The sequence below is a fragment of the Pelagerythrobacter rhizovicinus genome (assembly GCF_004135625.1).
Lineage (GTDB): Bacteria > Pseudomonadota > Alphaproteobacteria > Sphingomonadales > Sphingomonadaceae > Pelagerythrobacter > Pelagerythrobacter rhizovicinus.
The window spans coordinates 432,501-490,171 of record NZ_SDPV01000001.1; the positions used below are offsets into that span (position 1 = coordinate 432,501).

Annotated in this window: 40 protein-coding genes, 1 tRNA gene and 2 rRNA genes (2 of these 43 cut by a window edge); 18 read left to right on the top strand and 25 right to left on the bottom strand. The window is 66.3% G+C overall.

The window, feature by feature from the left end; translation table 11 throughout:
- From ETX26_RS02170 to ETX26_RS02180, 3 genes are all read left to right on the top strand, one after another.
- Positions 1–1,868 (top strand): 23S ribosomal RNA (locus ETX26_RS02170) (it extends 925 nt beyond the left edge of the window).
- 115 nt (positions 1,869–1,983) lie between these two features.
- Positions 1,984–2,098: ribosomal RNA gene (rrf, locus tag ETX26_RS02175) — 5S ribosomal RNA — on the top strand.
- 164 nt (positions 2,099–2,262) lie between these two features.
- Positions 2,263–2,339: transfer RNA gene (locus ETX26_RS02180), tRNA-Met, on the top strand.
- A 184-nt stretch (positions 2,340–2,523) separates the two neighbouring features.
- Here ETX26_RS02180 and ETX26_RS02185 read toward each other — a convergent pair.
- Together ETX26_RS02185 and ETX26_RS02190 are read right to left on the bottom strand one after the other, a co-directional pair.
- Positions 2,524–4,032: a S10 family peptidase gene (locus ETX26_RS02185; RefSeq protein ID WP_225425457.1), complete on the bottom strand. Its 1,509-nt coding sequence runs from the start codon at positions 4,030–4,032 to the stop codon at positions 2,524–2,526.
- A 30-nt stretch (positions 4,033–4,062) separates the two neighbouring features.
- Entirely contained in the window at positions 4,063–5,262 is a 1,200-nt protein-coding gene (locus ETX26_RS02190; protein WP_225425458.1) for an aminotransferase class V-fold PLP-dependent enzyme, read from the bottom strand.
- Positions 5,263–5,539: 277 nt separating this feature from the next.
- On the opposite strand from ETX26_RS02190, the gene ETX26_RS02195 reads away from it, so the two are divergent.
- The 5 genes from ETX26_RS02195 to ETX26_RS02215 all read left to right on the top strand — a co-directional run bounded on the left by ETX26_RS02195 (position 5,540) and on the right by ETX26_RS02215 (position 14,133).
- Positions 5,540–6,874, top strand: a complete 1,335-nt coding sequence (locus ETX26_RS02195; protein ID WP_225425459.1) for a S10 family serine carboxypeptidase-like protein — start codon at positions 5,540–5,542, stop codon at positions 6,872–6,874.
- A 165-nt stretch (positions 6,875–7,039) separates the two neighbouring features.
- A complete protein-coding gene (locus ETX26_RS02200; RefSeq protein ID WP_225425460.1) occupies positions 7,040–10,090 on the top strand; it encodes a TonB-dependent receptor domain-containing protein in 3,051 nt (1,016 codons plus the stop codon).
- Between the two features lie 67 nt (positions 10,091–10,157).
- The gene (locus ETX26_RS02205) at positions 10,158–11,366 is read left to right on the top strand and encodes a pyridoxal phosphate-dependent aminotransferase (RefSeq protein WP_129523060.1); all 1,209 of its coding nucleotides are present in this window, start codon (positions 10,158–10,160) and stop codon (positions 11,364–11,366) included.
- Positions 11,367–11,368: 2 nt separating this feature from the next.
- Entirely contained in the window at positions 11,369–12,835 is a 1,467-nt protein-coding gene (locus tag ETX26_RS02210) for a S10 family serine carboxypeptidase-like protein (protein ID WP_129523061.1), read from the top strand.
- Positions 12,832–14,133, top strand: coding sequence for an APC family permease (locus tag ETX26_RS02215; RefSeq protein WP_225425461.1), 1,302 nt, complete (start codon positions 12,832–12,834; stop codon positions 14,131–14,133). Before ETX26_RS02210 ends, ETX26_RS02215 begins: the two co-directional genes overlap by 4 nt.
- 16 nt (positions 14,134–14,149) lie before the next feature.
- Here ETX26_RS02215 and ETX26_RS02220 read toward each other — a convergent pair whose 3' ends face one another.
- Together ETX26_RS02220 and ETX26_RS02225 are read right to left on the bottom strand one after the other, a co-directional pair.
- Positions 14,150–16,165, bottom strand: coding sequence for an amidohydrolase family protein (locus tag ETX26_RS02220; protein ID WP_129523062.1), 2,016 nt, complete (start codon positions 16,163–16,165; stop codon positions 14,150–14,152).
- Positions 16,165–17,118 (bottom strand): ornithine cyclodeaminase family protein, encoded by a 954-nt coding sequence (locus tag ETX26_RS02225; RefSeq protein WP_129523063.1) that lies wholly within the window; start codon positions 17,116–17,118, stop codon positions 16,165–16,167. The genes ETX26_RS02220 and ETX26_RS02225 overlap by 1 nt, the downstream gene beginning before the upstream one ends.
- A gap of 114 nt (positions 17,119–17,232) precedes the next feature.
- On the opposite strand from ETX26_RS02225, the gene ETX26_RS02230 reads away from it, so the two are divergent.
- Both ETX26_RS02230 and ETX26_RS02235 read left to right on the top strand, forming a co-directional pair.
- A complete protein-coding gene (locus tag ETX26_RS02230) occupies positions 17,233–17,706 on the top strand; it encodes an Lrp/AsnC family transcriptional regulator (protein WP_129523064.1) in 474 nt (157 codons plus the stop codon).
- 123 nt (positions 17,707–17,829) lie between these two features.
- Positions 17,830–19,539, top strand: a complete 1,710-nt coding sequence (locus ETX26_RS02235; protein ID WP_225425462.1) for a M61 family metallopeptidase — start codon at positions 17,830–17,832, stop codon at positions 19,537–19,539.
- Between the two features lie 12 nt (positions 19,540–19,551).
- Here ETX26_RS02235 and ETX26_RS02240 read toward each other — a convergent pair whose 3' ends face one another.
- From ETX26_RS02240 to ETX26_RS02270, 7 genes are all read right to left on the bottom strand, one after another.
- Complete coding sequence (locus ETX26_RS02240) at positions 19,552–20,364, bottom strand: SDR family NAD(P)-dependent oxidoreductase (RefSeq protein WP_129523066.1); 813 nt, start codon at positions 20,362–20,364, stop codon at positions 19,552–19,554.
- On the bottom strand, positions 20,361–21,125 hold the full coding sequence (locus ETX26_RS02245; RefSeq protein ID WP_129523067.1) for an SDR family NAD(P)-dependent oxidoreductase: 765 nt from the start codon (positions 21,123–21,125) through the stop codon (positions 20,361–20,363). The genes ETX26_RS02240 and ETX26_RS02245 overlap by 4 nt, the downstream gene beginning before the upstream one ends.
- A gap of 18 nt (positions 21,126–21,143) precedes the next feature.
- Positions 21,144–22,178, bottom strand: coding sequence for a phosphotransferase family protein (locus ETX26_RS02250; RefSeq protein WP_129523068.1), 1,035 nt, complete (start codon positions 22,176–22,178; stop codon positions 21,144–21,146).
- A complete protein-coding gene (locus ETX26_RS02255) occupies positions 22,175–23,080 on the bottom strand; it encodes an acyl-CoA thioesterase (protein ID WP_225425463.1) in 906 nt (301 codons plus the stop codon). Before ETX26_RS02255 ends, ETX26_RS02250 begins: the two co-directional genes overlap by 4 nt.
- A gap of 44 nt (positions 23,081–23,124) precedes the next feature.
- Positions 23,125–26,112, bottom strand: a complete 2,988-nt coding sequence (locus tag ETX26_RS02260; RefSeq protein ID WP_165271679.1) for a TonB-dependent receptor domain-containing protein — start codon at positions 26,110–26,112, stop codon at positions 23,125–23,127.
- 456 nt (positions 26,113–26,568) lie between these two features.
- Complete coding sequence (locus ETX26_RS02265; protein ID WP_129523070.1) at positions 26,569–28,608, bottom strand: 3-hydroxyacyl-CoA dehydrogenase NAD-binding domain-containing protein; 2,040 nt, start codon at positions 28,606–28,608, stop codon at positions 26,569–26,571.
- An 11-nt stretch (positions 28,609–28,619) separates the two neighbouring features.
- A complete protein-coding gene (locus tag ETX26_RS02270) occupies positions 28,620–29,855 on the bottom strand; it encodes a serine hydrolase domain-containing protein (RefSeq protein ID WP_129523071.1) in 1,236 nt (411 codons plus the stop codon).
- Between the two features lie 193 nt (positions 29,856–30,048).
- On the opposite strand from ETX26_RS02270, the gene ETX26_RS02275 reads away from it, so the two are divergent.
- The 3 genes from ETX26_RS02275 (at position 30,049) to ETX26_RS02285 (ending at position 34,285) form a co-directional block, all read left to right on the top strand.
- A complete protein-coding gene (locus tag ETX26_RS02275) occupies positions 30,049–31,227 on the top strand; it encodes an acetyl-CoA C-acyltransferase (RefSeq protein ID WP_129523072.1) in 1,179 nt (392 codons plus the stop codon).
- A gap of 2 nt (positions 31,228–31,229) precedes the next feature.
- Positions 31,230–32,975 carry a class I adenylate-forming enzyme family protein gene (locus tag ETX26_RS02280; RefSeq protein WP_129523073.1) on the top strand — a complete coding sequence of 582 codons (1,746 nt, stop codon included), beginning with the start codon at positions 31,230–31,232 and terminating at the stop codon, positions 32,973–32,975.
- Positions 32,976–33,046: 71 nt separating this feature from the next.
- Positions 33,047–34,285 (top strand): TetR/AcrR family transcriptional regulator, encoded by a 1,239-nt coding sequence (locus ETX26_RS02285; protein WP_225425464.1) that lies wholly within the window; start codon positions 33,047–33,049, stop codon positions 34,283–34,285.
- On the opposite strand, the gene ETX26_RS02290 is transcribed toward ETX26_RS02285, so the two are convergent.
- Genes ETX26_RS02290 through ETX26_RS02310 form a run of 5 tightly spaced genes read right to left on the bottom strand, consistent with a single transcriptional unit; the run spans position 34,286 to position 40,743 of the window.
- On the bottom strand, positions 34,286–35,596 hold the full coding sequence (locus tag ETX26_RS02290; protein WP_129523075.1) for an MFS transporter: 1,311 nt from the start codon (positions 35,594–35,596) through the stop codon (positions 34,286–34,288).
- Positions 35,597–35,600: 4 nt separating this feature from the next.
- On the bottom strand, positions 35,601–36,671 hold the full coding sequence (locus ETX26_RS02295) for an acyl-CoA dehydrogenase family protein (protein WP_129523076.1): 1,071 nt from the start codon (positions 36,669–36,671) through the stop codon (positions 35,601–35,603).
- 15 nt (positions 36,672–36,686) lie between these two features.
- Positions 36,687–37,898 (bottom strand): acyl-CoA dehydrogenase family protein, encoded by a 1,212-nt coding sequence (locus ETX26_RS02300; RefSeq protein WP_129523077.1) that lies wholly within the window; start codon positions 37,896–37,898, stop codon positions 36,687–36,689.
- 14 nt (positions 37,899–37,912) lie between these two features.
- The gene (locus tag ETX26_RS02305) at positions 37,913–39,442 is read right to left on the bottom strand and encodes an MFS transporter (RefSeq protein ID WP_129523078.1); all 1,530 of its coding nucleotides are present in this window, start codon (positions 39,440–39,442) and stop codon (positions 37,913–37,915) included.
- Entirely contained in the window at positions 39,439–40,743 is a 1,305-nt protein-coding gene (locus ETX26_RS02310; RefSeq protein WP_129523079.1) for an acyl-CoA dehydrogenase family protein, read from the bottom strand. The genes ETX26_RS02305 and ETX26_RS02310 overlap by 4 nt, the downstream gene beginning before the upstream one ends.
- Positions 40,744–40,926: 183 nt before the next feature.
- On the opposite strand from ETX26_RS02310, the gene ETX26_RS02315 reads away from it, so the two are divergent.
- The 5 genes from ETX26_RS02315 (at position 40,927) to ETX26_RS02335 (ending at position 50,014) form a co-directional block, all read left to right on the top strand.
- A complete protein-coding gene (locus ETX26_RS02315) occupies positions 40,927–41,451 on the top strand; it encodes an RNA polymerase sigma factor (protein ID WP_129523080.1) in 525 nt (174 codons plus the stop codon).
- A gap of 57 nt (positions 41,452–41,508) precedes the next feature.
- The gene (locus tag ETX26_RS02320) at positions 41,509–42,408 is read left to right on the top strand and encodes a FecR family protein (RefSeq protein WP_225425465.1); all 900 of its coding nucleotides are present in this window, start codon (positions 41,509–41,511) and stop codon (positions 42,406–42,408) included.
- 2 nt (positions 42,409–42,410) lie between these two features.
- Positions 42,411–44,765: a TonB-dependent receptor gene (locus ETX26_RS02325; RefSeq protein ID WP_129523082.1), complete on the top strand. Its 2,355-nt coding sequence runs from the start codon at positions 42,411–42,413 to the stop codon at positions 44,763–44,765.
- A gap of 75 nt (positions 44,766–44,840) precedes the next feature.
- Positions 44,841–48,044 carry an autotransporter outer membrane beta-barrel domain-containing protein gene (locus tag ETX26_RS02330; protein ID WP_129523083.1) on the top strand — a complete coding sequence of 1,068 codons (3,204 nt, stop codon included), beginning with the start codon at positions 44,841–44,843 and terminating at the stop codon, positions 48,042–48,044.
- Positions 48,045–48,175: 131 nt separating this feature from the next.
- Positions 48,176–50,014, top strand: a complete 1,839-nt coding sequence (locus ETX26_RS02335) for a sensor domain-containing diguanylate cyclase (RefSeq protein WP_129523084.1) — start codon at positions 48,176–48,178, stop codon at positions 50,012–50,014.
- A gap of 17 nt (positions 50,015–50,031) precedes the next feature.
- Here the strand turns inward: ETX26_RS02335 and ETX26_RS02340 are convergent, their stop codons facing one another.
- From ETX26_RS02340 to tsaD, 9 genes are all read right to left on the bottom strand, one after another.
- On the bottom strand, positions 50,032–51,042 hold the full coding sequence (locus ETX26_RS02340; RefSeq protein WP_129523085.1) for a fumarylacetoacetate hydrolase family protein: 1,011 nt from the start codon (positions 51,040–51,042) through the stop codon (positions 50,032–50,034).
- 3 nt (positions 51,043–51,045) lie between these two features.
- Positions 51,046–51,702, bottom strand: a complete 657-nt coding sequence (gene maiA / locus ETX26_RS02345) for a maleylacetoacetate isomerase (RefSeq protein WP_129523086.1) — start codon at positions 51,700–51,702, stop codon at positions 51,046–51,048.
- Positions 51,702–52,877, bottom strand: a complete 1,176-nt coding sequence (locus tag ETX26_RS02350; protein WP_129524106.1) for an acyl-CoA dehydrogenase — start codon at positions 52,875–52,877, stop codon at positions 51,702–51,704. Before ETX26_RS02350 ends, maiA begins: the two co-directional genes overlap by 1 nt.
- 151 nt (positions 52,878–53,028) lie before the next feature.
- The gene (locus ETX26_RS02355) at positions 53,029–53,388 is read right to left on the bottom strand and encodes a response regulator (protein ID WP_129523087.1); all 360 of its coding nucleotides are present in this window, start codon (positions 53,386–53,388) and stop codon (positions 53,029–53,031) included.
- An 87-nt stretch (positions 53,389–53,475) separates the two neighbouring features.
- Positions 53,476–54,057: a hypothetical protein gene (locus ETX26_RS02360; RefSeq protein ID WP_129523088.1), complete on the bottom strand. Its 582-nt coding sequence runs from the start codon at positions 54,055–54,057 to the stop codon at positions 53,476–53,478.
- Positions 54,058–54,170: 113 nt separating this feature from the next.
- The gene (locus tag ETX26_RS02365) at positions 54,171–54,911 is read right to left on the bottom strand and encodes an OmpA family protein (protein WP_129523089.1); all 741 of its coding nucleotides are present in this window, start codon (positions 54,909–54,911) and stop codon (positions 54,171–54,173) included.
- Between the two features lie 57 nt (positions 54,912–54,968).
- The gene (locus tag ETX26_RS02370; RefSeq protein ID WP_225425466.1) at positions 54,969–56,465 is read right to left on the bottom strand and encodes a lipopolysaccharide biosynthesis protein; all 1,497 of its coding nucleotides are present in this window, start codon (positions 56,463–56,465) and stop codon (positions 54,969–54,971) included.
- Positions 56,462–57,463: an NAD(P)H-dependent glycerol-3-phosphate dehydrogenase gene (locus tag ETX26_RS02375; RefSeq protein WP_129523090.1), complete on the bottom strand. Its 1,002-nt coding sequence runs from the start codon at positions 57,461–57,463 to the stop codon at positions 56,462–56,464. Before ETX26_RS02375 ends, ETX26_RS02370 begins: the two co-directional genes overlap by 4 nt.
- Positions 57,460–57,671, bottom strand: partial view of a tRNA (adenosine(37)-N6)-threonylcarbamoyltransferase complex transferase subunit TsaD gene (gene tsaD, locus ETX26_RS02380; protein WP_129523091.1) — the final stretch only. 817 nt of this gene lie beyond the right edge of the window; 212 of the gene's 1,029 nt are visible here — the last part of the coding sequence; the start codon falls outside the window, past its right edge; the stop codon is at positions 57,460–57,462. The genes ETX26_RS02375 and tsaD overlap by 4 nt, the downstream gene beginning before the upstream one ends.

The following is a 57,671-nucleotide window of genomic DNA, read 5'->3' on the forward strand; positions in this document are numbered from 1 at the left end:
ACCAAACCTAACCAAACTCCGAATACCATCGAGTCTTGTCCGGCAGACAGACGGCGGGTGCTAAGGTCCGTCGTCAAAAGGGAAACAGCCCTAACCTACAGCTAAGGTCCCCAAGTCGTATCTAAGTGGGAAAGCATGTGGGAATCCCAAAACAACCAGGAGGTTGGCTTAGAAGCAGCCATCCTTTAAAGAAAGCGTAACAGCTCACTGGTCTAAACAAGGGTTCCTGCGGCGAAGATGTAACGGGGCTCAAGATACGCACCGAAGCTTAGGGTTCATAGTTTACTATGAGCGGTAGCGGAGCGTTCCGTAGGCGAGTGAAGCGGGAGGGTAACCGACCGTGGACGTATCGGAAGTGCGAATGCTGACATGAGTAGCGACAAAGAGGGTGAGATGCCCTCTCGCCGAAAGACCAAGGGTTCCTGCGCAACGCTAATCGGCGCAGGGTGAGCCGGCCCCTAAGACGAGCCCGAAGGGGGTAGTCGATGGGAACCACGTTAATATTCGTGGGCCTGGAGATGTGTGACGGATCGTGGACGTTGTTCGACCTTATTGGATTGGTCGGGCAGCCAAGCGGTTCCAGGAAATAGCCTCTCCGTATAGACCGTACCCGAAACCGACACAGGTGGTCAGGTAGAGTATACCAAGGCGCTTGAGAGAAGTATCCTGAAGGAACTCGGCAAATTGCCTCCGTACCTTCGGAAGAAGGAGGCCCTGTTATTGCGCAAGCAGTAGCAGGGGGCACAGGCCAGGGGGTAGCGACTGTTTAGCAAAAACACAGCACTCTGCTAAGTCGGCTTCAAGACGACGTATAGGGTGTGACGCCTGCCCGGTGCTCGAAGGTTAAGAGGAGGAGTGAAAGCTCCGAATTGAAGCCCGAGTAAACGGCGGCCGTAACTATAACGGTCCTAAGGTAGCGAAATTCCTTGTCGGGTAAGTTCCGACCTGCACGAATGGCGTAACGACTTCCCCACTGTCTCCAGGATATGCTCAGCGAAATTGAATTCTCCGTGAAGATGCGGAGTACCCGCGGTTAGACGGAAAGACCCCGTGCACCTTTACTGCAGCTTCAGAGTGGCAGTGGAAAACAACTGTGTAGAATAGGTGGGAGGCTTTGAAGCCCCGGCGCCAGCTGGGGTGGAGCCAACCTGTGAAATACCACCCTGTTGTTTTCTACTGTCTAACCTAGAACCGTTATCCGGTTCAGGGACCCTCTGTGGCGGGTAGTTTGACTGGGGCGGTCGCCTCCTAAAGAGTAACGGAGGCGCGCGATGGTAGGCTCAGGCCGGTTGGAAACCGGCTGCGAGAGTGCAATGGCATAAGCCTGCCTGACTGCGAGACCGACAGGTCGAGCAGAGACGAAAGTCGGTCATAGTGATCCGGTGGTCCCTCGTGGAAGGGCCATCGCTCAACGGATAAAAGGTACGCCGGGGATAACAGGCTGATGATTCCCAAGAGCTCATATCGACGGAATCGTTTGGCACCTCGATGTCGGCTCATCACATCCTGGGGCTGGAGCAGGTCCCAAGGGTTTGGCTGTTCGCCAATTAAAGTGGTACGTGAGCTGGGTTCAGAACGTCGCGAGACAGTTTGGTCCCTATCTGCCGTGGGCGTCGATTGTTGAGAGGAGTTGCCCCTAGTACGAGAGGACCGGGGTGAACATACCTCTGGTGTACCTGTCATCGCGCCAGCGGTGCAGCAGGGTAGCTATGTATGGACGGGATAACCGCTGAAAGCATCTAAGCGGGAAGCCTCCCTCAAGATAAGCAATCATCGAACCGTCATAGACCATGACGTTGATAGGCCGGGTGTGGAAGCGCAGTAATGCGTGGAGCTAACCGGTCCTAATAGTTCTGTTCGCGCTTGTTGAATCCCACCATCAACGACAGTCCTGAATGGATTGTCCTCGATGAAGAGGACTTGTCAGGCCAGATACGCCCGAAGGTTGCATCGATTTAAGAACCGCGTCCGCCAGCTTCATTGCTTGGTGACCTTAGCGCCTGTGACCCACCCGATCCCATCTCGAACTCGGCCGTGAAACCGGGCAGCGCCGATGGTACTAGCGCTCAAGCGCTGGGAGAGTAGGTCGTCGCCAGGCATTGTAGCCGGCGGAGCGCGGTAAAACCCATTCGCAAGTCAGAGGGCCACCCCGTCCGGGGGAGGCCCTTTTGGCGTCTTTGGCCTTTGGCCGTCGATGCCTTGCCGATCGACCTCACAAGGGTTGTTCCGGTCAGACCGTCGCCTCAGGCGACACACAGGTGCCGCGGGGTGGAGCAGTCCGGTAGCTCGTCAGGCTCATAACCTGAAGGTCGTTGGTTCAAATCCAACCCCCGCAACCATCCGAACAACAGCCGTCTCGAAAGAGGCGGCTTTTTTTGTGCCTGACGTTGTCGAGGTGCGGATATCCTGTGGCGAGGACGGCGCCGCGAGCACGTCTCACGTGCCTCGTAAGCGTACGAGTGCTGCTGACGGGCAACGGATGGTGGCTTGAATTGGAGCGCTGCATCCCGTTGCCCCTAACGATCACATCGGCCGGAGCTCGCCACGGACGAAGGCGCGGAGATCCGCGGCCAAGTTCGCGAGCTGTGTCTCGTCCTCGAAGATCGAGTGTCCGGCCGGATAGCCGCGCAGAACATAGCGCTCCCGCGGAACCCCGGCCTGATCGATCGCGAACGGCCCGGCATGAACCGGCGTGGTGATGTCGTAATAGCCGCCCGCGACGAAGAGCCGCATCGACGGATCGGCGTCCAGCGCTGCGGCGAGGTAAGGCGCGAAAGTGGCCGCGCTATAGCTTCCGCCGTAGCCTTCGCCCCAGTTCCACTGGAAGTTGATGCCGAGATTGAGGCTACGGTAGGCGCTCGGGAGCGAATAGCCGAGTTCGTCGGTCAGATAGCGCTCGATCACGTTCGGGCCATCGCTGCCGAGCGACATCGAAGGATCGTCGAACGGCGGCCGCAGTTTGGATTCCTCGATCGATCGCGTGACGCGGGCGTCGAGCTGGCCGGTGCGCAGCCCCTTTTCGCTCAGGAGCGACAGCATGAAATCGAGCTTGCCGATCCGTAGTCGCTCTTCCTCGATCTGATCCGCGGGCAATCCGATCAGGGCCGAAAGCCTCTCCGCCACCCGGCGCCGCTCTTCTGCGGGCAGGCGCGGGCCCTGTGCCAGCGCGCTGACGTATTCGGTCTCGGCGAAGCGCTGCGCATCGGCGAAATGGTCCGCTACCTCGCGTCCCTGGCGATCGACCGCGCCATGATACCAGGCGACGGCTGCGAAAGTGGGCAGGGTTGTTACCTGCGACAGGATCGGAGCGCTCGTCCACCCGAGCGACGGCGAGAGGAGCACGACGGCATCGGGGAGCGCGCGCTCCGCGCTCTGCAGCTCGTTGAGCATCGCGGCCGCGCGCGCCGTGCCGTAGCTCTCGCCCACCAGCATCGTCGGAGATGCGAGGCGGCCGTGGGCGCGCTTCCATTCCTCGATCATGCGGATGACGGCCTGCGCATCGCCCTTGACGCCCCAGAACGAAGTGGCGTCGACGCCCTCGACGGGCATGCTCGCGCCGGTTCCGGGCGGATCGATGAACACCAGGTCGGCGACGTCGAGCAGGCTGTGCGGGTTGTCGGCGAGACGCATGTCGGCGCCTTCTCCGAGGATTCGGCGCGGACCGAAGGCATGCATGTGGAGCGGCGAGGAGGATGCGCCGGGGCCGCCGTTGAACACGAACAGCACCGGCCGTGTCGCCGGATCGCCGAGGCCCTCGGCGACATAGGCGTAAGTGACCGCGACCACGGCAGGCTCGCCGTCCTCGCCCGCCAGCGGCTGTTCGCTTACGAGGGCGCGGTAGGCGATCCGCCGGTCGCCCAGCACGATGTCGTGATCGGTCGCGACCACGCGGCTCGTCGCTTCCTCGCGCGGGATCATGGGCTCCATCGCGCGCAGGAAAGCGGGCGACATGGGCGCATCGGCGTCCTGCGCCAGCGCCGGCGTGGCAGCGGTGGCGAGCAGGACGGACAAGAGGCAGCGGCGGAACGGCATCGTTTTCTCCCCGGAAACGGCCGCGCGTTCTTATGCGCGCGGTAAGGCGTCGAGCAGGCGGTCGATGTCCTGCTCCCCATTGAACATCGAAGGACACACGCGAAAGCGGTTCTTCGAAAGCGTGATCCGGACCCCGGCGTTTGTCAGCCGTTCGCCCAGCTTGGCGCGCGCATCGGCGAGGACGCAGGTCATGAGCGGCGCGCGGCAGCCTGGCGGCGTGGCCACCGAATAGCCCTTTGCCTCGAGCCCGACGCGCAGGCGGTCCAGCAGAGGCTGGCGCCAGGCGGTCAGGCGATCGACGCCGAGATCGAGCAGGTAGCCGAGCGACCAGTCGAGCTGGACGATGCCGGCGTGCGAGCGCGTGCCCATGGCGAACATGCCCTCCGCATCGTCGCGCGCCGCGACGTCCGCGACCGTGTCGCCCGGCGGGTCGAACGGGTAGACGTGCGGCGTGAAGCGTGCGAGGCCGTAGTAGCCGAAGCGTTTGCGCGTCAGCCGGTCCATCCGGTCGGCGCGCGCATAGAGGAAGCCAATGCCGAAATCCCCCATAAGCCACTTGTAGCTGGCGGTAGCAGCGAAATCGACGCCGCTGCCATGGAGATCTATCGGCACCGCGCCGGCCGCGTGGATGATGTCGGCATAGACCAGCGCGCCGCGCGCATGGGCGATCTCGCACACGCGCTTCAGATCGTGCTCGAAGCCGTTGTAGGTCGAGACCAGCGACAGCGAGACCAGCCGGGTCCCCGGGGTAATCGCGCGCTCGTAATCCTCGATGGCAATCCGCCCGTCGCGCGGCCGCAGCCAGGCCACGTCCATGCCCCGGCGCGCGAGTTCCTCGTAGAGATAGAACGATCCGAAGAAATGGAGCGTGTCGGTGACGATGCGCCCGCCCGCGCGCGGCAGGTCGAGCGCGTCGATCACCATCTGCTCGCCCGCGGTCGTGCTCTGCACGAAGGCGAGCTCCGCCGGCGAGGCGCCGACGAGACGGGCGAAGCGTTCCTTCACCCGCTCTTCCACGGCGTGTATCGGATAATCGGCGGCCGTGCCCCGGCGCGCGAAGTAGTCGGCCACTGCAGCTCGCGCGCCGCGCGCCGGCGGATGCATGGTTCCGGAGTCGAGATAGGTGCCCTCGACGTCGAAGGCGGACCTGTCGGGCAATTTTTTGGGCGCGCCCGCCCTCGCTGCCACCGGAAGCGCCGCCGTTGCCGTCAGCACGGCACGGCGCGACATCTCCAGCCCGTTCCCCGATTGCGTCATGTCCCGATTGTACGCTGTGGGCGGCGCATAGAACACGGCGTTCCTTTTGCCTGGAGATGGCCGGTGAGGGCGAACTGTGATTCGTGGGATGCGCAATTGCGAATAATCTATTCGCGTACTTCGCCCTAAGATCGAACGAACACTGCGGGAGAGTTGGATCGTGCGCATTAAATGGTTTTCCCGAGTTCTCCTCCTGCTGGCGTCCTCGTGGCTCTCGACTGCCGCTATAGCGGCTTGTCCGCCCGATGCGGTGGAAACTCGCCACGAAGCGGCCCTGCGCGATGGCGCGCTGCCCTATTTCGCGTGCGCAGGAACGGTTGCGGTCGGCAACGGGGGCGATGCGCAAGGGCGCATATTCTATACCGCCTATCTCGCTTCGGATGAGGCGGAGCAGCGCCCGGTCGCCTTCGTCTGGAACGGCGGTCCCGGTGCTGATTCGAGGCTGCTCCACTTCTCGGCGCTCGGTCCGGTGCGCATCCGCGAAGGGCGGACCGAGGCGAACCCTGACAGCCCGCTGGCAATCAGCGATCTCGTCTTTGTCGACCCGGTGGGTACTGGCTTCAGCCGCGCCGACAGCGAAGCCGATGCCGCGGCGTTCTATTCGACCATGGCCGATATCGCCGCGACGACCGACTTCATCCTCTCATGGCTGGACGCAAACGGCCGCACCGGCGCGCCCGTCTTCCTTGTTGGGGAAAGCTTCGGAACGTGGCGAGCCGCTGGGGTCGCGGAAGCCCTCGCCGACCTGGGCCACCCGGTAGCCGGGATCGCGCTGATCTCCGGCGGCATTCCCCTGGGGGACTTGCCCGATCGCCACCTGATGCGTGCGCTCTCGCTGCCTAACCGCGCCGCGACCGCGCTGGCGCATGGCAAGTTGGCCTCTGAGCTGCAGGGCAACGTCGAGCAGGTGCTGCAGGAGGCGGAGCGATTTGCGCGCGCCGTCTATGCGCCCGCGCTGGCCGATCCGGCGGCGCTTTCGCCGGAGGATCGCACGGCGGTTCGTGCGCGTATCGCGGCCTTCCAGGGTTTGTCGCCCGATGTGGTCGATCCCGAAACGCTCTGGGTATCGCCGCGCACGTTTCGCACGGAGCTGCTGGGGAGCGGGCAGATGCTCGACGTCTTTGATATGCGCGTCGTCGGGAGCGCCGATCCGACGCCGTCGGGTAAGGCGGTCCTGCGCTATTACCGCGAGCGCCTGCGCTATGCCGAAGGGCGCTACGCCGGGATCGAGGTCGAGGAGTTGCCGGTCGGGGCGGGGTGGCAGTACGATCAGGCGCCCATTACGCCCGAATCGCTGGCCCGCGCGATGGCCGGGGAGGGTCCGCCCAGTCCGTCGCAGCCGTGGACCCTGCGCGCGATGGAGAAGATGCCGCACATGCGAACCTTCGTCGCCGCGGGGTTCTACGATTCCCTCAATAGCTGCGCGGCGAACGAGGCGACGGTGGCCGCGCTTCCGGCGGCGGTCGCCGACCGGTTCGCGCTCCACTGCTATCCCGGCGGACACATGATGTACGACGAGCCGGCCGTGGCTGTAGCATTCGGACGGGACATCGCCGCATTCCTTGCGGATGGAAAGCAGGACTAATTTTTACGCTACAAACCTGCTTTCGACCAAAACTAATGCCCGGTGTCGCCCCTATCAGTAGAGAACGACAACCACAATCCAGTCCACCAGCATATCCTTCGGCGCGATTTTCCGGAAATGGAACAACAAGACCGAATTCGAAGGGGAAGCAGGATGCGTACAAGGATGACCACCACCATGGCGCGGCTGCTCGCATCCGCCGCGATACTGGCGGGCGGGGCCGCCCATGCGCAAGAGTCCGGCGACGGCCCGCTGGTCGGCGAAGTAGCTGCCGACGGAGAGGGCGAGGCTGTCGCGCAGGAAATCGTGGTGACCGGATCGCGCATTCGCAGCACGAACGTGACGACCGCCGCGCCGATCATCGAGGTAGGGCAGCAGGCTGTCGAGGACCGTGGCTATGTCAGTGCCGCGGAGGCGCTGAACGATCTTCCTTCCGCCGTCCCCCAGCTCAACCAGGCGGACGGCAGTGGGGAATCGAGTGGTTCCGGGCAGCAGTTCCCCAACTTGTTCAATCTCGGGCCGGGGCGAACGCTCACTCTGATCAACGGGCGCCGGATGGTGACTTCGTCTTCGGGGATCGGCGCGCCCGGTGGCGTGGGCGATGCGCAAGTGGATTCCAACATCATCCCCCTCGGTCTGCTCAGGCGGGTCGAGGTTTATCAAGGTGGCGGCGCGGCAGTCTACGGCTCCGATGCGATTGCGGGAGTCGTCAACTACATCCTGCGCGACGATTTCACGGGCGTGGAACTCGACGGTCAGACGGGGATCAGCGACCGTGGAGACTACGAAACCTATGCGCTGCGCGGCACTGCGGGCACAGACTTCGCCGACGGTCGTGGCAACGTTGCTGTCGATGTCGGCTGGTCGAGCTCGCCGATCCTGCGCTTCACCGATCGCCCACTGTCGAATCTCGGACGCCTGACGGTCAACAATCCCGAGGATACCGGGCCGGACGACGGCATTCCGCAGGTCCGGGAGATCTTCAATGCCCGGTTCTGGCCGTTCAACGCCAACGGCGTCGTCTTCACCAACCCCGCCCCGCCGCCGAACTTCCTGACTCAGCTTGACGGCCATCCGATCCAGTTCGCACCCGACGGATCAATCGTGCCTTATGATACCGGCACGCTGGCAGGCATTCCCTTCGCGAGCGGTGGGGACGGTTTCCCCTACCAGCAGCTCGCCGGCCTGCGTACGGGAGTCGAACGGCTGACGGGGACGATGGTCGGACACTACGATTTGACCGACCGCATCCGCGTGTCGACCGAGTTGCTCTACGCGAAGACCGAAGGGACGGAGATCCCGCAGGGCAACAGCCGTACGGTGCTCAACGCCGGCAGCTACGCGGGGCCGATCGCGTTCACCGTCGATAACCCGTTCCTGACAGATCAGGCCCGCGCGGCGCTGATCGAGGCCAACCCCGCGTTCGCCGGCGGGCGGCCGCTGTTCCTGTCGAAGCTGTTCCTCGACCTGGTCCCCGACCCATCGCAGCGCACCAAGACCGAAACCTACCGCGCGGTGCTCGGTCTCGACGGCACGTTCGACGTGGGCGACCGGGAGTTCTACTGGGACATCTCGGGCAGCTACTCGCGCGTCGACGGTCAGCGCCGCAGCTGGGAAGTCGTCAACAGCCGCTTCGACAATGCGATCGACGCGGTGCGTTCGGGTGGCCAGATCGTCTGCGCAATCAACGCCGATGCGGATCCGTCGAACGATGATCCCTCGTGCGCGCCGATCAACCCGTTCGGGAACGGCAACGTCAGCGCCGAGGCGCGCGAGTACGTCAGCACCATTGCCGGGATCGACTGGACCAACGAGCAGGTGGACGTGCTGGCGACGCTCGGCGGGACGCTGTTCACGCTGCCGGGGGGCGACGTGCAGTTCAGCGCGGCCTACGAACACCGCGACGAGAGCGCCCGTTTCGATCCGCTGGAGGCGAACCGCGAGGGCTCTTTCGGCGCCGGTGCGCAGCAGGTTCCGCAGTCTGGCAGCTACAACACCGACGAGCTGTCGGGCGAACTGCTGATCCCGCTGGTTGGCGAGGGCTTCACGCTTCCGCTGGTCCACTCACTGGAGGCGAAGGGGGCGTTCCGCTACGTCGACAACTCGCTCGCCGGGAAGGAGAACGTGTGGGATCTCGGCCTGCGCTGGCAGCCGGTGCGCGACGTGACGCTGCGCGCCTCGCGCAGCCGCAACTTCCGGGCGCCGACGCTGACCCAGTTGCTCGTTCCGACGAGCGAGGGGCTCGATGCCGCGGGCATCGATCCTTGCGATGCGGATCGCATCGCCGGCGGGCCCAATCCCGACATTCGCCGCGCGAACTGTCTCGCGCTGTTCGAAGCCAATCCCGGTTATGGCGTCGATGCCGACGGCGCCGGGGCAGGGTTGTCGGCCGACGAGCGCCTGGCCCGCTTCCAGAGCGGCTCCGAGAATTTTCAGCGGGCGCTCATCACCTCGCGCGGCAATCCCGACCTGCGCAACGAGATCTCCGACACGTTCACGTACGGGATCGTCATCGCGCCGAGCTTCGTTCCGGGCCTGACGATCACCGCCGACCGGGTCGAGATCGATCTCGAGGACGGGCTGTCGCTGTTCACGACCGAGAATTTCGCGGCGACCTGCTTCGACGATCCGACGCCCGACCCGGCGTTCTGCAACGCCTTCACCCGGCTCGCCGCACCTGATGGCGTCAGTCCGGGCGGAACGATCGTTACCGGCACGACCACGACGGTCAACGCGGGTGAAATCCGCTATCGGGGCGAGGTCTACGCCATCGAGTATGCGTTCCGTCCCGGCGAGTGGTTCGGCGGCGACGATCTCGGCCGTGTCCGGCTCGGAATCAACGCGACGCACAACACTCTGCTGGAAAGATCGGTCACCGGCAGCACGTTTGTGAGAGAGGATGATACCTCTCTCGCGCCCGAGTGGGTCGGACGGTTCAACTTGGTTTACGACAAGGGGCCGTTGCGGCTCACTTATCAGGCGGACTATCGTGGGGAGACGCGCGCCGGACCGGATGCGACGATCGAGAACAATCCCAATCCGATCCTCGAAGGCAACACCGTGCACAATGTCTCGGCGCAGCTCGACCTCGGCGATTTCGTCCTGCGCGGCGGTATCGACAACCTGACCGACAAGTCGCCGTCCTATCCGCAGATCGCCTACGGCGACATCCTCGGCCGGCGGTTCTTCGTCGGGGTGAAGATCCGCCTCAAGTGACCGCTCAGCGCTGCACATGGCCGGGCGCACGACGCCCGGCGCGTCCCGAACAGGAAGAAGGCGAGGCATGATCCGGTTCGACCAAGACGCGCCAGGCGGCGGTCCGGGCGGGACGCTGCCCGCCCCGCGCTTCGGCTCATACAGCCAGTGGGTGCGCGACGTAATCCGCAAGGTGCGGTCGGAGCGCAACCTGCTGATCAGCCTGTTCGAGAGTTCCGTGCCGGAACCCGCCGACTTGCTTCATGAGGTCATCCGCGAAGCTTTCGGCGAGACCGTGACGACCCGCTACGCCAGCGCCTTTGCTGGCGGAAATCCCTATGTCATCGACCAGCTCGCGGCGCGCTATGGCGTCGAACGGGAACGGGTCCTGTGCACGACCGGCGCGACCGGCGCGCTGTCGCTCCTGTATCGAGCGCTGCTCGCGCCGGGCGAGCGAATCCTGGCGGAGTCGCCGGGATTCGATATTTTCGACACGGTTGCCCGTTCGCTGAACAAGCCCATCGACCGCTTCCTTCGCCGCGGCGACGGTTTCACCATCGACCCGGACGAAGTCGAACGCGCGATGACGCCGCAGACGCGGCTCATCCTGCTGTCCAACCTGCACAATCCGTCAGGCATGGCGATCGCGCCGGAAGTGCTGGCCGCGATCGCGCGGATGGCCGAAGAACGCGGCGCGCTCGTGGTCGTCGACGAAGTCTACGGAGAGTATGCCGGGGATGCATTCACTCCCGCGGCGTCGGGCAATGCATCTCCGGCGCTGGTAAGCGTCAGCAGCCTGACCAAGATCTGGGGCCTCAGCACGCTGAGGTGCGGCTGGATCGTCGCGCATCCGAGCGTAATCGAGCCGGTTCGCGCGCTGAACCGGGAAGTCGAATTCGGCATCTCCAATCTCGCACATGCCGTGGCGGCACTCGTGCTCGAGCAGCGTGATCGATTCGAGCGCTATCGCGAGGGGATGCTGCAGCAGGCGCGGCCGATCATCGAATCCTACCATGCGCACTGGCTCGCCGAGGGGCTGATGGCCGGGCGTCTGCCGCCACATGGCTGCATCGCCTTCCCGCGTGCGATCGGGATCGATGATACGGAGCATTTTTCCGAATGGCTGGCGGACCGGTGCGGCGTCGTCGTCGTGCCGGGCGAGCATTTCGGGGCCCCCGGCCACATCCGGATCGGCTTCGCCCATGCCCCGGCGGATGTGGATTACGGCCTGCAGGCATTGACCGACGGCCTCAAGCACTATCGGGAGCTCGACGAGCATCGAGGCAGGGGAGGCTGACAATGGACGTGGTGCGTGCCTGCAGGAAAGCACTGGGTCTCGCCGCGCTGGTTGCGGCGGCGACTCTTTCCTCCGCCGCTGCCGCGCAGGACGTCCGCCACCGCGCCCAGGGAGAGACGACGGTCGCCGGACGGACGATCGCCTACACTGCCGAGGTCGGGGAGATCGCCGTCTCGAGTCCGGATCGCCCGCAGGATGCGAGCGTCGGATACATGGCGTATGTGGCGCAAGGTGCGGCGGATCGCCCGGTGCTCTTCGCGTTCAATGGCGGCCCCGGCGCCTCGGCCTCGTTCCTGCACATGGGCGCTCTGGGCCCGGTGCGCGCGCGGGTGCCGCAGGATCCTGCCGCGCCTCTGCCGGCGGAGGCGGAGGTCGGCGCCAATCCCGACACGCTGCTCGATACGGCCGATCTGGTCATGCTGGACCCGCCGGGAACCGGCTTCTCCGCCTTCGATGCCGGCGCCGACATGGACTGGTATCGCTCGGTCGACGGAGATGCCGATGCCGTGGCGCAGGCGGTCCTCGCATGGCTACGCGCCAACGGGCGGCTGGACGCGCCGATCTACGTCCTCGGCGAAAGCTACGGCACGATCCGCGCGACCGCGATGATCGAGGCGCTCCACAAGCGCGCGCCCGAGGTGCGGCTCGCGGGCGTGTTGCTGATCGGCCAGGCGCTCAACATGATCGAGACCTCGCAGCGGCCCGACAACGTCGTCACTTATCCGGTGGCGCTGCCGACGCTGGCGGCGATCGCCTGCTACCACGGACGGATCGGCACCTGCGATCCGGTCGTGTCGGCCGATGCGGCGAGCGCGTTCGGGCCCGAGTACCTCGCAGCGCTCTATCGCGGCCGCGCGCTCGACGGCGAGACCCGGACGGCGATCGCCGGACGACTGGCGGAACTGACCGGCATCGCCGAAGACCGCTGGCTGGAATGGGACCTGAAGCTCTCCAAGGAGCGGTTCCGGGTCGAGCTGCTGCGCGGCGAAGGCGTCGTTCTCGGCCGTTACGACGCGCGATACACCGCCCCGCGTGCGCCGGATGCCGGCCTCACCGTCGGCCCGGATGCGTTCTCTCCCGTCTCCGCGCTGTATGGCGCGGCGATGATCGCCGAGCTGACCAGCCGCGGCGTTCCGGACGCGGAGAACTATCGCGTGATCGCCCGCACCGAGGGCGAATGGGCCTACGGGTCCGGGGACTCGCCGTTCAACGACTGGCCGTTCATGACGATCGCCGAGCAGGCGATGGAACGCGATCCGCACTTCCGCCTGTTCATCGGCACGGGTCTTTACGACCTGACGACCACCGTGGGCGCGGCCGACTACCTGATCGCCCAGTCGGATGCCGATCGCGAGCGGATCGTCGACCGCGTCTACCGCGCCGGGCATGTCGCCTATTCGGACGACGAAAGCTGGCAGCGGATGATCGGTGACATCCGCGCCTTTATCGAAGGAGATACCGCGCAGTGACCAATGCTGGCGACAAGGGACTTGCCGCGCGGATCGACCTCTGGGGGGTCGTCGCGCTCGGGCTGGGCACGGCGGTCGGCGTCTCGATCTTCTCGGCCATCGCCCCTGCGGCGGCGATCGCGGGGCCGGGCATGCTGCTGTCGGTCCTCATCGCCGCCCTGCCGATGTATCTGATCGCAGTCAGCTATGCCTACCTGGGCTCGGCCTTGCCCGTATCGGGCGCATCGTTCGCCTGGCCCGCGCGGTTCCTCCATCCGGCGGTCGGCTTCTTCATCGCCTGGGCCCGGATCGTCGCCAACATGGGCGCGATCGTGGTGCTCGCGCTGGTGCTGGTCCGCTACGGTTCGATGCTGGTGCCGCTGCCGACCAAGCCGACGATGTTCGCGGTGATGGTCCTGGTGCTCGCCGCCAACTGGTTCGGCATCGACGTCGCCGCGCGCGTGCAGAAGATCCTGCTCTCGGCGATGCTCGTGCTGTTCGCGGTGTTCGTGGTCTGGGGCGGGGCGACCGAAGTGTCGCTCGACCGGCTTCAACCTCTGATGCCGGAGGGATGGAATGGAGTGATCGCCGCGGCGCCGCTGCTGATGGGGCTGTTCTTCGGCATCGAGGCCGCGACCGAAGCGGGCGCGGAAGTCTCGAACAGCCGCCGCAACATCCCGCTCGGAATCGCCCTGTCGATCGGGTCGGCGACCGTGCTCTATCTGGCGGTCGGCTTCGTCGCGCTGGGCCTGCTCGGCGGCCCCGCGCTGGCGGCGAGCGAGGCGCCGATCCTCGACGCCGCGCGCGTGTTCATGGGGCCGCTGGCGGTGCCGGTGATCGCGCTGGCGGCCGTGCTGTCGATCGGGAAGTCGCTCAACGCGATCTTCGCCATGTTCAGCCGCAGCCTCTTCGCCATGGGCGAGGCGGGCGTGCTCCCCGCCGCGCTCGGCCGCGTCCATCCGCGCTGGCGCACGCCGCACGTCGCCCTGCTCGCCGTGTTCGCGATCGGGTGCGTCGGGCTGTTCCTGCCGATGGAGCTGACGTTCCTGTTCCTCGCGGTGAACATTCCGAACCTGCTCAAGTACGCCAGCATCTGCCTGTCCGCCGCGCGCGTGGCCGGACACCACCCCGAGCTCCACGCGCAGGCCGGCTTCCGCCCGCCCGCGGCGCGGATGCGCGTGATGGCGATCGCCGGGGCGCTGTGCGCGCTGGCGCTGATCGCGGTCGGCTTCGAGGCGGACTGGCGGCCCTACGCCCTGCTCGGCGGCTGGCTCGCCGTCGGAGTGGTGTATTATCTGGTGAAGCAGCGAGGGCGGTGATCGCCCTCGCCGATCCTCATTCCAGCCCGGGGATGGCGGGCGCTTCGGCGAAGGGCTTCACGCCGAAAGTGGCGTGGATCTCCGACGGGAAGTAGATCGTCCCGCCTTTCACAACCATCGCGATCCGGTGCAGCTCGCGCAGGTCCTCAAGAGGATTGCCCGGCAGCAGCAGGAAGTCCGCGTACTTGCCGCGCTCGACCGAGCCGAGATTCTGGTCCCGGCCCATGTAGACCTCGGGCCCCAGCGTGCCGAGGCGGAGCACTTCCGCGGGCGCGATCCCGGCCTCGCCGTAGATCTGCAGTTCGCGGTGCAGCGACAGGCCCGTGGCATCGTCGGTGCCCGGCAGAATGCGCACGCCGCGGTCGTGCAGGCGCTTGATCAGTTCCTTGATCTTGACGAACGCGCCCTCGTAGGCGGCCGCGTCGGCGGGCGTTTCGATCGGTGCGATCCCCTGGCGCCGGCGGCGCTGGAGCGCGATCGGCAAATGATCGATGTAGTTCGCGACCGCCGGGCTCGGCTGCCCGTCGCGGCTCAGCATCAGCAGCTCCAGGGTCACGGCGGTCGGGTCGAGCGCGATGCCGTGCGCGGCCATGGCCTCGATCGTCTGCTGCACGCGGGGGGAGGCGAGGTCGAGATCCGCGGTCCGCCGCATGGCCGTGAGGCGCAGCGGGGTGCGGGTATCTTCCTTCGGATCGAGGACCCAGCCCAGCATGAGCTGGTTGATGTGGGTCACCTCGTCGTATCCGGCGGCGATCATCGTATCGGCATTGGTGAAGGCCGGGATGTGCCCGGTCACGCCCATGCCCAGGCGGCGCGCTTCGCGAACCACGGCGGGAATCCAATCGGGATTCATCGAGTTGTAGATCTTGACCTGCCAGTAGCCGCGCGCCGCGTACCAGCGCACGGCCTCGACCGCTTCGGCCTCGCTTTCGGCGATGATGCCGTTGCGGGCCGAGTAGCTGCTGCGCCCTTCGAGGAAGCCGTTGCGCACGATGCGCGGCCCGGCGACGGTCCCGTCCTCGATCCGCGCCATCATGCCGTCCAGAACGGCGTTGTCGTTGCCCATGTCGCGGATCGAGGTGACCCCGGCCGCCAGATAGAGCAGGGCCGACTGGGGCGAGACGTGGGCGTGCATGTCGTGCAGGCCCGGAAGGATCGTTCCGCCCTGGCCGTCGACGACGATCTCGCCCGGGGTCGCCGGCGCGTCGAGAGGGTGGATGCCCGCGATCCGCTCGCCCGACACGATGACGGAGACCGGCTCGCCCAGCGTGCCCGCCTCGGGGTCGAACACGCGCACGTTGCGGATGCGCATGGGGCGGTCGAGCGTATGCGCGAACCGCTTCTGGAGCGCGGCGAAGCGCTCGGCGGTGAGCCGCGTCGCCAGTTCGGTGAGCTCGGGCACGGTCGCTTCGGCACCTTCGCGCACCGTCGCGCCGTCGGTGTCGATGCGCGCGAAGAGGCGCCCCTGCGCGTCCAGCAGGATCAGCTCGGGCGACAGATCGATGCCGCTGATCGAGAAGGCGCGGTAGGTCGTCCCTTGCACTTCGGTCTCGCCGAGCGCCTCCAGCTGCAGCTCGCCGCCGGGCAGCGCGGCCATGCGCCGGTCGTCGTCCTTCAGGAGCGCGCGGGCATAGAGGCCGAGCGCCCAGGGGCTGCCGTTCTGCGCGATGTAGAGCGCGGTGGCGGCCTGTTTCCTCTCCTGCGTCCCCGTGGAGTCGGTCCAGCGGACGGTCTGCCCGTCGCGCGCGAACCGCTCGCGCACTTCGCTGCCGAAGGTGGATGTGCCATCGATCGCCCAGCGCACGGGCAGGCCGTCGGCGCCGAGTTCGATCTCTTCCGTCGTGGTCGGTCCGCGGCCGTTGTTCTTGACGTCGTAGCTGATGCTGACCGTGGAGCCCTGCTCGTCCGCTTCGACGAACCCGACTTTCTCGCCGCTGGTGACGACCGACCAGCGCACCGTTTCGGCATGGGCCGGCAGGGCAGCGAGGAGGGTGGATGCCGCGAGGAGGGCGCGAAGGGTATGATGGCGCATCAGGTTTTCAGGCTCCGATAGAGGTGGGCGGCGGCGGCAAGGTCCTGCACCGCATGCCCGAGCGACTTGTAAAGTGTAACGTCGTCCGCACTCGTCCGGCCGGCGACGGTGCCGAGCAGGACTTCGCCGATTTCGCCGACGATGTGATCGTCGCCGAGTAGGCCGGCCGCGCGCGCATCGAGGAATTCGGCCGCTGCGTCGAGTGCCGAGGCGCGGCTGTCCGCGATGTAGCGTGCGCGCACGACCATCTCGTGATCGCATTCCACCGGGCCGGGACCGCTCGAGCCGACGAGGTTGACATGCGTGCCCGGCCGGACCCATTCGCCCCGCAGCACCGGCTGCGACGCGGCGGTCAGCGTGCAAACGACGTCTGCCTCCGCCACCGCTTCGGGCAGATCCTCGACCGCCTGCGCCTCGATGCACGAATAGTCGGAGGCAAGCGCTGCGGCCTTCGCGGGATCACGTCCCCAGATCAGGATTCGGCGGAAGGGCCGGACTTGCGGCAGGGCCTCGAGATGCGTCCGCGCCTGCCCGCCGGTGCCGACAATCAGCAGGGTGCTGGCGTCCTCGCGGGCGAGCGCATCGGTTGCCATGGCCGTCGCCGCGGCGGTGCGGATGTGGGTGACTTCCTCGGCATCGACGATCGCGACCGGCTTGCCTTGGTCGGGCTCGAACAGGACGATCACTCCGCGATGGCGTCGCCGCCCGGGCGCGGCGAGGTCGCCGAAGACGCTGACCAGCTTGGCGCCGAACATGTCGTGGGTGCCGAGCGCGCCGGGCATCTGGGCGAAAGTGCGCGCCTCGCCTAGCGGGATCATCGTCCGCAGCAACTGGCGCGTCGTCCCGGCGGAGAGCGCGCGCATGGCTTCGCGCATGGCGTCGATGCACGAGGGGTAATCCAGCCGCCGCCGCACTTCGGCCGCGTCGATTATCGTCAGGTCGTTCTGGTCCATTGATCCTCCCAGGCGAGCCTATTTCTTCGGCGGCGGCAAAACTTGCCTGAAGGTTTCCCGCTTTCTAAGGCTGGCGCATGAATGATGCACTCTTGCGGAATCCGGAGCATAACCATGGCCAATGAACTCGACCGGCTCGACCTCAAGATCCTCGATCGCCTGCAGGTCGACGCATCGGAATCCTCCAGTGAGATCGCCGAGCGCGTCGGGCTGTCGCAATCCCCCTGCTGGCGTCGTATGCAACGCCTCAAGGCAAAGGGATATATCAAGGCGCAGGTCGCCGTGCTCGACCGCGAGAAGCTGGGCGAGAGCATGTACATCTTCGCGCAGCTCCAGATGGGCCGGCTGACCGACGAGGAGCGCGACCGGTTCACGCAGGCGATCGAGGATATCCCGGAGATCACCGAGGCCTACACGCTGTTCGGCGAAATGGACGTGATGCTGAAGGTGCTGGCCCCCAGCATGGGCTGGTATCAGGCCTTCACCTTCCGCACGCTCCTGCGCCTCCCCGGAGTGCAGGACGTGCGCTCGACGGCGACCTTGTCCGAGATCAAGTGTACGCACCGCCTGCCGCTGCCGTCGCTGTAACCAGCGCCCCTTCGGGCGAAGCGCATAGTCTATGCCGGTGCCGGTCGGCCGGGTCGGAGAACGACTGCGATCATGCGCCGGCGCTGCCCTAGATTCGCCGTGCAAGGAATGGGAGAGAAGGCGTTGAAGCGAATTCTGCTGACGATCTGCGCGCTCGGCGCGGTGCCGGCCGCCGCGGCGCCGCCTGCCGAAGCCCCCGCGATCACCATCACGATCCGCCCGGAGGCAGCCACTGCCGAGGGGGCCGTTCCCGCGCTCGACCTGACGATCATCGCCGAGGATATCGAGGCCGCGCGTGGAGCGCCGGTCGTCGAGCTGCCGATCGAGGCCAACACGGTGGTGACCAGCGCCGACGACGTCCAGGCGCTGAGCGCACGCGACGCGCGCGGCGCGGTGACCCTGACGCCGACCGACGAGGCGGCCGACGATTCCAACCGCACCCGGCTCTGGCATGCCGACCGCCCGATCGAAGGGCCGCTCACGCTGCGCTACCGTGTCACGATCGACGCCGACCGGCCCTTCATCAGCCGCCCGCAATACGAGCTGCGCACCGGCCACGGCAGCTTCTCGGGCGCGGCCAACGCCTTCCTCATTCTCCCCGCCGACGAAACCGCGCGGCGGGTGACGGTCGACTGGGACCTCTCGGCCATGGGGCCGGGCGCGACCGGCGTATCCAGCTTCGGGATCGGCGACGCGCACAGCGCCGCACCGCTTGTACCCGGGCGGATCGCCTCGACCTATTACGTCGCCGGCCGCGCGGGCACGTACCGCTCCGGCAGCGGCGGGTTCTTCGCGGGCTGGGCCGGCGATCCGCCGTTCTCGACCGACGAGCTCATGACCTGGGCGGCCGATCTGCACGGCTTCTACGGCGAGTTCTTCGGCGAAGCGGCGGCGAGCTTCGGCGTGTTCGCCCGTCCGAACCCGGACAATCCCGGCAGCGGCATCGGCCTGACCGACAGCTTCGCCTTCACCTACGGTCCGGAGTCCGAGATCGACGACCTGCGCGGCCTTCTCGCGCACGAGATGCTGCATGCCTGGGTTCGTTCGCTCGATGAGTCGATGGATCGACCCGGCGGCCTCGACCGGAGCTGGTTCGGCGAAGGGCTCGCGGTCCACTATCAGCGGATGCTGCCCTATCGCGCGGGGCTGATCGATGCCGATGCCTTTCTCGACGATCTGAACAAGACGGCCGGGCGCTATTACACCAACGTGATGATCGCGACGCCCAATGCCGAGATCCCGGCCGGGTTCTGGCGCGACACGCGCATCCGGGTTCTGCCCTACGACCGCGGCTCGCTCTACTTCGCCAGCCTCGATGCGAAAGTGCGCGAAGCCTCGAGCGGCAAGCGGTCGCTCGACGACATGGTACGCGCCATGCTGGCCGAGCGCCGCGCCGGGCGGCCGATGGACGAGGCGCTCTGGCGCCGCCTGCTCCGGGCAGAGCTCGGGCAGGCGGGGATCGAGGATTTCGAGGCGATGCTGGCCGGCAAGACCGTCCTGCCGCCCTCGGATGCGTTCGGCCCATGCTTCCAGCGCACCACGCGGCCGCTGCGTCGCTTCGATCTCGGCTTCGATCCCGCCTCGCTGCTGAGCGACCCGCGCGCGGTGCGCGGCCTGAAGCCGGGTTCCGAAGCGGAGAAGGCGGGCCTGCGCGAAGGCGACGTGATCACCAACACGTTCTCGCAGGACGGCCTGCAGGCGGACCAGGAGGCGTTTCTCACGCTGGAGGTATTGCGGGGCAGCGAGAAGCTGACGATCCGCTACCAGCCCCGCGGCGAGACGGTCGATGCCTACCAATGGGAGAAGACGGGAGCCGGCTCCTGCAGCTCCTGACGGGCTGATGGGCTAGGAGCTGGGCCGGTTCGGATCGCCCGGCGGGCGCGAGGTCGGATGCGAACTCGACAGCCCGCCGTCGACCGCCAGCGCCTGTCCGTTGACGTAGCTGGCCTCGTCCGAGAGCAGGAACAGCGCCGCGGCCGCGATCTCCTCCGGCTGGCCGCCGCGCAGGAGCGGATTTAGCTGCCCGATCCTGTCTTCCTTGCCCGCCGCGCGGGCGCCTTCGTAAAGCGGCCGGGTCATGCCCGTTTCGGTGAGGCCAGGGAGCACCGCGTTGATCCGAACGCCGGTGCCGGCAAGCTGCTGGGCGGCGGTCTGGACCAGGTTGATGACGCCCGCCTTGCTCGCCGAATACTGCGCCGGTCCTGCGCCCGAGCGCAGCCCGGCGACCGAGGCTGTGCACAGGATCGCTCCGCCGCCGCAGTCGCGGATCGCGGGTGCGGCGTGTTTCACCGCGAGGAACGGCCCGATCAGGTTGACGCGCAGAACCTCCGCCCAATCCTCGGGCGTTGCGTCGAAAAAGCCGCCGCGGACGCCACCGGTGATCCCCGCATTGGCGAAAAACAAGTGGAGCGCGCCGAATTCCCTGCGGGCGGTCGCGACGAGCGCCTCGATATCGGCCTCCGCGCCCGCATCGCCGGTCATCGCAACTGCCAAGCCGCCGTGGGCGCGCACGGCATCGGCGGTCTCATGCACGGTTTCCGAGCGATCGAACGCGACGATCTGCGCGCCTTCCTGCGCGAACAGCAACGCGCTCGCCCGGCCGATCCCCGAGGCGGCGCCGGTGACGACCGCGACCTTGCCGGCGAGGCGCGCGCTCATATCGTCGCGCCCCCGTCGACCACGATCATCTGGCCCGTGATCCACTTGGCTGCGGGCGAGGAGAGATAGACCGCCGCGCCTGCGATGTCCCGCGGCTCGCCGATACGGCGCATGGGCAGCCGCGCCTCGGTCGCGGCGAGCGCCTTCGGGTTCTCCCACAGGGCGCGAGCGAAGTCGGTCTTCACCAGGCCTGGCGCGATGGCGTTGACGCGGATGCCGTGCTCGCCGTTCTCGACCGCATAGTTGCGCACGAGCTGGAAGTCCGCCGCCTTGGAGACGTTGTAGGCCCCGATCGTCGGCGAACCGCGCAGGCCGCCGATCGAACTGACGACGATGATTGCCCCGTCACCTTTCGCGCGCATGTCGGGCAGGGCGAGCTGGATCAGCCAGTGGTTGGAGAGGATGTTGTTGTCGAGCACCTTGCGGAACTGCTCGTCCTCGATCCCGTCCATCGAGCCGTAGTAGGGGTTGCTCGCCGCATTGCAGACGAGGATGTCCACGGCGCCGAGCTGTTCCTTCGTGCGCGCGAACAGGTCCTGCAGCTGCACCTTATCCGAAATGCTGGCGGCGATCGCCACCGCCGTGCCGTCGCCGTGCGCTGCGTTGATCTCCGCCGCCACCTCGTCGCAGGCGTCCTGCTTGCGGCTCGAGATCACCACTTTTGCGCCCTGCGCGGCGAGTTCCTCGGCAACCGCGCGGCCAATCCCGCGGCTCGAACCGGTGACGATGGCGACCTTCCCGGTCAAATCGAATAGCGACATCAAAACTCCCTTCGATTGTTAGACTGCCGCCCGTTCGGCGAAGGCCCAGGCCTGCTGCGCGAGCGGGACGATGCGCGCGGCCGCGGCTTCCGCATTGGCGTTCGAGGCATTGCCGTCGATCGCGCGCTTCTTGATTCCCTGGATGATCCCTACCAGCCGGAACAGGTTGTAGGCGAAAAACCAGTTGAGATCGGGGACCGAAGTGCGCCCGGTCGCCTCGCAATAGCGCTCGGTCGCCTCCTCGAGCGTGGGAATGCCCAGCGCGGGAAGGTCGAGCCCGCCGAGCTGCGCGCCGCGCTCCCCGTGCGGCATCGCCCAGTTCATCGCGAGGTAGGCGAAGTCGGCCAGCGGATCGCCCAGCGTCGAAAGCTCCCAGTCGATCACCGCGAGAATCTCCGACCGGTCGGGCGCGTAGATCATGTTGTCGATGCGGTAGTCGCCGTGGATGATCGACGTGCGATCCTGCTGCGGCAGGGTCGCGGGCAGCCACTCGATCAGCCGCTCGACTTCGGGGATGTCGTCGGTCTGGGCCATGCGGTACTGCTTGGTCCAGCGGCCGACCTGGCGCGCGAAGTAGTTGCCCGGCGCACCGTAGTCGCCGAGGCCCACCGCGACCGGATCGACTGCGTGGAGCTTGGCCAGCGTGTCGATCATTGCGCGGTAGATCGCACTGCGCTCTTCTGGAGCGCAATCGGGCAGGGCGCCGTTCCAGAAGGTGCGCCCCTCAACCAGCCCCATCAGGTAGAACGGCGCGCCGATCACCTCCGGATCCTCGCACAGCGCCACCGGCGCCGCCACGGGCACGCCGGCGGGATGAAGCGCCGAAATAAGCCGATGCTCGCGCTCGACCGCGTGCGCGGAAGGGAGCAGCTTGCCGAAGGGCTTGCGCCTGAGGACCAGCGGCCCGCGCTCCGTTTCGACGCGGTAGGTCGGGTTCGACTGGCCTCCGGGGAATTTCTCGATGCTGTGGACCCCGCCGTGTCCGGGCGCGGCCTCGCTCAGCCAGCGCTCGAGTGCGGCCCCGTCGAGGTCCGCGTACCGGCTCTCGCTCATGCCTCGCCGTCCTGCTGCATGAGGCGTTCCAGCGCCTCCCCGCGCGGCCGCATCAGGCTCTCTTGCTGCGCGGTCGCGATCATCCGGCCATCCTCGGCGAAGAAATGCCCGCGGCTGAGCCCGCGCGCGCCGCCGGCCCAGGGGCTGTCGGCGACGAAGAGATGCCAGCGATCAAAGTCCGGCGTCTCGTGAAACCATACAGCGTGATCGAGGCTCGTCGCCTGAACGTCATATCCGCCGGGACGGATGCCGTGCGGCAGCATCGCCGTGCGGAGGAACAGCATGTCGGAGGCGTAGGCGAGCAGCGCACGCTGCATCGCCGATCCGGCGCGCGCGGGCAGCCGCATCCGCATCCACGAGGCGGTTCGCGGCTCGCGCGGCCGCCGGCCGAACACCGCCGACGGATCGAGCGGGACGATTTCGATCGGCCGCCGTTGCAGCCGGTCGGCGATCGGATGATCGTCGGGATCGGAGCGGCGTTGCTTCCATTCCCCGAGCCCGGCGAGCGCCGCTTCCACATCGAGCGGGAACGGACATTCGAGCGCGTGGCGGAAGCCCGGCTCCGGCCGGTGAAACGAAGCGATCATCGAGAAGATCAGCAGGTCGCCCTGCGACGCCTCGACCCGCCGCGTCGCGAAGCTGCGCCCGGCGGTCAAATGCGTTACCCGATAGTCAACCGGCTCGTCCGCCATGCCCGGCTTCAGGAAATAGCAGTGCAGCGAATGCGCGAGGCGCTCGGCGTCCTCCTCCTGCGCGGCCGCCATCAGCGCCTGCGCGATCGCCTGCCCCCCGAACAGGCGCGGCCCCATTGCCGGGCCGGGCGCGCCGGTCCAGCGTCCATCGCCCCCCGCCTCGCGCGGGGCGAGGAGGGAGGCGAGATCAATCGCAGTCTGGTCGTTCACGCAGTCTCCGGCATTCCCATCCGCCAGTCCGAGCAACTTCAAGCTCAGAATGCCTTGCGGATTCCAATCTTGAAGTTGCGGCCCAGCGGGTTCGCGGTGAAGGGGTCGTAGCTATAGTCGAGGGCGGCGAAGCCCGGGTCCTTGTCGAGCAAGTTGAGCACCGAGAGTGTCAGATCGGTTTCCGCAGGCAGTCCGATCCGCAGCGTGAAATCGAGTGTCGTAAAGCTCGGGATCTCGTGGCCCGGCGTGCCCGGCGTCAGTCGCTGGTCTGTGTAGCCTTCCACATGCGTGACGGTCAGGCGGGCGTTGTGCCGGTCCCAGCCCGCGTCCAGATAGCCGTTCAGCTTTATCTCGGGCAACGGATAGGCGGTGGTCTGGTAATTGAGCTTGCCGACGGCCGAGAAGCCCGGCTGTACGAGATCGTCGCCAATGAAGAAGTCGTTGGTTTCGAAGTCGATCACGTAACTGCCCGTAACCCCGACACCCCAAGTGCCCCGCGTGCCGAAGTCGCCGCGGTAGCTCGCCGTGGCGTCGATCCCCGACGTCGAGAGCCCCGCCCCGTTGGTGTAGAAGGTGTCGATCGTCGTTACGTCGCTGAGCGTCGGAGCGAGGGCACCGCATCCGCCCTCCGCGGGGCCGCCGGAGAAGGTAAAACGGCTGGCCAGCGGGTTGGAACAGTCTGCGACGGCGGTGCCTGGCGTGCTCGAACCAAGAGTGCTGTCGAACACCGAGTTGAGGATGCCGGAGAGCGGTTCTGCAACGATGTCGTCCGAGAAATCGTAGCGCCAGTAGTCGACGCTTGCGCGGAAGCCGCCGAAGTCGAGCAACACGCCGCCGCCGTAGCTCTCGGCGCTCTCCGGGACGAGAGTGGGATTGTCGTTCACTCGAACGGCGCGGAACGAGCCACCGACGAACTGCAGCGATGTCAGGTAGTCACCCGCGGTAAGGATGTTCGACGGCGGCGCCCGGAAAGTCGTCTGGTACGATCCACGGAGTGCCAGCCAATCGGTGATCTGGACGCGTGCGCTGGCCTTCGGATCGAAGGTCGAACCGACCGCGCCGCCATAGTCTTCATAACGTGCAGCGAGCTGGATATCGACGCGGTCGCCGATCGGAATCTGCAACTCGCCGAAGAGGGCGAAGACATCCTGCGAACTTGCGTTGGGCAGGTCCGAACCCAGGAAGCCGAACAGCCCGATCGGGCGGGCGCAGTCTTCCACGCCGAAATCGAGCGAGCCGGGGCAGGGATAGATCGTCAGATCGTTGTAGGGTCCGTAACGCGCATCGTAACCGTTGTGACGATACTGGGCGCCGAGCGCGTAGCCGATGCCGTTGCCGCCGCCGAGAGCGATCCCGGTGTTGCCGCTGAACACGAGGTTGGCGACCTTCAGTTCGTTGGAAATGCGACTGGACGATTTCTTGGTGAAGTAATCGAAGACCGCGGGATCGTTGGCCACTGCGGGGTCGTAGCCCGGATTGATTTCGCCGGTGATCGCATTCGACTCGATCGCGTTCGAGAACGGGTTGTAGAACATGCATGGTCCCACGCCAGGCGTGCCGGTCAGCGGGTCGCAGTCCTCCCCGCCGAGGCCGCGCAACGCGAGCTGCACCCGGTCGATGATGCTGTCGTACCCCGTCGATTCGCGGATGTACTTGTGCCAGGTGCCGCTCAGCTCCCAATTGAACGCGGCCGAGTGGCTTCCGCGCACTGCGCCGGTAAAGCGCATCGATTCGCTGTCGCGCGTCGCGGGTGCGGCGCCGTCGATCCCGTTCTGGTCTCGGAAAAGCGGATTGCCGCCGAGCAAGGCCGTGCGGAACACGCCGGCAGCAAGGAGCGCGCTGTTCGCCCCTGACGGGAACTGGTCGGGGTTGGCCTCTCGGTAGGCGATCAGGCCGGGGTTGTTGGGCGGAACCCAGAACTGGGAGCCGATCGGGTTGGCGAGGCCGGGAGTCGGCGTATTGAGAATCAGGTAGCTCGGCGAGGTGTTGGCCGAGATGGAAGTGTGCCCGAGCAGGCCCGAAAACTCGGCCACGATCTGGTCGGTCAGGTCGATCTCGGTTTCCAGATAGGCCTGCCAGCGATCTTCCTTTTCCACCAGCAGATCGAACGGCGTGTACTGGGTGGCGCAGCGGGTGGCGCTATCAACATCCGTGGGGGTCGAATTGGCGACCGGAATGCCGCCCAGGTCATCGCACCCGCGGTCCACCTGAAAATCGCTCGTGACGCCGACGAAGGTCCCGGGATAGAAGGCGAAAGGCAGGAAGGCGCCCGGGCTTCCGCCTTGAGTAAAGCCACCGGCGGGGTTTTCGGTATATGGACGGATGGCGAAGTCACGTTCGATCGCTGCCAGCGGAGAGCGGTGCTGATAGCCGAAACTCGCGAGCACGCGCAGTCCGTCGCCATCATGGCCGAACGCGCCCGAGGCAGTCCAGTCTCCGTCCGAGCCGTCGATGAAACGGTAGTCGCCGCTCAGCACCAGCCCTTCGAGCTGTTTGTTGGTGATGAAATTGACCACGCCGCCGATCGCATCGGAACCGTAAGTCGCGGCCGCGCCGTCCTTGAGCACTTCGATCCGCCCGATTGCTGCGGAGGGCAGCAGATTGACGTCGACCGAGGGCACCCCGATGGGCGTATTGGCGAGCCGTTGGCCGTTGAGCAAGACGAGTGTACGCGAAGGGCCGAGACCCCGCAGGTTCACCGTCGAGACGCCTTCCGATCCCTGCGACCGCGAGTCGAACTGATTCGAATCGCCGAGCACGCCACTGGAACCTGGGAGGTTCTTGATGAGATCGAGAGCAGTGGGAGAGCCCTGATTCACCAGCTCTTCCTGTGAAATCACCTCGACTGGAAGCGCCGCGTCCTCGGGGGTGCCGCGGATCAGCGAGCCGGTGACGACGATGACGGGGTTCTCCGGCGGGGGGCTTTGCGCACCGTCCGGTGACTCGTCCTGTGCCACCGCGGGGCTGGCGCCGGCGAGCCCCAACGCGAGAGCCGAAAGGGCGCACGTGTACCGTAGACCGTGTTTTCTCATCTTCCTCTCCTCTCCTGTGAGCTGCGCTCTCAGGCACATACCCACTCATCGAAAGTGGAGTATTTCGGGGCACTCCTGTCAAGCTCTTTGTGAAATGAACGTGCCTTTTCGGCTTGCTGAGCTTTCGAAAGAATGCCCGAACCCCGCTTCCGAAAACATGCTGTGTATGTGCGTCATTGGACTCGCTGGTCGAGGAAAACGTATTCTGCCCTGCGGCATACCCGGGTCGCGGGCGTGGTTTCGCGGCGAGGGGGGTGGGCAAGCCAGCCGCGACCGATCGGTTTCGACTTGCTACTCATACCCTGAATTCGAACAATGCACTTTACAGCTGCGAGCGGAGAGCGTTGCCCGACAGGGGCAGCTCGCTACCCGCGAGGCGCGCGTCTAGCGGTACCCCTCCCCATCTGCACCCGTGCAAATGGGGAGGAAGGGCTACTTCGCTCGGGCGTCGTCGGGTTAGCCGTTGAAGGTTTCGCCGCGCTGGGCTTTGCCGCGCAGATAGTCGCTGACGGGAAGACCGTGCTTCTCCAGGCCGGCAACGACCGTGTCGAGCCCGATCGCGTCGGCCCAGAACATCGGACCGCCGGTGTAGATCGGCCAGCCGTAGCCGTTGATCCACACGACATCGATGTCGCTCGCGCGCTGCGCCATCTTCTCGTCTAGGATCTTCGCGCCTTCGTTGATCATCGGATAGAGCAGCCGTTCGCGGATCTCGTCCTTGGAGATCTCGCGCTGTGCGTGGCCTTCCTTGGCGGCGAAGTCGGCGATGATCGTCTTGACCTCGTCGGAAGGCGTGCGGTTGCGCGCTTCGTCGTAGTCGTAGAAGCCCTTGCCGGCCTTCTGTCCGAAGCGGCCCACCGCGCAGAGCGCCTCGCGCACGGTGGTGACCTTCGACGGATCGCGATGCCAGCCGATGTCGATGCCGGCGAGGTCACCCATCTGGAACGGACCCATGGGGAAGCCGAACTCGAGCAGCACGTCGTCGACATCCCAGTAGTTCGCGCCTTCCATGATCAGCTGGTTCGCCTGCTCCTGTCGCTTGGAAAGCATGCGGTTGCCGATGAAGCCGGGGCACACGCCGGAAACCGCCGCGACCTTGCCGATCTTCTTGGCGAGCTTCATCGAGGTTGCGAGGACGTCGTCGCGCGTCTTCGCGCCGCGGACGACTTCCAGCAGCTTCATCACGTTCGCAGGCGAGAAGAAGTGCAGGCCGAGCACGTAGCCGGGGCGCTCGGTGGCCGCCGCGATCTCGTCGATGTTGAGATAGCTGGTGTTGGAGGCGAGGATCGCACCCTGCTTCACCACGCCGTCGAGCGTGCCGAACACCTCCTTCTTCACGTCCATGTTCTCGTAGACCGCCTCGATCACCAGATCGCAATCGTCGAGATCCGCGTAGTCCAGCGTGGGGGTCAGCAGGCCCATCGCTGCGTCGACCTGTTCCATGGTCATGCGGCCGCGCTTGGCCGTGTTCTCGTAGTTCTTGCGCATGACGCCAGTGCCGCGGTCGAGCGCTTCCTGCTTCATCTCCAGGATGGTCACCGGAATTCCTGCGCTGAGGAAGTTCATCGCGATCCCGCCGCCCATCGTGCCGGCGCCGATCACGCCGACCTTCCTGATCGGGATCAGCGGCGTATCGGCGGGCACGTCGTCGATCTTGTTCGCGGCACGCTCCGCAAAGAAGTAGTGGCGCATCGCTTTCGACTGGGTGCCGCCCATCAGCTTCGCGAAGAGCTCGCGCTCCTTCTTCACACCCTCGGCGTAGGTCAGCTCGCCGGCCGCTTTGACGGCCTCGATTGCGGCGTTGGGCGCTTCGAAGCCGCGCATCTTGCGGCCGTTCTTCTGGCGGAAGTCGTCGAAGATGCCGGGGTTCTTCACCCCGTCCTGATTGGCCGTCCCTTCCGAGGCGCGCGGCACCGGCTGGCCGATCTTCGACTTTGCGAATGCGATCGCGTCAGCCTCCAGGCTGTCTTCGCCCACGATCGCGTCCACCAGACCGATCGCCTGCGCCTTCTTCGCCGAGATCGGGTCGCCGGTGACGACCAGCGGCAGCGCCGCTTCGGCGCCCACGAGGCGCGGCAGGCGCTGTGTGCCCGCGGCGCCGGGGATCAGGCCGAGCTTGACCTCGGGCAGGCCGATCTTCGCGCTCGGCACCGCCACCCGGTAATGGCAGGCGAGCGCCACTTCGCACCCGCCGCCGAGCGCCGTGCCATGGATCGCGGCGACGACCGGCTTCTCGCTCGCCTCCAGCTTGTCGAGCGCTTCGGGGAGGCTCGGCCCCTGCGGCGCCTTTCCGAATTCGGTGATGTCGGCGCCCGCGAAGAAGGTGCGCCCGTCGCAGCGGATCACCACCGCCTCGACGGCATCGTCGGACAGCGCCTCCTCGATACCTGCGGCGAGCCCGGCGCGCACGGCCTGGCCGAGGGCGTTCACCGGCGGGTTGTCGGAGATGATGACGAGCACGTTGTCGTGGCGTTCGGTGCGGATCGGGGTTGTCATTGTGCGCTCCTTCATGCGTAGCTTTCCGCCAGAGCCGAGTAGATCAGCGTCTTGAGCTGGCGGCGGATGGGATAAGTGGACGAGGGGTAGAGCTGGGTCATGAAGACCATGGTGATCTTCTCGACCGGATCCACGAAGAAGGCGGTCGAGTAGGCGCCGCCCCAGTAGAACTCGCCCTTGCTCGCGGGCATCAGCGTCCTGGCCGGATCGATCACCGTGGCGAAGCCGAGGCCGAAGCCGGTGCCGGCGTTGTTCGCTTCGGAAAAGAGGCTCTGGCTCATCTGCGTGAGATCCGCACCGCCGGGCAGGTGGTTGGCGGTCATCAGGTCGAGCGTCTTGGGTGCGATGATCCGTGCCCCGTCGAGTTCGCCCTTCTGCAGCAGCATGGTGCAGAACCGGTGGTAGTCGGCCGCCGTGCCGACGAGGCCCCCGCCGCCGCTGTCGAACTTGCCGTCCTCGAGCAGGCGGCTCTCTGCGGCGCGATCCACGAGCCGCGGCGGCTTGCCCGGACGATAGCCGTAAGCGTCGGCGAGGCGATCCGCCTGCCCTTCCGCAACCCGGAAGGCGGTGTCGGCCATCCCCAGCGGTTCGAAGATATGCTGCCGGAAGTAGTCGCCCAGCCGCATCCCCGAGATGCGCTCGACGGCAATACCGAGCACGTCGGTGGAGACCGAGTAGTTCCAGCGCGAGCCCGGTTCGAACTCGAGCGGAATCTCGGCCAGCGCGGCGACGTATTCGTCCGACGTGAATTTGCCGCGCGAGAGATCGAGCTCCGCCGCGCGATAAGCGGCATCAACGCTGCTGCGGTTCTGGAAGCCGTAAGTCAGCCCGGACATGTGCGTGAGAAGATCGACGAAACGCATGGGTCCGCCGCGCTGCATCGGGGCGAAAGGCAATGCACCGCCGCCGCCTGCGTAGGCGCCCAGGTTTGCGAACTCGGGAATCACCCGGCTCACCGGGTCCTCCAGCGCTACCTTGCATTGTTCGACCAACTGCATGAACGCGATCGAGGTGATCGGCTTCGTCATGCTGGCGATGCGGAACAGCGCATCGTCGCGCATCGGCGTACCGTCGTCGCGCAAAGCCCCGAAACGCGCGTGGTGTACCGGCTTGCCTTCGCGTGCGACGAGCAACTGAGCGTTCTTCAGGCGTCCCGTCTCGATGTATTGCGCATCGAGAAAGGCGTCGATCCTGGCGAGCCGGGCCTCGTGGAAGCCGAGCGCTTTCGCATCCGTCAGTTCGATCATGATCTCTCCCGTACCGTGCCGCTTTCGGCATACCTCGTTTTCTGACCCACGCTGATAGCGGATTTTCTGCTCTTTTGAAGCCTCATACCTGAAATTCAGAAAACGCCCAGTTGCACCTTGCCACGCACTGTCCCTTCTGCATAAATCGTCGGCAAAGAATCGCACAAGACGAAACTGGAAGAGGATTGCCCGAATGCGCGACGCCGTCATCGTATCTACCGCCCGTACTCCGCTCGCGAAGGCGATGCGCGGGGCATTCAACGCGACTCATGCGGTGCAACTCGGCGCATGGTCGGTGGCCGCGGCGGTGGAGCGGGCCGGTGTCGAGGGCGGCGAGATCGACGACGTGATCATGGGCGCCGCCAACCAGCAGGGGCAGCAGGGTTTCAACATGGGTCGGCAAGTCGCGCTGCGCGCGGGGCTCCCGGTCGAGGTCGCGGGGATGACGATCGACCGGCAGTGCTCTTCCGGCCTCATGGCGATCGCCACGGCGGCCAAGCAGATCATCGTCGATCGCATGGACATCTGCGTCGCCGGCGGGATCGAATCGATCACGTCGCTTCGCTCGGGCAAGCCGAACACGCAGCGCGACGACGAACTGCTCAAGATGCATCCCGACATCTACATGCCGATGATCGGCACGGCCGAGGTCGTGGCCAAGCGGTATGACATCGGCCGGGAAGCGCAGGACGAATATTCGCTCCAGTCGCAGCAGCGGACGGCAGCGGCGCAGGCGGCGGGCAAGTTCGACGACGAGATCGTGCCGATCGCCACGACGATGAACGTGACCGACAAGGAGACTGGCGAGGTCAGCCAGCGCGAAGTCACCATCGCGATGGACGATTGCAACCGGCCCGACACCACGCTGGAAGGGCTGGCGAAGCTCCAGCCAGTGATGGGCGAGGGGCACTGCATCACGGCCGGCAACGCCAGCCAGCTCTCGGACGGTTCGGCCGCTTCGGTGCTGATGGAGGCGGAGGTCGCCAAGGCGCGCGGCCTCGAGCCGCTCGGCCGCTACGTCGGAATGGCGGTGGCAGGCGCCAAGCCCGACGAGATGGGCATTGGCCCCGTCTTTGCGATTCCCAAGCTGCTCGACCGGTTCGGGCTCGGCATCGACGACATCGGCCTGTGGGAGCTGAACGAGGCTTTCGCAGTCCAGGTGATTTACTGCCGCGACAAGCTCGGGATCCCGAACGACCGGCTCAACGTCAACGGCGGGTCGATTTCCATCGGCCATCCCTTCGGCATGACGGGCGCGCGCTGCGTAGGCCATGCGCTGATCGAAGGCAGGCGGCGCGGCGTGAAGCACGTCGTCGTCACCATGTGCGTCGGCGGCGGCATGGGCGCGGCCGGCCTGTTCGAGGTGCTCTGATCATGGCGACGCAGGCAAAGGATCTCGCCTCCGCGATCGGCTGGACCCCGCCGGAAGGCTGGCCCGCGAGGACACGCGAGGAATGCAAGGCGATCCTCACCGCACCCGGGCAACGCTTCGAGATGGAGACCATCGACATTCGCGGCGTGCCGACGCGCGTGTGGAAGAACGCGCCGCCGAATCTGCGCGCGATCGCCATGCTCGGGCGGATGTACGGTCCGCGCGAGTTCACGATCTACGAGGACGAGCGCGTCACCTACGATGCGTGGTTCCGCGCCGTTGCGAAGCTCGCGCACGAGCTTCAGGCGCGGGGCGTGGCGAAGGGCGACCGCGTCGCGGTGGCGATGCGCAACCTGCCGGAATGGCCGGTTGCCTTCTTCGCGGCAGTGACGATCGGCGCGATCTGCGTGCCGCTCAATGCCTGGTGGACCGGGCCGGAGCTTGCCTACGGGTTGAGGGACTCTGGCACGAAGCTGCTGATTTGCGATGCAGAGCGTTGGGAACGAATCCTGCCGCACCGCGCCGAATGTCCCGATCTGGAGACGGCGTTCGTGTCGCGCTGCGAAGGCGAACCCGAGGGGGCCGAGCGGCTCGAGGCCGTGATCGGCACGCCGAAAGGGTATGCCGATCTGCCGCAGATGGAGCTGCCCGAGGTCGAGATCGCGCCGGATGACGACGCGACGATCTTCTACACCAGCGGCACGACGGGAAACCCGAAGGGCGCGCTCGGCACGCACCGCAATCTGTGCACCAACATCATGTCGAGCGGCTACAATGCGGCCTGCGCGGTGCTGCGCCGGGGGGACGAGATGCCCGAGCCGATGCACAAGGTCGGTCTCACGGTGATCCCGCTGTTCCACGTCACCGCCTGCTCCGCCGGCCTCATGGGCAACGTCGCGGCTGGTCACACCATGATCTTCATGCACAAGTGGGACCCGATCAAAGCCTTCGAGATCATCGAGCGGGAGAAGGTGAACTCGACCGGCGGTGTGCCGACGATCGCCTGGCAGCTCATCGAGCATCCCGAACGCAAGAACTACGACCTGTCGAGCATCGAGGCGATCGGCTACGGCGGTGCGCCCTCGGCGCCTGAGCTCGTGCGCAAGATCCGCGAGGTCTTCGGCGCGCTGCCCGGCAACGGCTGGGGCATGACCGAGACGATGGCGACCGTCACCGGCCATTCGAGCGAGGATTATCTCAACCGGCCGGACAGCTGCGGCCCGCCGGTTGCCGTGGCCGACCTGAAGATCATGAATGAGGACGGCACGGAGGAGATGCCCGCCGGCGAGGTCGGTGAGCTCTGGGCGCGCGGTCCGATGGTGGTGAAGGGCTACTGGAACAATCCGGAAGCGACCGCCGAGACGTTCGTGGACGGCTGGGTCAGGACGGGCGATCTCGCGCGGCTCGACGAGGAAGGTTTCTGCTACATCGTCGACCGGGCGAAGGACATGATCATCCGCGGGGGCGAGAACATCTACTCGTCCGAGGTCGAGAACGTGCTCTACGATCACCCGGCGGTGACCGATGCCGCACTGATCGGCCTCCCGCACCCGCAGCTCGGAGAGGAGCCCGCCGCCGTGGTCCACCTCGCACCCGGCACCACGGCGAGCGAGGAGGAGCTTCAGGCCTGGGTCGCTGACCGGCTGGCGAAGTTCAAGGTGCCGGTGCGCGTGGTATTCACCGAGGACACGCTGCCGCGCAACGCGAACGGCAAGATCCTGAAGAAAGATCTGGCTACGCTGTTCTAGCGTGCGCGAAGCCCCGGGGCTGTTGGCACTTTTGCCCGCGCTATTGTAACGGGCCTGACATGGGGGACGCGATGGCGAGCAAGAGTGCCGAGACGAGGCGGTTTGGCGAGAAGCGCCAGGCCATCATCCATGCCGCCTCGGTCCTGATCAACGAGGTCGGGGTCAAGGCGACGACCTTGTCCGACGTCGCTAGCGCGATCGGTCTCAACGCCACCAGCATCACCTATTACTTCTCGCGCAAGGAACAGCTCGTCGTCGCGGTTTACGAGGCGACGCTCGACCTGATGGAAGAGATGGCGCGCGACGCGCTCGCGGCGCCCGATCCAGCCTCGCGCATGCGCCGCTACATCGCCGAACACGTGGCTCTGCGCCGACGCATCCGAGGCGGCGAGAAAGGACTGGTGACGGCGCTGTCCGAAATCCGCACGCTCGATGCGGATGCGCAGGCGCCGCTGCTCGCGCGCTACCGCACGGTGGTGAAGCTGGTGCGCGGCTTCTTCGGAGAGGCGCGATCCGACCGCGAGCATGCGCTGTTTTCCGCCCGCGCGCACATATTGCTGGAGGCGATGATGTGGTGGCCCGTGTGGTCGCTGCGCTATTCCTCGCTCGACTTTCCGCGGGTCCAAGAACGGATGTTCGACATCCTCGCCCACGGCATTCCGGCCGAACCGGACCGCTGGTGCCCTCGGTCCTTGCCCGATGGCGGCTGGCGCACGCCGGAAGCGGCGAAGCCAAGCCAGAACGACGAGTTCCTGCGCGCCGCCACCGTCATGATCAACCAGCGCGGCTACCGCGGCGCGTCGGTCAATCGGATCGCGAAGTCGCTCAACGTGACCAAGGGCAGCTTCTACCATCACCACGACGCCAAGGACGATCTCGTGCTCGCGTGCTTCCAGCGCAGCTACGATCGCCTGTCCGCCGTGCAGATGTCCGGCCAGACGATGGAGGCGGATCACTGGACTCGTCTGTCGAGCGTGCTGCGCGAGCTGCTCGACGTCCAGTTCTTCGACGCCATGCCCTTGCTGCGCACGACCGCGCTGCAGTCGCTCGACAGCGATCAGAGGGTCGACGTGGTCACGCGCTCCAACCGGCTCGCGCGGCGCTTTGCGGGAATGCTGATCGACGGGATCGCCGACGGCTCGGTCCGCCCGATCGATCCGCTGGTTGCCAGTCAGATCATCATGTCGACGCTCAACAGTGCCTACGAGGCGCGCAATTGGGCCGAGCGGTTCGGCGATCCTGAACTGGCGATCCGAACGTATGTTTCGGCGCTGTCGTCGGGACTGCTCGCGCCGCCCGCCGTCGATTGATCAGCCGCTGGCGAGATCGCGCGGTTCGCGCACCCGGAGGACGAGCAGCAGCAGCGCGATCGCCAAGGCGCCGAGCACAATGGCGAACAGGGGCGTGAAGCCCCAGATCGCCACGACAAGCCCCGCGAGCACCGGCCCCGCTGCCGCGATAGCGCCCTCGAATGTGGTAACGAAGGCGAGCCGCATCGGCGTGTCTTCGCTGTTGCCGAACTCGAGCACCATCGTGCTCGCGGCAAGCAGCCAGCCCGAGGCTCCGAAGCCGAGCAGGACGAAGGCGCCATAGACAGGCCCGGCTGACGCAGCGAAGATCAACAGCACTACGCCGCCGATGGAGCAGAGCAGCGATAGCGCATAGACGATGCGGAAGCCGAAGCGGTCGCCCATGGGGCCCCAGAGGATGTTGGATACCGTGTCGGAGCCCAGGAATACGAAGCTGAGGCCTCCGATCAGCGCTCCGTCGAGTCCCAGAAGGCTACCGGCATAGACAGTCCAGAACGGCGCACCGACGCGAGCCATGGTGGAGAAGCTGTGCGCACCGAGGAAATTGGCGAAGTCCCGATCGGCGAGCAGCTCGGGAAATTCCCGAATGCGCTCGCGAAGGGGGAGCTGCGGGCGCGACAGCGGGGCGGCAGGCTCGCGAATCATCGTCTTGAGTACGACCAGCCCCGCGCTGGTGAGCAGGAACGCGAACAGGAACGTCGTTGCATAACCATTGCCCAGCCAGTTGCCGGCGATGAACCAGTTACCCGCGACCCAGGCGAGCACTGCGGCGATCAGCCCGCCCGCGAAATTGCGGTATCCCTGCAGCCGCCCGCGCTTCCGGATCGGGATCAGCTTGCTCATCAGCATCTGGAAAGCGACCCGCTGCGCCCCGGTGAAGAAGCCGAGCAGCACGAAGAAAGCGAACGTTGCGACAAGCAGCAGGTTACCGGTCAGGAACCAGCCCGCCAGCGCAAGACCAAGGATCTGCAGCCGCATCAGCGAACCGACGCGGATCGCATAGGGGAGGATGTGACTGCGATGCTCTATCCGCGCGCCGCTGGCGATCGGGCTGATGGTCGCGCCAAGCTGCAGCAGCGCGGTGCCGAGCCCGACGGCTGCCGCGCTGCCGGTGAGCAGCATCAGGTAGGCGGGGATGATCGTGGGAGCGTAGATCAGGCGAAAGCCCGTCATGCCCAGCACGCCATGGATGAAGTTCGCGCGGTAGTTGCGCTTCAGGTTCTCGTCGACGAACCGCGCATGATCGGCCAGCGCCCGCTGTTGGGCGCTGGCCGATCCGGCTAGACCTTCGGGGTCATCGAGCGGATCCAATGCCTCAATAGCCGCCGATCCGGGCGAACCGGTCGCGCAGGTAGGAGGTGTTGCCCCAACTCGCCTCGAGCACGCGGGCGCGCTTGAGGTAGAAGCCGATATCGTACTCGTCGGTCATGCCGATGCCGCCGTGGAGCTGAATGCCTTCACGGCTCATCGTGTGAAGCACGCGGTTGGCTTCGGACTTCGCGATCGCCGCGGCGCGGGGAATGCCGAAGCCGCTGTCGAGCGCCTGGAGGCCGCCCTCGACCGCGGAACGCATCATGGCAAGATCACCGAAAAGGTCCGCCATGCGGTGCTGCAGCGCCTGGAAGGTGGCGAGCACCTGATTGAACTGCACGCGCTGCTTCAGATACTCGAGCGTGGTGTCGAACACGGCCTGGGCCATGCCGAGCATTTCGCAGGCGGTCAGGATGCGCGCGCGGTCGAGCACGTCGTCGAGCAGGCTGTCGCCGCCGCCGGCGAGCTTGTCCGCCGCCGCGCCGTCGAACGTCACCTCGGCATGGCTGCGCTGGTCGGTCAGCTTGCGCGTGGAAAGCGCCACGCCATCGCCGTTCTCGACCAGATAGAGCCCGTCCGCCGCCGCGACCACGAACAGGTCGGTGCTATGCGCTTCGTGGACGAAAGCCTTGGTGCCGGAAAGCTTCCCGCCCGATACGCTCGCGGCGATCTTCGCCGGGTTATGATGCGGCCCTTCGTCGATGGCGAGCGTGCCGATCGTCTCGCCGCTTGCGAGCTTCGGCAGCCATTTCGCCTTCTGCTCCTCGCTGCCGCCGAGCACGATCGCCGTCGCGGCGAGCGTCGTGGCGACGAGGGGGCTTGCGGTCAGCGTCTTGCCCAGTTCCTCGACCACCAGCCCGGCCGAAAGCCAGCCGAAATCCGATCCGCCGTGCGCCTCGGGCACGACGATACCGGCCCAGCCCATCTGCGCCATCGCAGTATAGGCCTCGCGGTCGAATGCCTCGGGCGCGCCGCTCGCGCGAACCTTCCGGAAAGCCGCGACCGGGCTTTCGTTCGTCGCCCATTCGCGCGCCATGTCGCGCAGCATTTCCTGTTCTTCGTTGAGAACCGCCATGTTCCTCGCGCCCTCTTACTGGTGGTCGAGCATGCCAAGCACGCGCTTGGCGATGATGTTGTTCTGGATCTCGGTCGAGCCGCCGTAGATCGTGGTTGCCTTGCCGAAGAGCCAGGCGCGCACGCCGGAAAGCTCGGCGTCGGTGAAGCCTTCGCCCTCCCAGCCGAGGCCCTGCAGGCCCATGATCTCGATCATCAGCTCGGCGCGTTCCTGCCCGAGCTTGGTGCCGAGCTTCTTGAGCACCGAGCTGATCTCGGAGACGCCACCCTGCGCCTTGCTTTCCTCGGTCGCGCGGCGCGCGGTGAGGAGGAAGGCACTCCAGCGGATCTCGAAATCGGCGATCCGGTCGCGCAGGACCTTGTCGGCGATGGCGCCGCTCTCGTCGGTTTCGACGTACTTCTTGGCGATGTCGGCCAGGCTCGCGCCCATCATCCGGGCCAGACTGCCGCCGCCGGACAGGTTAGTGCGCTCGTGCTGGAGCAGGCGCTTGCCGATTGTCCAGCCCTGGCCTTCCTCGCCGACCAGGTTTTCCTTGGGCACCTTCACGTCGGTGAAGAAGGTTTCGCAGAACGGGCTCATGCCGCTGATCATCTGGATCGGACGGACTTCCACGCCCGGCGCGTCCATGTCGATCAGCAGGAAGGAAATGCCCTTGTGCTTGTCGCTCTTGTCGGTGCGCACCAAGCAGAAGCACTTGTCGGCCCACTGCCCGCCGCTGGTCCAGGTCTTCTGACCGTTGACGACATAGTGATCGCCCTTGTCCTCGGCGAAAGTCTGGAGATTGGCGAGGTCGGACCCGGCGTTCGGCTCCGAATAGCCCTGGCACCAGCGGATCTCTCCGCGGCAGATCGGCGGGATGTGTTCCTTCTTCTGCGCTTCGCTGCCGTATTCGAGCAGGGTGGGGCCGAACATCATCACGCCCATGCCGCCGATCGGATTGTACGCGCCGGCCTTGGCCATTTCCTCGTTCAGGATCGCGGCCTGCCTGCGCGTCAGGCCGCCGCCGCCGTATTCCTTGGGCCATGTCGGCGTGCCCCAGCCGCGCTCGCCCATCGCCTCGCGCCACTTACGTTGCGGCTCGGTCTCCTCGGTCGGCCCATCGACTCCGGCAAGAGCGTTGCCCTTGCCTTTGAGCTCGGACGGGAAGTTAGCCGCCAGGAAATCGCGCACTTCTTCGCGGAAGGCGTCGTCCGCACTTGGCGGTTGCAGGTCGGGCTGGGTGGCCATGCTTTTCTCCTCGATTACCGGGCGGGGCCGCCCAGCGGCGCATCGCGCTGTTGTTGTTCTAGCGCCTCGGCTTCTCGGGCGCGAAGAATATCCATGTTCCGCTCGTGCCGGGCGCGCGTGATGGGGTAGAATACCAGTATCAGCGCGCCGATCGTCCAGAGCGAGATTGACGTCGGAATATAATGCAGCAGCAGGCTGTCGACCACGGGACCTGCGATCGTCGCAGGGTCCGCCTGCTCGGGGAACTCGGACCAGGCGAGCACCAGCCCCGCAACGAAAATGCCGAGCGCGTTGGAACACTGCTGCATGAAGCTCGAAGCGGCGAAGAACGTGCCGGCAGTATGCCGGCCGGTCTCCACCGCGCTATCCTCCACCACGTCCGCGAGCATCGAGCTGGTGTTGATGAGCGAAATGGCAACCATGGCGCCGTAGACCGCGCCGATCACGAACAGCGTCGGCACCAGCAGCGGATCGCCCGGTTCGAAGAACAGGCCGAGCAGGCTCAGCAGCAGCGGGCTCAGCCCGATGGCCACGCCGAGCACGGCGAAGACCATCGAACTCGTCCGCTTCCCGAACCATCTCGAGAAGATCGGCGCAAGCGGCGCGGCAATCGTCGCGGCGACGAAGCTGTCGAGCGTAAGCAGCGCGAGCTGGGTCGTATCCAGCTTGAACAGGAACGTGCTGAAGTAGAGCGTCGTCGCGCTGTAGAGTCCGATTGCGGTGTACTTGAATACGCCGAAGCCGAAGATGGCGAGGAAGGCGCGGTTGCGGAAGGCCGCGAACATCTCCGCCAGGTGATCGCGCAGACGAAGCTTGGGAGCGCTGCCTACCGGGTCCGCCTGCCGTAGATAGGGGATACGATTGTGGGTCCCCGCTGCACAGACAAGGATCGCGAGGAAGATCAGCACCGCCCCCAGCGCGGCGAAGTTGGCGTAGCTTGCGGGGTTGAGCTGGCCGCGCGGATATTCGGGCGATTCGATGAAGATGAACGCGAGCGAGAAGGCGGTGAAGCCGTAAACGCCGGCGTAGCCGAACCAGTAACGGAGCGAGAACAGCCGGGTGCGTTCGGTGTAGTCGCCGGTCAGCTCCGGCGCCATCGCCGACGCATTGATCTCGAACGCACTGATCGCTGCGCGGGTCGCGGCGGCGAAGGCGAATATCCAGAAGCCGAGTTGCACATGGCTAAGCCCCTGCGGCGGAAACCAGGTAAGAAAGAAGAAGATCGTCGTCGGGATCGCCGCTGCATACATGAAGGGGTGCCGCCGTCCCCAGCGCGAGCGGGTGACGTCGGCCCAGCGGCCAAGGAACGGATCGACGATGGCATCGACCAGCAGCGTGCAGGCGAGGGCGGTGCCGACGATCGCCGCCGGCACGCCGACTACCTGATTGAAATAGAGCATCAGGTAGCTCGAGAAGGCGGCGCCCTTGATGCCGTTCGCCATCGCGCCCGCGCCGTAACTGACGCGCGTGCCGAAGCCCACCGGCGGCGAGGCGGGCGCGGCGGTGCGAGCGGTGCTGTCCGACGCGGCGCTCGCCGCGGTCATGCGGCTTGCTCCGCCGCGTCGGTGATCTCGTCCAGCGGATCGTAGAACGCCTGCGCCGCGGCGCGGCGATGGATCAGCGAGTACTCAGGGAAAATCGGGTCGGCGACGTCCCGGTACTGGCGCAGATGCTGCTTGGCGACGGTCACCTTGTGCACCTCGGTCGGGCCATCGGCGATGCCCATCACCATCGAGGCGACGAGATTGCCAACGAACTGCATCTCGTTCGACACGCCGAGCGAACCGTGGATATGCACGCAGCGCGCGGCGATGTCGTGGTAGACCTTGGGCATCAGCGCCTTGATAGCCGCGATGTCCTTCCGGACCTTGCGGTAGTCCTGGTACTTGTCGATCATCCACGCGGTCTTGAGCACGAAGAGCTTGAATTGCTCGAGCTCGATATAGCTGTCGGCGATCTGCATCTGGACCGCCTGATAGTCGGCGATCGTGCCGGTGCGAGTCTTGCGGCTGACCGCGCGCCTGCTCATCATGTCGAGGAGGCGGCGGCAGTTGCCAACCGTGCGCATGGCATGGTGCACGCGTCCGCCGCCGAGCCGGGTCTGCGAGATTGCGAAAGCGCCGCCACGCTTGCCCAGCAGGTGATCGGCCGGGACGCGAACGTCGGTGTAGCGGATGTAGCTCTCCGAACCGTCCTGCTGGCCGTAGACGCCCACGTTGCGCACGATCTCCACGCCGGGGGTATCCACGGGCACGATGAACATGCTCATCCGCTCATGTCGCGGCGCCTCGGGATCGGTCACGGCCATGACGATCAGGAAATCCGCCCACTTGCCGTTGGTCGAGAACCACTTCTCGCCGTTGATCTTCCAGTGATTGCCGTCGAGCTCGGCGCGGGTGACGAAATTGGTCGGATCGGATCCGCCTTGAGGTTCGGTCATCGAAAAGGCCGAAACGATCTCGTTCTCGAGCAGCGGCTGGAGATACCGTTCCTTCTGTTCCGGTGTGCCGTAGTGTGCGATGATCTCCGCATTGCCGGTGTCGGGCGCCTGGCAGCCGAACACGATCGGCGCGAAGCTCGCGCCGCCCAGAATCTCGTTCATCAGGCCCAGCTTGACTTGGCCGTAGCCCTGTCCCCCGAGTTCCGGGCCCAGGTGACAGGCCCATAGGCCCTTCGCCTTCACTTCTTCCTGCAGCGGGCGGACAAGCGCGTTGCGTCTGGGATTCTTCACGTCGTATGGGTGGATGCCGAGCATCCCCAAGGGTTCCACCTTTTCGCGGACGAACCCTTCCATCCAGTCGAGCTTCTCTTGAAACTCGGTCTCGGTTTCGAAATCCCAGGCCATCGCTCTTCCCGTTGTCGCCGCCCCTTTGGGGTCTGTCGCGAATCAACATACCCGTTTTTTGAAACACTACAAGCGTAGGTCGGCCGGTTCGCAAAGGAGCTGGCGCGAGATCCAGGGGTGGAAACCCACCTTTCCTGCACGCGGATTTTGACTTATCGCGCGCTGCCGTCATTGGTTTTGTCCGTGTCCAGCAATCGCGCGCCCAACGGTCTCGAAGCCGCCTTCCTCGCCAACCGCGAACGGCTGCTGCGTTTCCTGCGCGCGCGTGGCGCCGGCGATGCCGCGGAAGACCTGCTGCACGAAGTCTGGCTGAAGATCTCCACCGCGGCCGTCGGCCCCGTCGCCGCGCCGGTGGCCTACCTTTACCGCACCGCCGACCTGCTGATGATCGACCGCTACCGGTCCGAACGTCAGGCGCGCCGGCGTGACAAGGACTGGAGCGAGGCTGCCGCGACTGTGCCCGGCGTCTCGGATGCGCCTTCGGGCGAGCGCGTCCTGATCGCCCGCGACCATGCGCGCCTCGTGGCGGAGGCGCTAGACACTCTCGGTCCGCGGCCTGCGGCGATCTTCCGCCGGCACCGCATCGACGGCGTGCAGCAGCGGCAGGTGGCGGAGGAATTCGGCGTAAGCCTGAGCACGGTCGAGAGCGATCTGCGCCGCGCCTACCGCGCCATCCTTGAGGTCAGGGAGCGGATCGATGAGGCTTGAGACGCCCGGCTCCGTCTTCTTTCGCGAAGAGAGCACGCCATGAGGCAAGATGAACGGATGACCGACGAAGCGATTGCCTGGGCCGTGCAAACGGGAGACCCCTCGTTCGAGGATTGGGACGCATTCACAGCCTGGCTCGAAGCAGACCCGGCGCATGCGGACGCCTACGACCGCGCGATGGCCGCGGTGATGGATGCGGCCGAGGAAGGCCTCGTTGCGCCCGCCAACGACGCCGTTGCCGAGGAAGTGCCCGCCCGCGGCGGCTGGCGCTGGCTGGCGCTGGCGGCATCGGTCGTGCTGGTGGCGATGCTCGGTTTCATCCAGTTGCGCGACGCGAGCTACGTGGTCGAAACCGCCGCCGGGGAGACGCGCACGGTGGCGCTGGCGGACGGCAGCGACGTCACGCTCGGCGGCGCGGCGCGGATCGTGCTCGACCGAGACGACCCGCGGGTCGCGACGCTGGAACAGGGCCGGGCGCTCTTCAGCGTGCGGCATGACGACGCGGACCCGTTCGTCGTCGATGTCGGCGGGCATACGCTGGTCGATGCCGGGACGGTGTTCGATGTCGCGCGCGTGGGCAAGACCACCAGCGTGGCGGTGTCCGAAGGCGTCGTGCTGGTGAACCCCGAGCGCAAGCTCGCGCGGCTGGAGCCGGGCGACACGCTGAGCGTCACCGACGGAAGCGACGCCTATCGCCTCGGCACCGCGCCGGTTGCGCGAATCGGCGAATGGCGCGATGGCCGGCTCACCTTCGACGAAGCGACGCTGGGGGAGATCGCGCATGAGCTTTCAAGCAGCACCGGCATTGCGTTCTCCGCCGCGCCCACGGTTGCGGAGCGGCGCGTGACGGGCAGCGTCGCCCTTGCGCCGGTAAAGCAGAATCCGCAGGCCGTCGGTCCGCTGTTCGGCGTCGCCGTGCGCCGCGAAGGAGATAGCTGGATCATCGATCGACCCTGACAATGCGCGCATCCCTGCCGATAGCCCTGATCGCCCTGGTGGCCGCGGTCCCCGCGCAGGCGGAGGAAGTGCGGGTGAACGTACCGGCCGGGCGCGGCGGCGAAGCGGCCGCTGCGATTGCGCGGCAGACGGGCACCAGCATCGTCATCTCCGACCCTAAGCTTGCCGCCCGCCGGGTGCCGGCCATCCGCGGGACTTTCACTGCGCGCGAGGCGGTTCACCGGCTGGCTCGCGCTCTCGGAGCACGCCCGGTCAGCGCCGGCGCGATGGGCTGGCGGCTCGTGGTGGACCGGCAAGCCCGGACACACAAGCCGGCCTCTCGCCGTAAACCCACCCGCGACGACGCGCCCGCGCCTCCGCCACCCGCTGTGGGGCCGCCGATCGTGGTCTCCGCCAGCAAGCGCGACGTGCGGCTGCGCGACTACGCCGGGCAGATCACGATCATCCAGGGTGATGATCTGGCGTTCGGCGGGCCGGGCGGGAGCGAGCGCATCGCCAACCAGGTCGCCAGCGTCACCTCGACCTATCTCGGTAGCGGACGCAACAAGCTGTTCATTCGCGGCATCGCCGATTCGAGCTTCACGGGGCCGACCCAAGCGACCGTCGGGCAGTACCTCGGCGACCTGCGGCTCAGCTACAATTCGCCCGACCCCGACCTCCGCCTGTCCGATATGGAGAAGGTCGAGGTGCTGGAGGGGCCGCAGGGGACGCTCTACGGCGCGGGCTCGCTCGGTGGGATCATCCGGCTCGTGCCCAATGCGCCCGAGCCCGGCGTCGTCTCCGCATCCGCCAGCCTCGGCGGCTCGGCGACCACGCATGGTGCTCTGGGGGCCGATGCGGGGGCGGTGATGAACCTGCCGCTCGCGGGCGAGGCGGCGACGCTGCGACTGGTCGTCGATGCAGAGAGCCAGGGCGGATATATCGACAAGCTGCTGCTCGGCCGCGACGACGTCAACCGCACGCGCATCTACGGCGGCCGTGCCTTTGCCCGAGCCGACCTGGGGGGTGGCTGGACGGTCGACCTGATCGGGCTCGCCCAACGGATCGACGGTGAGGACAGCCAGTATGCTGACCGCAACGGCCCGCCGCTGACGCGATCCGCGCGGGTGGTCGAAGGATTCGATGCCGACTACCTGCATGGCCAGATCGTCGTCAGCGGGGAGTTCGGCGCGATCCGCTTCCGGTCGTCGACCGGCGTGGTCGATCAGGAGCTTCAGGAGCGGTACGACGCGACCGAGCCGGACGAGCCCACTCGTGTGTTCATCCAGAACAACGATTCGCAGATGATCGCCAATGAAACGCGGCTGTGGCAGCCGATGGAGGACCGCTTCGGCTGGGTCGTGGGCGCCAGCTTCACCCACAACCGCACGCGCCTGACCCGCAGCTTCGACGCGGCGGAAGTCATGCGCGCGAGCACCGGCGTCCGCAACGGCGTGGACGAGGCGACCCTTTACGGCGAGGCGAGCTACCGCCTGCGCGATGGGCTGGTCGCGACGGCCGGCGGCCGCGTCACGCGCTCCGAACTCGACGGCGCGGGCGAGGACGTCAACCCGATGATCGCGCTCGCGCGCTCCGAAGTGACGGCACAGCGGCACGAGACGGTGTTCCTGCCCTCTGCGTCGGTCACGGCGAACCTCCTTTCGGAGACCGCGCTCTACATCAAGTATCAGGAGGGGTTCCGGCCCGGCGGGCTCGCGATCGACGGCGAGTTCGTCCGCCGCTTCCGCAGCGACCGGACTGCCACGCTGGAGATCGGCGCGCGCCACGGCCGCCCCGGGGCGGGGCCGTTCGATCTCTCCGGCAGCCTGTCCTTCACCCGCTGGCGCGATATCCAGGCGGATTTCATCGACCCCTTCGGACTGCCGACCACCGCCAACATCGGCGACGGGCAGGTCTGGACGGCAAGCTTCTCCGGCGGTGTGGCGGTGACGCCCGGCCTGCGCCTCGAAGCGGGCCTGTCGTGGAACCGCAGCCGGATCGAAAGCCCGCGCAACTTCCTGTTCACCAAGATCGGCCAGGTGCCGAACATCGCCAATGTCAACGCGCGGGCGGGGTTCGACTACCACCGGGCGATCGGTCGCGATCTCGTCCTCACAGCGCAAGGGTGGGCGCGCTACGTTGGCGAATCGCGCCTCGGAATCGGGCCCGAGCTTGGCGATCCGCAGGGCGATTACCTCGACAGCGGCCTGACCGCGCGCGTTGGGCGCGAACGGATGGGGGTGACGTTCAGCGTGACCAACATCTTCGATACCGAAGGCAACCGCTTCGCGCTGGGCACTCCGTTCGAGATCGGGCGTGAACAGATCACGCCGCTGCGTCCGCGAACCTTCCGTCTCGGGCTCGATTTCGCGTTCTAGGGATTTTTTTGCCGGCGCCCCAAGGTTGGTGTGTGACGGCTCCGTCCTGCTGGTCGACAAAGGACCGGAGGATACATGCACCGCTACCTGCTCGCGACGACTGCGATCGCCGCACTTGCCACGCCGCTTTCCGCCCAGACCGTGATTTCGGACGACCGCACCCAGCCGGTGCGAACCTCGACGATCAAGAACGGCTCGCCCGACTCGATCCGCATCGACAAGAACGGCTCCGTCGTCGTCAGCAGCGGTACCGCGGTGACGATGGACAGCAACCACGGGGTCACCAACGAAGGTGAGATCAAGATCACCAACGCCAACGGCGCAACCGGCATCGCGGTCGCGGCAGGCACGACCGGCGACATCGTCAATTCCGGCACGATCACGATCGACGAGACCTACACGCCTGAAGACATCGACAAGGACGGTGACCTCGATGGGCCTTTTGCGGTCGGAACCGGACGCGCTGGTATTCGCACGCAGGGCGCACATACGGGCGATCTCTCCAACAGCGGCAAGATCGTGGTGGAAGGCAACGATTCCGCGGGCATCGCACTGGGCGGGCCGCTGACGGGCGATTTCACGCACAATGGTGAGACCAGCGTGCTCGGCAGCAACTCGGTTGCCGTCAGCGCCCAGGACATCACCGGCGATGTACGCCTGGCGGGCAAGGTGACCGCTCAGGGCGAAGGCGCGGTTGGCGCGCACTTCGCAGGCGATGTCGACGGCGCAATGGTGGTCCAGGGCCAGGTTTCCTCGACCGGCTATCGTTACCCCACGCCGCCCTCGAACGCTTCGAAGCTTGACGCCGACGACAAGCTGCAGGGCGGATCCGCGCTGGTCATCGAAGGCAATGTGACCGGCGGGATCGTGCTGGCGGCCGCACCGAAGGACGCCGACAAGGACGACGCCGACGAGGACAAGGATGGCATCCCCGATGCCAATGAAGGCACGGCCGCGATCGTTTCCGCCGGCGAGGCCCCAGCTATGGTCATCGGCGCCGCGGATCGCGACATCGCGATCGGTGCGGTTGCCGGCAGCGGTAACAACTTTGGTGTAATCATCGAAGGCAGCATCACGGGCGACGGGGTTTATGCCGGCGTCGACGGTAACGGCCTGGTGATCGGTGGCCGCGGCGGCGCGGTGAGCATCGCGGGCGGCATTGCGAACTCGGGCACGATTGGTGCCAAGTCGGTCGATGCAAGCGCCACCGCGCTGCGGATCGGCGCCGATGCAACAGTGCCCGAGATCCGCAATTCCGGCACGATCGGCGCCAGCAGCGGCAAGACCGAGGATTCGATCGCAACGGCGATCGTGATCGACGAAGGTGCCGATGTGGATACGGTCCGCAACAGCGGCACGATCAAGGCGGCCGTGTCCGGCAAGGACGGCGCGGCGACAGCAATCATCGACCGCAGCGGCGGAGTCGAGCTGGTCGAGAACAGCGGCGTGATTACCGCGGAAGGGGCCGACGCGGCCTCCGGTCGCAACGTCGCGATCGATCTGACCGCCAACGCCACGGGCGCGACCGTGCGCCAGACCGCGGTTGCCTCGGGGAAGGATGCGCCCTCTATCAAGGGTGACGTACGCTTCGGGGCCGGCGACGACGTGTTCGAGATCGCCGACGGGACCGTCAGCGGCAACGTGACTTTCGGCGCCGGCAGCAACGAACTCGCGCTCTCCGGCGACGCCAAGCAAACCGGTACCGTCACCTTCGGTGGCGGCGGCGACACGATGAGTCTCGCCGGTTCGTCGGTGTTCGACGGGACGGCCGACTTCGGCGGCGGCGCGGACGTGCTGACGCTGGCAGGCTCGGCGCGCTTCTCCGGCACGCTGACGAACGCCGGCAACCTTGCGGTCACCGTATCGGGCGGTGTGCTCGACCTGTCGCGCCCGACTTCTATCGGTTCGCTCGAGGTGGGCTCGGGCGCGATCCTCAACGTCACGCTCGACAAGGACGCGGGCGAGGGCACGCTGATCGACGTCGCCGGCACGGCTAGTTTCGACGAGGATTCGAAGCTGCGCTTCCGCCTCGCAGACATCGACGAGGCCGAGGGGCGCTATGTCGTTCTCACCGCGGGTGACCTGCAGATCGGGGATGAACTCACGGGCGACAACACACTCCTCCCCTTCATGTACAAGGCGACCATCGACGCCGACGAGACCGCCAACGAGTTGGCAGTCGAGATCGGGCGCAAGACCACAACGGAACTGGGCCTCAACCGATCGCAGTCTACCGCTTACGACGCGATCCTGGATGCTCTTGGCGAGGACGACGAGATCGCCGACGTATTCCTCAACATCACCGACGGCGAGGCCTTCCGCGATACGGTCACGCTGATGCTGCCCGACCACGCAGGCGGTGCCTTCGAAGGGGTCAGCTTGGGCACGCGGACCATGGCGCGCTTCCTTACCGATCCCCAGGGGCCGATCGAACCGTCGTCCAAGATCCACCTGATCTTCGACGCCGGCGGCTGGGGCTCGAACAAGGACGAAGGGGATACTGCCGCTTACGACCAGAGCGGCCTCGGCTTCGCTGCGGGCGCGGAGATCGCCACCGGCCTCGGCCGCTTCGGTGGCACGATCACCTATCTGTGGAATCGCCACGATATCGGCGATACGAGCTCGGTCCACTCCGGCACGTACGAGCTGGCGGCGCACTGGGTCGGCAAGTGGGGCGGCCTGCAGACGTTCGCCCGCGCCGGCATCGGTATGGTGAACTTCGAAGGCACGCGCTATTTCGACGCGACCGTTGGCGAGGACATCATTTCGCGCGATGTGGAGCGCGAATGGGATGGCACCGTCACCAGCTTCATGGGCGGTGCCTCGTTCGAAGGAGGAGGACAGTTCTTCTTCTTCCGTCCCTCCGTCGTGCTCGATTACGTGCGCCTGAAAGAAGATGGCTATACCGACACCGGCGGCGGCGCGGGCCTGAATCTCACGGTTGCCGAACGGACCAGCGACGAGTTTGCCGTCAACGGCGGCCTCACCTTGGGCGTCGATCTCAAGGGCATGCGTGCGCGCGACGCGAGCTGGTTCCGCATCGAGGGCGAAGGCGGATGGCGCGAGATTCTCGGCGGCGGGCTGGGCGATACCACCGCACAGTTCGAAGACGGCGATCCCTTCACGCTTCAGGCAGAGCAGAGCGTCAACGGCTGGTACGCGCGCTTGCGCGCCATCGGCGGCGACGAGGCCTTCACCATTTCTGGCGAGGCCGGTGCCGAGGAGCGTCACAACGATGTCGGCTTTACGCTGCGAGGCACCATCCGCATGGGGTTCTGAGTCCCTCCCCCCGGCCCGCCGTTGCGCGGGCAGGTCGTGCCGCCCGGTCCCGTCCGCCGGGCGGCACATTTTTTCGGCACAGCGAGGGTGCGCCCTTGCGAAATCTTAACCGCTCCCGGCCATGAAGGGGAATGGCCGGGGTTCAGGGCAGCGTACAGGAATCGGGGTTGCGCACCTTCGGGTTCGCGCTCGCGTTTTTCGGCGTAACTTCGCTCACGATCTACTCGACCCGCTTCAGCGGCGGGCTCGCCCTCGTCTGGTTCGGCACCGCGATTCTCGTGGCTCTGCTGGTCAACGTGCCTTATCGCGCATGGCCCCGCACGACGATCTTCTTCGCCAGTCTCAGCATCTGCGCGACGACACTGTTCGGCTTCGGTCCGCACGCTGCCGTTCCGCTGGCGCTGGTCAACATGTTCGAAGCGCTGGTCATCGCAACGCTCCTGGTGCGGTTTCGCCCCGAGCGCGACTATTTCGAGAACTGGTCCGGTTTCGTGAAGCTGATCCTGGTCGGCGGAGCCGTCGGGCCCGCTCTCGCGGCTCTCCCGGGCGGAGCTCTCGTCGCGGCCGAAGTCGGCGGCGGATGGTGGAGCCACTCGATCGAGTGGTTTGCAGGTCACGGACTCGGTACCCTGCTGGTATTGCCGCTGGCGCTCCTGCTTGCGCGCGGGAATTCCTCCGGTCTTGCGAAACTGCGTGCGAGGCGTGGCTGGGGCGAACTGATCTGCCTTTCGCTGTTCAGCGTCGGCATTGGCTGGACCGCGTTTTACCAGACGGCCTATCCGCTCCTGTTCCTGCCGATCCTGCCGCTCATGATCGCCTGCTTTCTCTTGGGCCGGATCGGCGCTTCGATCTCGGTTCTACTGACGGCTCTCGTCGCCTTCGCCTCGCTCGCGGCAGGCGCCGGCCCGTTCGCGGCCCTGTCCGTCCCGTTGGCGGAGAAGGCGATGTTCCTGCAATTCTATCTGGTGGTCATCCTTCTGGTTTCTCTGCCCGTGGCGACCGCGCTCAAACATCGCGAGATCCTGCACGCGAACATCCTCCATCGGGAGGCATTGCACCGGATGATCTCGGATCATTCTGACGATGCGCTGCTGAGTCTGGACGACGCGGGGCGTATCCGCTTCGCATCGCCCGCCGGCGTGCGGCTAAGCGGGCTGGATGATCTCGATGGCCGGCCGCTTTCCGTCTTTTTCGAGGAGGCCGACGCGTCATTGATCGAGAACGCACTCGCGCAGGCCGGAGCGTCCCCCGGCATGACCAAGGTGATCGAACGCGCCGTGGCTACGCGCGGCGCGACCGTCTGGCTCGAAGCGAAGATCCGGGCCGTGGAAGGGCGTCAGGGAGCTTCCGTCAGCTATGTCGTCACTGTTCGGGATGTGACCGTCCGCAAGAAGGAGGAACTGCAGGCGATGCGCGATGCCTGCACGGATCCGCTCACGGGTCTGCCCAACCGCCGCGCCTTCATCAAGGATCTGGAGCCGGCATTGGCCGCGGCGGGCGAACGCCCGTTCTCGCTCGCGATCATCGATCTCGATCATTTCAAGGCGGTCAACGATCGCTACGGACATGACGTCGGCGATCTCGTGCTCAAGCACGTCGCGAAGATCATGCAGCGGCTGTCCGACGCCGATTGCCTGTTCGCCCGGCTGGGCGGTGAGGAGTTCGGGATGATCGCCTGGCACGATACGGTGACTGCTTCCGCCGAACTGTGCGAACGGTTGCGCGAGGCGATCAACGAACACCAGATCCGGGATGCCGACGGCGTCATGTTCGGCGTCTCGGCGAGCATCGGCCTCGCGCGTCTGGACCAGCCCTGCAGCGCGACGCTTGCGCTTCAGACCGCCGACTCGCCGCTCTATTCCGCCAAGGCCGCCGGGCGAAACCGTGTCCATGTGGCGCAGGGGGCGCCGGGCTGGAAGTATCGAACCGAAGGTACGGACGAGCGTCACCGCCTGATGCAGTGCGCCTAGGCGGTGCGCCCGCTAGCTCATGCCTGAACGACCTCCTGTTCGATCTTCCCGAAGATCGAGTGACCGTCTTCATCCTCCATCCAGATCGCCACGCGGTCACCGGGCGCCATGAAGCGGGTCTTCGCTTCGCCTTGGGCGATCGTCTCGATCATGCGGATTTCGGCGATGCAGGAATAGCCGGCGCCCCCTTCGGCGACCGGCTTGCCGGGACCGCCGTCGGCGTCCTGGTTGGAGATCGTACCCGAGCCGATGATGGCACCCGCGCCGAGGTTGCGCGTCTTCGCAGCGTGCGCGACCAGGTCGGCGAGACTGAAAGTCGCATCCTGGCCGGCATTGGCGCGCCCGAACGGTTCGCCGTTGTAATCGACCATCAGCGGGCGGTGGATCACGCTATCCTTCCACGCATCGCCCAGTTCGTCCGGCGTCACCGCCACCGGGCTGAACGCGGTCGCGGGCTTGGACTGGAAGAACCCGAATCCCTTGGCAAGCTCACCCGGGATCAAGCCCCGCAGGCTGACGTCGTTGACCAGCATCAGCAGCTTGATGTGCTCCGCCGCCTGCTCGGGGGTGGTGCCCATCGGCACGTCGTCGACGATGCAGGCGACTTCGCCTTCCATGTCGCAGCCCCAGGCCGTGTCCTTGAGCGGAATGTCGGCCCGCGGGGGCAGGAAGTCGTCCGACCCGCCCTGATACATCAGCGGATCGTGATAGAAGCTCTCGGGCACCTCGGCGCCGCGCGCCTTGCGCACCAGTTCGACATGGTTGATGTAGGCGGAACCGTCGGCCCACTGGTAGGCGCGCGGCAGCGGCGAATGCGCCTCGCGCTCGTGGAAGCGCTCGCAGGGCACCGCCTGATGCTCGACATCGCGGTAGAGAACCTCGAGCTTGGGCGCGATCTCCGCCCAGTTGTCGAGCGCGAATTGCAGCGTCGGCGCGATATTGTCGGCCGCGCAGTACCGGGTGATGTCTTTCGAGACGACGATCAGCTTCCCGTCGCGGGTTCCGTCGTTGAGCGTCGCGAGCTTCATATCTCAGTCCTTTTTCGGGCCGGAGAATTCGGGGTTGTCCGGCTGGTTGTCGGGGTGGGCGCGCTGGAATTCGGGCAGCGCGAGGCAGGCCGCTTCGATCCGCGCGATGTGCGGCATGGCGCTCACATCCAGAGCGAAACGGCGCGCGTTGTAGACCTGGGGCAGCAGCACGACCTCGAACAGGCCGGGCCGCTCGAACAGAAACTCGCCCGCGCCGAGCTGCGCCAGCCGGGCCTCGATCGGGGTGAAGGTGCGCGTGAGCCAGTGCCGATACCAGGTATCGATCTGGTCTTGAGAGGCACCGAACTGCTCCTTGAGGTACTTGAGGACCTGCAGGTTGTTCGGCGCATGGGTCTCGGTGGCGATGGCGTAGGCGAGCTCGCGCGCAGTGAAGCGCTGCTCGATATCATCGGGCAGCAGTGCAGGCTCGGGATAGGCTTCGTCGAGCCACTCGAGCTGCGCCATCGACTGCGCGCGTTCGCGTCCGTCCGCCTCCAGCAGCGGAACGCTGCCGAAGGGGTTGCGGGCCGTATAGTCTTCCCCCTTCTGCTCGGAGGTCACCAGGTTGACCGGCACGTAGTCGTAATCGAGCTGCTTCAGATTCAGCGCGATCCGAAGGCGGTAGCTCGTCGAGCTGCGATAATATCCGAAGAGCTTCATCAGAACGCAGGAATTCCCGTGATCGCGCGGCCGAGGATCAGCGCGTGGACGTCATGCGTGCCCTCGTAGGTGTTCACGGTCTCGAGGTTCACCATGTGGCGGATGACCTGATACTCGTCGGAAATGCCGTTGCCGCCGTGCATGTCGCGCGCGGCGCGGGCGATATCGAGCGCCTTGCCGACGTTGTTGCGCTTGACGATCGAGATCATCTCCGGCGCGAACTGCCCTTCGTCCATCAGCCGGCCGACCCGCAGCGAGGATTGCAGGCCCAGCGCGATCTCGCTCATCATGTTGGCGAGCTTGAGCTGGTAAAGTTGCTTGGAGGCCAGCGGAACGCCGAACTGCTGCCGGTCGAGCCCGTACTGGCGCGCGGCGTGGAAGCAGAACTCGGCCGCGCCCATGCTGCCCCACGAAATGCCGTAGCGTGCGCGGTTGAGGCAGCCGAACGGTCCCTTCAGGCCTTGTACTTCGGGCAGGAGCGCGTCAGCACCGACCTTGACCTCGTCCATCATGACCATGCCGGTGGTCGAGGCACGGAGCGAGAGCTTGCCCTCGATCTTCGGCGCCGAAAGTCCCGCCATGCCCTTCTCGAGCACGAAGCCGCGGATCGCGCCGCCGTGCGCCTCGCTCTTGGCCCAGATCACGAAGACGTCGGCGAAAGGCGCGTTCGAGATCCACGTCTTCGAACCGGACAGCGAATAGCCGTCGCCGTCCTTCTTCGCGTAAGTCTTCATCGCGCCCGGGTCGGAGCCCGCGTCGGGCTCGGTAAGGCCAAAGCAGCCGATCAGTTCGCCGCTGGCGAGGCCGGGCAGGTACTTCCGCCGCTGCTCGTCCGAACCGTAGGCGTGAATCGGGTACATCACCAGGCTCGACTGGACCGATGCCATCGAACGGTAGCCCGAATCGACCCGCTCGATCTCGCGCGCGATCAGGCCATAAGCGACGTAGCTCGCGCCGGCGCCGCCGTATTCCTCGGGGATCGTGGCGCCGAGCAGGCCCGCGCGGCCCATCAGCGGGAACAGTTCGGGCGCATCCGCCTCGTCGCGGAAAGCCTGCTGCACGCGCGGCTGCAATTCACCCTGCGCGAAGGCTTGCGCGGCGTCGCGGATCATCCGCTCATCCTCGGTCAACTGCCCGTCGAGAGCGAACGGGTCCTCCCAGTTGAACGGCGCCATTCCGGCCATGGTTTCTCCTGTAACTGTCGCACCCCCTTTGCAGGGTTGGGCGGCAGCGGCAAGCCCGGCCGATGGTAACGCGGGATCCGAGAGCGCGCGCGATGCGTGGAGCGCCGGCAGGCGCCGACCCCCAGTGACCGTGAAAGGCCTCTCAGTGCGTCTTGAGCGCTTTTTGCACCTTTTCGAGCATCACGTTCGGAGGGCAGGGTTTCGCGCACGCGATCGCGCTGGGGTAGCGCTCGCGAACCTCCGCGGGGCTGAACTGGCCGGAGTGGAAGATAACCGGTATATTCTCGGCCATCAGCGCTTCCGCCAGGGGAAAGGCGTCGCCATCCTCTAGTTCCACGTCGAGGATTGCGAGATCGGGGCGCGATTTCTGCACCGCCAGCATTGCAGTGGAGATCTCCGAATGCGGCCCTTCAACCTGGAATCCGGCCTCCTCGACCGTGTCGCACAGGTCGAATGCGACGATAAACTCATCTTCGGCGACCAGAATGCGTGGGAGGTTCATCATCATTATCCTGCAGGAATTCGATCGAGTTTGATCGAATGAACCTGTTGGAGGTCTGATCGTTCCCGCGCCGGAGGTCTGCCCCGATCAGAGCTTCCCGAACCTTGCCTCGTAGCCTGCCCTGTCGCCTTCGGCCAACAAGCGGGCTTGCTCGACCCAGTTGTCGCGCCGGATACGGCCTTGAAAGCGCCCGAGTTCGGCGTCGATCCGATCGATATCCGCATCGCTCCAGGCGGCGATCTGCGCGAAGCTGGTGACGCCGAGCGAGGCGAGCAAGTCGTTGAGCTTGCCGCCGATACCCTTGATTCGCGTGAGATCGTCGCCCCCTTGGGCGTCCGGCGCAGGGGGGGCGGATTCGACCTTCGTCTCTGCTGTCTTGATCTCCTCCGCCGCCTTGACTTGCTGGGCCTCCACCGCCGCGGCAACAGCAGTCCCCGCACCGGCGACGCCGGGAGGCACTGCCGGGGGTTGGGGCGCTGCGGCAGGGGGAGCGTCGATCAGCGCCTGATTGCGTGCCGCTGGCGCCGCGCCTTCGTCGAGCACGTCGGCACCGCTGCGATCGCTCACGCGCGCCCTGCGCGAGGACGCGAAGATCCACCAGGCGACCGCGATACCCAACAGTAGGGCAACCACGAAAAGCGGCCACCAGGTCTCTACCATCTGCGTCATTCCCTCATTCTCCCAAGTCGTCCGATATGCGACCCCAGATCAGCCACCCCAGCCCAAGGCCGATGGCGTAGGTGGCGAGCAGCATTACCATCAATTCGAACCAGATCGCCATGTCAGCGCGGCCCTGGCTGATCGACCGGCGTGATACTGATCGGCTCGGTGGCCACCACCGAGAACTCGATCCGCCGGTTGGCAGGATCGCTCGGAGCCAGGCCCTCGACCGGTTCGCTCGACCCGAGACCACGGCTACGCAGCCCGTCTGCCGGGATTCCGCGCGCGACCAAGGCGCGCCGCACCGCCTCGGCGCGTTCCATCGACAGCGCTAGATTGCCCGGTTCGGGCCCTGAGCTGTCGGTGTGGCCGGTGATGGCGATAATGCTGCCGAGGCAGGGACGCAGGGCTCTTGCGACCTCGTCCAGCAACTGCTGGCTGGCGCTGTTGATCGCGCTGCGCGATTCCTCGAACCGAATCGTCCGCGCGCGAAGCAGGGCGTCGACATCCTCCTGACAATGCATGGGCGTATAGTCGAAGCTGCGGGTTTGCGCGCGCGCCTCGCCATCGGCCCACCGGATCCCGCCGACGCCGGGAACCGCTGCGACGGCGCGTGCGACTTCAGCTCGTGTATCTTCGTCGAGTTCGGCACCTCCGTCGAGAACGGGATGCCGCGACGGCCAGCCCGACGGCGAGACGAACCGGGCCGTGACTCCGCCGCCGCCGGCGTCTTCTATCGCCTGCGCTGCCCGCTTTTCGAAGCGCGCCTGCAGGTCCCCGGCCGACATCGACGCTCCGGCAACCGCGAGCCCACTCGTGACTATGGCTCCGGCCGCGACGGCGATGGAGGGGCGGACTGGCATGGCCGTGCCTTAGCGGCCCGGCGGGCGAGGGGAAAGGGCGAGGTGGGCGGCGGCATCTCAAGCTGCCGCTGCGTCGTCTCCCTCCAGGTTCTTCCGGAAGAGCACCCGGTCCTCGGGGCCGAAGCCCTTGCGCCAGATGATCCAGCCGTAAGTGAACAGGATCAGCGGGATGCCGAAGATGAGTTCCGCCCATTCGGGCATGCGCGTCGCGAGATAACCCACTGCCATCGCCGGAACAGCCGCCCAGACGAGCGCCCAGCGCCAGTTGTTCACGCGCTCGCCGAGAATGCGCGAAAGCACCCACGCCTTGACCAGCGACGCGACGCCGAGCGCCACCATCAGCGCGATCGCCGCACCCGCTGCCTTGTAAGGCTCGCCGAGCGCCATTCGCTCCATCAGCAGGATCGCGGTCACGGTCAGAACGCCCTGCAGGACGATCGTACCGATCGAAATCACGAGATTGCGCTTTCGGGCCACGTAGACCAGTGCCGCTTCGGATACGACCGCAGTTGCCGCGACGACTTCCGCTGCAAGCAGGAAGGCGAGCGCTCCAGTGCCTCCGACGAAGTTGGGGCCGACGAGCCCCATCACCGCTTCGCCCGGAACGCCGAGCGCCAGCGCGATCCCCGCTTGCGCGGCGACGATCCAGAAGCCCACCTGGCACACCTGCCTGGCGATCGCCGGATAGTTCTTCTCCTTGAGATTGCGCGTGATGACGGGACCAAGGATCGGCTCGAAGCTGGTCTTGAGCTTCTGCGGCAGGCTCGCGACCTGCTGCGCAATGTAGTAGATGCCGACCGCGGCCGGCGCGGCGAAGAGACCGAGGATGAAGATGTCGAGCCGCCGCGTCCCCCACTCGATCGCGTCCGCGGTCGCCAGCGGGAACGCGCGGGCGGACATTTGCCACATCTGCCGGGGGTGCGGCCGCCAGTTCTGTGGCAGGCCGTAGGTCCGCAAGAAGGGCCAGGCGGCGGCGATCAGCCCCGCATAAATGGAAGTGATATATGCCAGCGAGAGGCCCGATTGGGGCGTCAGATAGAAGAAAATCCCGGCTGTTATCGAGATCGTCCATGGTTCGACTATCGCCCGCGCGCGCACGGTCGTCGCGATATCGTAGCGGTAGGCCTGCGCGGCGAGCAGGATCTCGGTCAGAGCATAGGCGGGAATCGCCGTGACAAGCAGCTTGTCGAGTGTGCTGTATTCTCCGGCGGGAAACATTGGGGCGGGAACGAACCACAGGAACAGGCCCGCGGCACAGGAGAGCAGGGCTGCCAGGAGCATGCTGTCGAATACGAGATTGGCGGGGCGCACGCCCTCGCCTTCCGAGAGGCGCTGCGCCAGCCCCCGCTTCTCCCCCATCGAGCAGACGAGCGCGAGCAACTCGACGACCACCAGGGCGGAGGCGAAGCGGCCCAGCTCAGCAGCGCCGTAGAGCCGCCCCGCGATGAACAGGAAAGGCAGCCGCGCGGCAAGCCGCAGCAGGAAGCCGAAGAAGTTCGTCCGTCCGCCCTTCGCCAGTGCGGCGATGTCACCCTGCTGCGCGGCGTCGCTCACGCAAGGCCTTCCTGTTCGGCGCGCAAAGGGCGGGACAGCAGTTCGGTCGCGATATCCCGCGCGGGAGCACCGTCCAGCAGGCGGTAGACGGCCGCTGCGATCGGCATGGCGATGCCGTGGCGGGCGGCAAGCTCGATCAGGACGGGCGCGGTATGGGCGCCCTCGGCAACCGTGCGCCGGTCGGCCATGAGCGCTTCGGCCGATTGCCCCTCGCCGAGCGCCTTGCCGAGGGAGAAGTTGCGGCTGGACGTAGAGGAGCAGGTGAGTACGAGGTCGCCCAAGCCGCAGAGGCCGGCCAGCGTCTCCGCCCGTGCCCCTAGCGCTTCGCCGAAGCGCAGCATTTCGGCATAGCCGCGCGCGATCAGCGCGGCGCGCGCGTTCTGGCCGAGATGCAGCCCATCGACCACCCCGCAAGCTATAGCGAGCACGTTCTTCACCGCGCCGCCGATCTCCGCTCCGGTGATGTCGTCGGTGTAGTAGGGGCGGAACGAGGGGCGGGCGATGACCGGGGCGAGCCGATTCCATTGCGCTTCACCGCCACTGCAGGCGAGAGTCACCGCGGTGGGCAGGCCGGCAGCCACCTCGTGCGCGAAAGTCGGACCGGAAAGGATCGCGATCTCGCTTCGGGGCGCAGAGGTTGCCGCGACCTCGTTCATCAGGCGCCCCGATCCGGTCTCGATACCCTTGCTGCACAAGACGAGATCGCGTGGAGGCCGCTGCAGGCTCTCGAGGACTTTGCCGAGGTGCTGCGCCGGGGTCACCGCGAGGGTCGTCTCGCATCCCGAGAGATCGCCCAGCGCGGACGTCGCCCGTATAGTCGCGGCGAGCTCGACGCCAGGAAGATAAAGCGGGTTGCGACGCCTCGCGTTGATATCCTCCACGAGCTCGGCTTCCAGCGCCCAGAGCAGGACTTCCCGGCCGTCGGAGGCAAGCATTTGCGCAAGCGCCGTGCCCCAGGCGCCTGCACCGATCACGCCAACCGGGGGCAGACCGCTCATGCCTTGTATCCCGCGCCGCGCACGGGTTCGGCTTCGGGATCGAGCGGCCAGCGCGGCCGTGCCGCAATGTCGAGCGGATCGGACTGGCCGAGCCGTTCGCAGCCGGCCCAGGCGATCATCGCCGCGTTGTCGGTGCACAGCGCCATCGGCGGTGCGACGAAACGCATGTCGCGCCCGGTCGCGACACGCTCGAGGGTGTGCCGGATCA

Bases quoted from the DNA above. Each gene is read 5' to 3' on its own strand.
- ETX26_RS02185 (WP_225425457.1), bottom strand. From the start codon at position 4,032: ATGCCGTTCCGCCGCTGCCTCTTGTCCGTCCTGCTCGCCACCGCTGCC.
- ETX26_RS02325 (WP_129523082.1), top strand. From the start codon at position 42,411: ATGCGCGCATCCCTGCCGATAGCCCTGATCGCCCTGGTGGCCGCGGTC.
- ETX26_RS02220 (WP_129523062.1), bottom strand. From the start codon at position 16,165: ATGCGCCATCATACCCTTCGCGCCCTCCTCGCGGCATCCACCCTCCTC.
- ETX26_RS02205 (WP_129523060.1), top strand. From the start codon at position 10,158: ATGATCCGGTTCGACCAAGACGCGCCAGGCGGCGGTCCGGGCGGGACG.
- ETX26_RS02200 (WP_225425460.1), top strand. From the start codon at position 7,040: ATGACCACCACCATGGCGCGGCTGCTCGCATCCGCCGCGATACTGGCG.
- ETX26_RS02260 (WP_165271679.1), bottom strand. From the start codon at position 26,112: ATGAGAAAACACGGTCTACGGTACACGTGCGCCCTTTCGGCTCTCGCG.
- ETX26_RS02360 (WP_129523088.1), bottom strand. From the start codon at position 54,057: ATGACGCAGATGGTAGAGACCTGGTGGCCGCTTTTCGTGGTTGCCCTA.
- ETX26_RS02335 (WP_129523084.1), top strand. From the start codon at position 48,176: ATGGCCGGGGTTCAGGGCAGCGTACAGGAATCGGGGTTGCGCACCTTC.
- ETX26_RS02275 (WP_129523072.1), top strand. From the start codon at position 30,049: ATGCGCGACGCCGTCATCGTATCTACCGCCCGTACTCCGCTCGCGAAG.
- ETX26_RS02365 (WP_129523089.1), bottom strand. From the start codon at position 54,911: ATGCCAGTCCGCCCCTCCATCGCCGTCGCGGCCGGAGCCATAGTCACG.
- ETX26_RS02240 (WP_129523066.1), bottom strand. From the start codon at position 20,364: ATGAGCGCGCGCCTCGCCGGCAAGGTCGCGGTCGTCACCGGCGCCGCC.
- ETX26_RS02350 (WP_129524106.1), bottom strand. From the start codon at position 52,877: ATGGCGCCGTTCAACTGGGAGGACCCGTTCGCTCTCGACGGGCAGTTG.
- maiA (WP_129523086.1), bottom strand. From the start codon at position 51,702: ATGAAGCTCTTCGGATATTATCGCAGCTCGACGAGCTACCGCCTTCGG.
- ETX26_RS02270 (WP_129523071.1), bottom strand. From the start codon at position 29,855: ATGATCGAACTGACGGATGCGAAAGCGCTCGGCTTCCACGAGGCCCGG.
- ETX26_RS02210 (WP_129523061.1), top strand. From the start codon at position 11,369: ATGGACGTGGTGCGTGCCTGCAGGAAAGCACTGGGTCTCGCCGCGCTG.
- ETX26_RS02250 (WP_129523068.1), bottom strand. From the start codon at position 22,178: ATGAGCGAGAGCCGGTACGCGGACCTCGACGGGGCCGCACTCGAGCGC.
- ETX26_RS02245 (WP_129523067.1), bottom strand. From the start codon at position 21,125: ATGTCGCTATTCGATTTGACCGGGAAGGTCGCCATCGTCACCGGTTCG.
- ETX26_RS02355 (WP_129523087.1), bottom strand. From the start codon at position 53,388: ATGAACCTCCCACGCATTCTGGTCGCCGAAGATGAGTTTATCGTCGCA.
- ETX26_RS02320 (WP_225425465.1), top strand. From the start codon at position 41,509: ATGACCGACGAAGCGATTGCCTGGGCCGTGCAAACGGGAGACCCCTCG.
- ETX26_RS02305 (WP_129523078.1), bottom strand. From the start codon at position 39,442: ATGACCGCGGCGAGCGCCGCGTCGGACAGCACCGCTCGCACCGCCGCG.
- ETX26_RS02310 (WP_129523079.1), bottom strand. From the start codon at position 40,743: ATGGCCTGGGATTTCGAAACCGAGACCGAGTTTCAAGAGAAGCTCGAC.
- ETX26_RS02280 (WP_129523073.1), top strand. From the start codon at position 31,230: ATGGCGACGCAGGCAAAGGATCTCGCCTCCGCGATCGGCTGGACCCCG.
- ETX26_RS02285 (WP_225425464.1), top strand. From the start codon at position 33,047: ATGGCGAGCAAGAGTGCCGAGACGAGGCGGTTTGGCGAGAAGCGCCAG.
- ETX26_RS02375 (WP_129523090.1), bottom strand. From the start codon at position 57,463: ATGAGCGGTCTGCCCCCGGTTGGCGTGATCGGTGCAGGCGCCTGGGGC.
- ETX26_RS02190 (WP_225425458.1), bottom strand. From the start codon at position 5,262: ATGTCGCGCCGTGCCGTGCTGACGGCAACGGCGGCGCTTCCGGTGGCA.
- ETX26_RS02330 (WP_129523083.1), top strand. From the start codon at position 44,841: ATGCACCGCTACCTGCTCGCGACGACTGCGATCGCCGCACTTGCCACG.
- ETX26_RS02230 (WP_129523064.1), top strand. From the start codon at position 17,233: ATGGCCAATGAACTCGACCGGCTCGACCTCAAGATCCTCGATCGCCTG.
- ETX26_RS02340 (WP_129523085.1), bottom strand. From the start codon at position 51,042: ATGAAGCTCGCGACGCTCAACGACGGAACCCGCGACGGGAAGCTGATC.
- ETX26_RS02295 (WP_129523076.1), bottom strand. From the start codon at position 36,671: ATGGCGGTTCTCAACGAAGAACAGGAAATGCTGCGCGACATGGCGCGC.
- ETX26_RS02300 (WP_129523077.1), bottom strand. From the start codon at position 37,898: ATGGCCACCCAGCCCGACCTGCAACCGCCAAGTGCGGACGACGCCTTC.
- ETX26_RS02265 (WP_129523070.1), bottom strand. From the start codon at position 28,608: ATGACAACCCCGATCCGCACCGAACGCCACGACAACGTGCTCGTCATC.
- ETX26_RS02225 (WP_129523063.1), bottom strand. From the start codon at position 17,118: ATGGACCAGAACGACCTGACGATAATCGACGCGGCCGAAGTGCGGCGG.